This window comes from Specibacter sp. RAF43 (assembly GCF_052114065.1).
Classification (GTDB): Bacteria; Actinomycetota; Actinomycetes; order Actinomycetales; family Micrococcaceae; genus Specibacter.
This window is the reverse complement of the sequence record NZ_JBFREA010000007.1, coordinates 57,156-99,333: the sequence shown is the minus strand read 5'-3', so window position 1 is coordinate 99,333 and position 42,178 is coordinate 57,156. Positions and strand designations below refer to the sequence as shown.

Sequence of the window (42,178 nt, the reverse complement as noted above, 5' to 3'; positions counted from 1 at the left end):
AACTTCTTTGCCGGCTCCGCCGACAACGGACCCCTGCACGGCCTGGCCGATGGCACCGACGGCGGCAACGGCGTCTACAACTACTACAACGCCGCATTCCCCACCAACACCTGGAACAAATCCAACTACTGGGTCGACGTCACCATGACCGCCACCGGTCTCACGGCACCGGCGGTGACCGGCACCACGCCGGCCAACAACGCCACCGGAAGCGCCATTTCCACGGCGCCGACSGCCACCTTCAGCCAGGCGGTGACGGCCGCGAGTGTGACGTTCACGCTCAAGGACGCCGCCGGCACCGCGGTCGCCGGGTCCACGAGCTACACGACCGCCACCAACACGGCCACCTTCACCCCCAGCAGCGTCCTTTCCTACAGCACCACGTATACGGCCACCGTCTCCGGCGCCACCAACGCCACCGGACAAACCATGGCCGCACCCTACAGCTGGTCCTTCACCACCGCCGCCGCGGGTGTTTGCCCCTGCAGCGTCTTTAGCACCTCGGCAACACCCGGCACGGCCAACACCRCGGACGGCAATGCCGTCGAAGTGGGCATGAAATTCCGCTCCGACATCCCCGGCAACGTCACCGGGATCCGCTTCTACAAACTTCTTTGCCGGCTCCGCCGACAACGGACCCCTGCACGGCCTGGCCGATGGCACCGACGGCGGCAACGGCGTCTACAACTACTACAACGCCGCATTCCCCACCAACACCTGGAACAAATCCAACTACTGGGTCGACGTCACCATGACTTCGCGATAGGACGCGGCCATGGCAGGGGGACCACGCAGTCCGCGCAGCTTAAGGCGCCTCATGGCCGTCGCCGGTGTCCTGGCCCTGGCAATGGTGCCGGCCTGCGATCCCGGTCCCGGCCGGGGCCCGGACAATGCGCCGCTGAGCGTGCCCGCCTCCCTTGCGCCGCCACCCATTGCGACGCCCGGGGCTCCGACCCGCTCGGCGCCGGCCGACGGCGGCTCCCCGGCCCTGGCCGACGCGCCGCACCTGCAGCGGATCACCGGACTGGGCGTCAACGCCAACGTCCATAGTTGGCGCGGTGGCGAATTGAAGCCGGCCATCGACCAGATTGCACAGCTGGGTCAGCTCACCTGGCGAGTCATTATTGATCGTGCGGACTGGGAACCTACACGGCACGGTGACGCCGGCACCTTCGACTGGACCTATTACGAGAAGATTTACCGCAGCGGCAAAATGGCCGACTTGTTCGACACGATCGAGTACATCGAATCCATTCCCGGGCAACAGGTTTCGGTCAACGTCATGGGCGGCGTGCCGGACTGGATGGGCGGAACCCGGATCGATCCGACGCAAGAGGATTACTGGGTCCGCATGATCGCCTCCATGGCCTACTACGGCAAGGTGGTGCGGAAGCTGAATTTCACACTGCTGAGCCCCCTGAACGAGCCCGACGTCAATGGCATCGAGGGACCGCTGGTCGACTCGGTGCAGTACGTCCGACTCATGGAAAAGCTTTCCGTCCAGCTGGACAAACTCGGCCTGAATGACATCATGTTCGTGGGCCCGGACACTGGAAGCCCGGACAAGGCCGTCCACGACTACTGGCCGGCCATCGCGGCGTCGGGGACGCTCATGGCACGCTTTGCGCACTTCGGCATCCACACCTACGACGGAACGACCGCCGGTGCTGCCGAGGCCCTGGCCGCAAATCCCTCCGCGCCATCCGATGTGTGGGTCACCGAGTTCTCCGGGCCCTGCCCGGGATGTGACACCGGCGCGCCCAATCCAGGCCGCTGGGACACCGCCCAGGACAGCGCCAGCCTGGCCATCTGGCTGCTCCATCACGGGATGTCGGGCCTGCAATTCTACGATGCCTGGGACGGATTCTATGAGCACCACAACAGTGTCGGGTATTGGGGTCTGCTGGCCTACGACGCGGCGACCCGTACGTATTCACCACGGAAGAGCTACTTCGTCATGCGCCAACTCTTCGAATTCGTGCCGGCCGGATCGGCCCTCATCGACTGCTCCAGCAGCGTCGAGGCTGTACAGCTCGCCTGCTTCAGCGATCCAGCAACAGGCCGCCTGACCGTCTTCGGGTCCCACGACGGCGGCGATGCAGCAAGCGTCAAGATAACGCTGCCCCACGTGCACCGAAGCGGCGACGTGGCCGTCTATCGTACCGACGCCACGTCCGAGATGGTGCGGGTGCCCAATGTCCGGCTCACCGACGGATCCATCAGCGTGGTCGTCGGCGCCCACTCGGTGTTCACCCTGACAACACGCCCAAGTTCATAACTCCCGGAAAGTAGACACGAGCCATGGATGCCCAATTCGTCACACTCGGCGGAATCCAGATAGACCTCTTGCCCTTTGATGAGGCGGTGCGTGCCATCACCGGCCGTGCGACGACGGGAGGAGACTTGCCGTTGTGCGTCGTGTCGGTCAATCTCGACCACATCCACCATTTTGGCTTCGGCGGCCGGTGGCATGGCTCGTTGGAAGGACTTGGTTCCGTTGAATTTCTCAATCTGATTGACGGGGCTCCCCTGGTGGCCCAGGCGCGGCGTGTCTCCGGGCGCAGGTGGCCCAGGCTTGCCGGTAGCGACCTCATCGCTCCGCTGCTGGACGCCGCCGAGCGGGAGGGATTGCGCATCGGCTTCCTCGGCGGTTCGCCCGCCACCCAGGCGGAGCTCCGGAACCAGCTGGCGACGCGTCGACCACGCCTGGCCGTGGCCGGATGGTGGTCACCGGAGCGCTCGGAGCTCGCCGATCCGGCGACGAGCGAGAAGCTGGCCGCCGACATCGCTGCACACCAGGTGGACATGCTCGTCGTCGGCCTCGGAAAGCCGCGCCAGGAACTGTGGATGGCCCGCTACGGGGCCGCAACCGGGGCGCCGGTGCTCCTTGGTTTCGGGGCAGCGGTCGACTTTCTGGCCGGCAATGTCCGCAGGGCCCCGGATTGGGTCAGCCGGCACGGCTTCGAGTGGGCGTGGCGGCTTGCCTTGGAACCCTCCCGCCTGGCTCGCAGGTACCTGGTTGACGGGCCGTCCGCCTACGTGGCCATGCGCCGGTTCAACGACGGTTCGGGAGTCGAACCGCTGCAACGTCACAGGCCCACCGCGCTCCGCCCGGTGGGCAACCCGACCCCCGGGAAGTTTGCGCCGGCCGGCACACCCGCCGACATTGCCGTGGTTGTGGTGACATACAACAATGCCGACAGTATCGACGCACTCATCGCCTCGCTCAGGGACGAAACGTTCGACCAGCGGCTCCGCGTCGTCGTGGCCGATAACTCCCCCACGGACGAGACGCTGCAGCGGCTGGCCCCCCACCCGGATGTCCTGGCCTTTTCCACCGGGGGAAACCTCGGTTACGCCGGTGCGATCAATGTGGCCGCAACCCGGGCCGGTGACTGCCAAGCGGTCCTGATCCTCAACCCCGACCTCACGGTGGATCGCGGCGCACTCGCAACCCTGCTGGCGAGAATGACGGCATCCGGAGCCGGAGCCGTGGTGCCGCTCCTACACGACGACGACGGCTCGCTGTACCATTCGCTCCGTCGGGAACCGACCCTTGCTCGCGCCGCGGCCGCAGCCGTCCTCGGCTCGCACCTGGCCGGACGGCCCGGCTGGTTGGCCGAGATCGACGCCGACGCCGAAAGCTACCAGCACCCGCACCGAATCGACTGGGCCACCGGCGCCGCCATTCTCATCCGACACGACGTGGCGGAGAGCCTGGGCCGGTGGGATGAACAGTACTTCCTGTACTCGGAGGAGACCGACTACTTCCGCCGAATCCGCAATGCCGGACACTCCGTCTGGTTCGAACCCGCAGCCGTCATGCGCCACAGCCGGGGCGGCTCGGGTTCCTCGGCCGAACTCGTGGCGCTGATGGCCGTCAACCGCGTGCGCTATGCTGCCTCGCACCACGGACGGGCTCATGCCGCCGCCGTGCGGGCCGTGACAGCGGCCGCCGAATTCGCCAGGTCCTACCAGCCCTCGCACCGAGTGGCCGCCAAGGCCCTCCTGGGCATTCGCCGGTGGGAGAGCCTGCCCGGCCCCAGCTCCGCCGTCGCCGGGCCCGCAGCGCCGGCAGGCTTCCCGTCAGGGTCGGTGATCATCCCGGCTCACAACGAGGCCTCAGTGATTGGCCGGACCCTGGCCCACCTGGCGCCGTTGGCGGCAGAGGGACAGATCGAGGTCATCGTTGCCTGCAACGGTTGCACGGACGATACCGCCGCCCGTGCGGATCTTCCTGGGGTGACGGTTTTGAATCTGGCCCAGCCGTCGAAAACGGCGGCCCTTAACGCCGCGGACGGCGTGGCGACGGCCTGGCCGCGCGTCTACCTCGACGCGGATATTGAATTGACGCGGACCGCCCTGCGAGAAGTGTTGGAGCACCTTGCCGCCCCGGGTGCGCTCGCCGCACGCCCGCCCTTCATCTACGACGCTTCCTCCGCGGATCCGCTGGTTCGGGCATATTACCGGGCACGGACGCGCATTCCCGAAATGGGCACCCACTTGTGGGGCGCCGGCGTGTATGCGCTCAGCGCCGAGGGGCGTGGCCGGTTCGCCGACTTCCCGTCGGTGACGGGAGACGACGCGTTTGTCGATTCGCTGTTCACCGCCGATGAAATAGCGATTCTGCCAACCGAGCCGGTCGTCGTCCACACGCCGCGCTCGGCACGGACCCTCTCCGGAATTCTGCGGCGAGTCTACCGCGGCAACCTTGAACTCGAGGGCACAGTCGAAAAGGAACGGTCCGGTTTGGGTGTCCGCGGGCTGGTCAAAAGTGTCCAGGGGCCTCTGTCGGCAATCGACGCGCTCCTCTACGCGTCCATCGCGCTAGTGGCCAAGACACGGGCCCGGCAAGGATTCACGGGGTGGGAACGCGACGACGATTCCCGATCGGAACGCGCCCGCCCCTGAGCGCCGCCGGTATCCGCCGGCGTCGCCGGGCCAGGATCCGGTCCGTGTAGTAGCAGGCGCCCACGGCAAATCCCAACCCGAGGCACAGCATCCCGGCGGCCACACGCGATCGGCTCCCACCGACGCGGACGATGACCGGCGGGCTCGGTGACTGGTTGCTGCGGATCATCTTCGCCGGCTTGACCCCGGCCTCCGCCTGGGTCTGCCGCGCGATCGTATCGATCTTGGTGAAGATCGCGTCCAGCTGCGTCTGGACGGCGGCCGCACCGGAATCGACGACCTCGACCTGCAGGACGGGGCGGTTGAAGTTCGTTTGCCACTGCCCACCGGTGTCAAACAATGACACCGAATAGCCTTGCCGGACCCCGGCCCCATATAGCGTCGCAGAGGCGGAGGACACCCTGGGCGCGGCGTGACCCTGATTGAACGTCCGTTCCACCAGGGCGGCGAAATAAATCAACGATTCCGTCTGATCCATCAAGACCCCGTCGGGCGGAAGGAACATGACGTTGACCTTGGCACCGTAGACGACAGTCGGGGGCTGGAGCAGCCCCACCCCAATCACTGTTGCCACGGCCACGGCGAGGACCACGTACCACCGGCGAACAAGCAAGCGCACCAGCTCAAATCTCGTCATGGTCGACGCATTCTCCTCCGGGCGCTCTCGACAACCGATGTCATCCACTATATGCGTCAACCCGCGAGTGTGGCCTACGTCATGTTAAGATTTGATAACGGGGAATAGCCATGGTCTCACTCACCCAGGATTATTCAATGACCCATATGAAAATATCACCATCCAATGGCGGCCCGCCTGGAACCCGCGGGAACGGACTGGCCGGCAATCGCAAGTTGCATCCGAGAGCATTTTTGATCGGTGTGGCGGCCTTTGCTCTGCTGGTTCCGACCATCGCCATTTCAAGCATGACCGACTCCCCGGCCACGGCCGCTGGCATCTCGGTCTTCGAGAACGCCGTCCCGCGGACACCAGTTGACCCGGATCGCCGCTCCGTCGAACTGGGGATGAAATTCTCCGCCAGCGTCAGCGGCACCATCTCCGCCATTAAGTTCTACAAGGGTCAGGCCGACCGAATCTCCAACGTGGCCACCCTGTGGGGTCCCGCCGGCAACTCGCTGGCGCGCGAAACGCTCGCGTCCACGACGTCAACGGCTCCCGGCTGGCAAACCGTCAACCTGGCGACTCCGATCGGCATTAGCGCCGGAGAAACGTACACGGCCTCCTACCTTGCACCGTCCGGCGGCTACGCGGCCGATGAACACGGCCTGGACACGGCCAAAGTTAGCGGCCAGCTGACAGTGCCCGCCGGCGGGGGTGTCTACGCCTACGGCAATGGCGGCGAGATGCCGACGTTAAACTACCTGAATTCCAACTACTACGTTGACGTGGTGTTCACCCCGTCCGGTGTCACAGAGACCCCGACGCCCACCGACACACCCTCGAACACCTCGAAACCGACGGTCAGCGCCTCACCCACGGCATCACCCACGGCATCGCCCACGGTGTCACCCACGGCCACGCCAACGACGCCCCCGAGTCCCACCCCGACTGCCGGGGGAACCGTGCCGGCCACGCTCAATCTCCCACGCATCCCCTGGGAGGGCGGCTCCGCCTACTGGAAGCAATTCCCCAAGGCCAACGCAGCCGGCTGGTCAGACCCGTCATTCTTCCCGATTATTGTCTGGTATGACGGCATCAGCAGCAATGCGGAAGCCCAGTACGACAAAAACGTTGGCATCAACACCTACATCGGCATGGATTCGTCCACCCCGTACAGCCTCTTCCGGGACAACAACCAGTACTGGATCGGCGACGCGCTCAACAGCAGCTTCAACGACAGCAGCACCAACTGGGTGGGAAACTTCCTAGATGACGAGGTTGATGGACGCTACACGCCGGCAGCGGGCCGCCAATGGCTCCAGTCCCTGGTCGACCAAAACAAGGGCAGCGGCCGATTCAACTACACGAATTTCACCCAAATGGTGATCAGCAAGGACATGAACCAATCCGATGCGCAGGCATTCGTGAACAACTACACGGACGCGGTGTCATTGGACATGTACTGGTACACGATCCCGTACTGCAGCTGGACGCCCTACCGTGACACCTACCTGACCCCGGTCACCCAGAAGAACTGCCGGACAGCGTCCAGTTACGGGAAGACGATGAATTCGCTGCGCCAGCAGGATGCCGCCGACGGCAAGCTCCAGGCGCCGTGGCAATTCGTGGAACTGATGAATGGCGGGCCCGGCGGCGGGCCGTTCACGGCCAATCTCACCCCCGGCCAGCTTAAGGGCGCGGTCATGTCCTCGATCATCAACGAAGCCCGCGGCCTGGTGTACTTCAACCAGAGCCTCTCGGGTCCCTGCCAGAGCAGCAACATCATCCGCCAATCCCAGGTGACGCCCAACTTCTGCGGCAACGCCCAAGTTGCCGCGGCCACCCAGGTGGACGCCCAGATCAAGAAGCTGGCCCCGGTGCTGAACTCGCAGTCCTACGAATACAGCTTTGGTTCGGGCCTGGACACCATGCTCAAGACCTACGACGGGTCCGCATATGTCTTTGCCATGGTCGACGGCAATTCGTCACCCGGCACCCGCTCCTTCCAGCTGCCGGCCGACATCAAGGCCTCCTCGGTGAGTGTTGTGGATGAAAACCGCACCATCCCGGTCGACGCCAACGGCCATTTCAGCGACGACTTCCCGAACGAGTACAGCTACCACATTTACCAAATCGGCGGCTGACCCGTCCCTTCGGCCCAGAACGGCCCGTGCCGAGCATCCCTGATGCTCGACACGGGCCGTTCTGCGTGACTAGGATTCGAAGTATCGGGCATTGGTCATTCGAAGCCCCACGGCGCGGCGGGCCCCAGACCGCCGCCATTGACGACAGGGGACTTGATGGCGATTGACACGGCCCACTTTTTGCTAACCCGTTTCAACCTACCGTCGACTGGCCCGGAAAGCCTCATTCGGGCCAGCCCCGAATGGTTGCTCAACCGGGTCGAGCTGTTCCGGCACTACACCATCCCATCTGTGCTCGCCCAGGATGCTGGTGATTGCGCATGGATCATCTACTTCGACCCGGAAAGCCCTGACTGGCTCAAGTCCCAGATCGCCGCGGACGCCGCCGCCGGCATCTACACGCCCATCTTCACCGAGTCCGTGGACCGCGCCGCCTTGTTGGCCGAGTTGCGTACCCATGCCCCGGGCGCCAGCCGTCGCCTCATCACCACCAACCTTGACAATGACGATGGTTTGGCCAGTGACTTCATCCAGCGGATCCAGTCGTCCGATCCGGGCAGCGGACGGCACGCCATATATTTGGCTGATGGGCTGATCAAGAGCGGTACGGAAGTGTTTGCCAGAACGGACAAGCACAACGCCTTTTGCTCGGTGGCGGAGGACTGGGACGAGGCCGTGACGTGTTGGTCCGAGTGGCACAATCTACTGGCGGACCGTATGCCCGCCATTGTGGTCCGTGGCGCCCCGGCCTGGCTGCAAGTGATTCACGGCGCCAACGTTAGTAACCGGGTGCGCGGCACTCTGGCCTCACCGGCCCCCCACGTCGCCCGCTACGCCGGGCTGCTCGACGATGTCCGTACCCCGGCCCGGGCTGATCTGGTGATGGAACGGCTGGTCCGTGTCCCGGCCCGGGCGACCCGGGAAACCGCGCGGGCCATGGGGAAGTTCATTGTGATGAAGGCCGCCGGCAAGGAAGGGCTGGACCGGTTGAAGTTGCGGTTGGCGAGCCGCCGCCGCACCGCCTAAAAAAGGGCCTCGCCGTGTAAGTGGATATACTGGCCAAGGTGTGACACACCACACCAGTTCGATCCGGGGCTTGGAGGCATACGTGTACTTGCGCGAACTTGGCATGGGTCTCCTTCGGCGCTGGTACTTCGTCCTCATAGGGCTCATCATCACCGGCGCGCTGACATACACCGCCTTTGACAAGGCCCCCATCAGCTACTCGGCCAACGCAAGTTCCGTGCTCCTTCCGCCGTCGAGCACGGTGGGCCCGGGCGGCAACCCGTTCCTCTACATGGGCGGCCTCAACCAGGCCCTGGACGTCTTGTCCAAATCCTTATCCTCTGATCAGTCCAAAAAGGAATTGCTCGCACCCCACGAGGGTGCCGATTTCGACGCGGGCCAGGACCCGACTACCAGCGGCCCGATTCTCCTCATTACTGCGAAGGCGCCCACACAGGCCGCCACGCTCGCGGCGATGAAGTCCGTCTTGGATGCCGTTCCCTCACGTCTGCTGACGCTCCAAGTCGAACTGAAGGTCCCCCCGGCGTCCCGGATCACCTCGACGACGTTGGCGATCGATGCCAAACCAACCTTGGTCGCCAAGACCCGTACGCAGCTGACGGGCGTGGTGGGGGTTCTGGGATTGGCGGGCACCGTGCTCTTGACGGGCCTGTTGGACGGCGTCCTGATCAACCGGCGCAACCGGCGCCACAAGGCATCCTTGGCCGAAGAACCCGCCACACAGGACGTCGGCACTCCGGTGGAAAATCTCGACGATGACACCAAGGCCGTCCACAAGAAGGGACCGGCGGCTCCCAAGAAACGGCAGCTTCGCCAGCGGGGCCAATCGAGCCCGCCCACCGAAGGGGACACGCTGGCCAACACGGCTGCCGGTCCGACCGCCGGCCAACCGGACTGAATCGCATGTCCATGAAGCGGGGCGGCACCGGGCGGTTGCCCCGGGAGGCGCTTAGGTACATGAGGGACGCCGTCTCCATGCTGAGCATCTTCATGCTTTTGCTGTTCGCCATCCCGTCGGACCGGCGGATCGCCGCGCTGGGCAGCGCCGGCTCCTTGTCAACGCTCTTTGCCCTGGGCCTGGCCCTTTGGTGGTGCTGGTTCCACCTGCAAAGAAACGGCCCGTCGGGTGCCAATGGGCTTCAGCCGGTGCGGCTGACCCAATTCCTGCTGTTGGCAGCGGCCATGGCCAGCTATGTGGCGGCGGGCCTGAGACCGCTGCCCGTGGCCGAGTCGACAACGGTGGACACGTCGCTGCTTCGGCTGATCGCCTGGGCCGGGATCCTTTTCGTGGCCAACGACGGGATCCCCACCATGGATCGATTGGTGGTCCTGCTCCGTCGCCTGGCGCTCGCCGGCGGGCTGCTGGCCACCCTGGGCATCGTGCAGTTCGCCACCAAATCCTCGCTCGTGGACTACATTCAGATTCCCGGCCTCGTCTCCACCCAATCTTTTTCCAGCCTCGGCGACCGTGGCGGCTTCACCCGGTCGGCCGCCACGGCCCAGAGCCCCCTCGAATACGCCGCGGTGCTGTCCATGGTCTTCCCCATCGCCTTGTCCCTGGCCTTGACGGATACGGGGCGCAGCGCATTGCGCCGATGGGCGCCCGTGGCCCTCATGGCGCCGGCCATCATGTTGTCAATCTCCCGCTCCGCCTTCCTCGGGGTCGCCGTGGGCATTCTGGCGCTGTTCCCCACGCTTCCGCGCAAGGTCAGGGTTCGGCTGGCCGCGGCGGCGCTGGGCCTGGTCGGGGTCATGTATGTCGCCGTGCCCGGCATGTTCGGCACCGTGCGCAACCTTTTCGCGAGCATCTCCGCGGACTCGAGCACCACTTCACGGACGGACAGCTACGGGCTGGTTTGGATGTTCGTTGAACGCAGTCCGTGGTTCGGGCGCGGGTTTGGCACGTTCCTGCCCGAGTACCGCATCCTGGACAACCAATACCTTGGCATTCTCATCGAACTGGGGTTCGTCGGCTTGGCCGCCTTCGGCACAGTCATGATCACAGCCATTGTGGTCAGCCTGCGCGGACGCCGGGCCTCCACCGACTTGTTGCCGCGTCAAATCGGGGCGGCGCTGGCGGCGTCGATGCTCGCCGGGACAGTCATGACGGGATTCTTCGACCTGTTTTCCTTTCCCATGGCCGCCGGGACGCTCTTCCTCATAGCAGGCCTCGCCGGGGCCTACTGGCGGCTGGCCCACACCCATCGTCAGGGCGGCGGGCCGGCCACCCTCAACGACGTCAGGGCGCAAGAACCACTGACCTAGCGGCGCTCGGCCGGGATGGAGGATCCGAGTGACATCGCATCGGCAAACTCGGCCGCCCGCGCAGCCCAGGAATGCCGCGCAGCAAACGCCCGGCGTTCGGCGTCGCCGGGGATGTCCCGGCCACGGGCGAGGCGGGCCGCCACTGCTTCCCGGAAGGCTGCCGGACCCTCGGCAACGTCGATGTGTTCCGTGCCGAGCCAGGAGATGGCGGGCAACCCGGTCGCCACGACCGGAAGACCCGCTGCCAGATACTCCAACGTTTTGAGCGGGAAGCTGCCCGTGTTGAACCGCGAATGGGTGTACGGCAGGATCCCCACCTCCGCTCGCGCCAGATAGCGCGGCAGGTCCTCGAAGCCCCTCTCTCCCACCCACTGGACGTTGGGCCGGTTCAGTACGGCGGTGAAACGTTCCGCGTCGGTGCGCGGATGGAACGGGCCAACCACCAATAAACTGACGCCGGATCCTGCGACCGCCTCAAGGATGTCAAGGTCGATCCGGTCCCCCAGATGGCCCATGAAGACCGCCATGGGCGCCGCGAGACGCACGTCGGCCGCCGGGGCTGCAGTCGCTCCAAAGAGCTCATCGTCACATCCGAAGGGGATCAGCCGGGCCACGTGCCCCCGTTGCCGGAGGGCTTGGGCAACGGAAGGGTTTGCGGCGATGATGACGTCGGCCGCGCTGGCCAGTTCCTCATCCGCCCGGGCAAATGCCTGCGGATCCTGGCCAACCAGCGGCGCCAGCCCGACGAAGTCATCCTGGGCCCAATAGACCCGTTGCTGTTCGCCGCAGCGGCCCATGACGGGCATGAGCACATTGGCCTCGATCGTCGAGTGTATTGTGCCGCCCAGCCGGCCGACGGCCCAGCGAACCTGGGCGGCAATGGCGCGGGCATTCGTCGTAGCGACTGCCGGGCGGGCAAATCCGGGCAACGCCTCCGGGCTCAATCGTGCCAGGCCGGGTCCGATCCGGCGCAGCCACGGCTTCCGGGCCAGCCCGCCCAGGCCCCTTTCGCGAAATCGGGACACAACCGACTGCGGCGGGTCGACATAGAGGACGGGAGCATGGCGGCTGAGCCGCTCGGCCAATTGCCGGTCGGCCATTCTTACCCCGTCCCAGCTATTTGCGGCCGCGATGACCACCGTCTGGGAAAATTCATGCCCACTCATGTGTTGCCTTCCCCTCCAGGGTGCGCCCCAACGCCGGCCCCATCAAATTCCTGACACCGACCATCGCACGTACGCAAGCTCATTTCCGAGACGTCGGGCCACCCGTCGAAGGCGAGGGGATCGCTGGCGCCTCGCCTCCCGATCGAGTGACTCATGGGCTTGGGCCCGCAGGCTCGAGGCATTCGGCAGCGCCGCGCCCACGCCGGAAAAGACGGCATCGAACACGAGGCGGCGCTCGGCCAAGTCGACGTCGAAGGGGGACCCCTCATTGGCGCTCATTGAGGCGGCATGGTCCCTGTGCAGGGCCTGGTCCACGCTGTTGATTCGCGCAACGTCGCTCACCGCAGCCACGCGGCACCACATCTCCATATCCTGGGCGAACCGGAGACGGGTGTCCAGCGGGCCCACCCGGTCGACCACGGACATGCGCAATATGGCTTCCGGGGTGGTAATGCAATTGACACCTTGCCGGCAGCGCTCAGCCAGCCAGGTGGCCCCTGACCAGACGGACCAGCTGACCCGGCCGACACGACCGGGTGGGGGCTGGGGCGTTGTAAAGTGGCGCGGGTTGCCGTAGATGAGTCCGACCTCCGCGAAGGCATCGAACAGGGCGACGGCCCGGGCAAGTGAGCCCGGGGTGAGCAAGTCATCAGCGTCCAGTCGGACCAGGAACTCGCCCGTGACGCGCCGCAGCCCGCGATTGAACGCTGCCACATGGCCGAGATTGACGTCATTGTGCACGACCTCGACCCGCGAATCGGAGGCGGCCAGGGAGTCGGCTATGGCTGCCGTGTCATCCGGGGACCTGTCATTGACGATAATCACCTGCACGTCTACGTCGGGCTGGTTGAGAGCGCTGGCCACGGCGCCCCGAAGAAAGTGACCGTAGTTGTAGCAAGGAATCACGACCGAGACGGTGGCACGCCGTGAAGGGCTCAGCGCGGCGCGACGTGCGGGGACCGACGTTGTCGGCTTGAACGTCGAACGGGCGAGGAACGCCGCGATGGCCGCGACACCACCCGAGATCGCGTGGTCGTCCACAAAGGAATGCAAACGTTCCGATAGGTGTGCCGTGCCGCTCATGCGATGACCTCCGTAGGTTGGGGCTGGTGCCGGGAACGCAGTGGCAAGCGTTGACGGATGAGTGCGAGCACCTCGGCGAAGGTGCGGGGTGCAACCAAGCGAACCAGCGCAACGTAGGGGCCCGCGACAGCCAGCCCGGTCACGGCGACCACGACGATTGTCGGCACGGCCGTGGATTCGAGGGCGACCACGACCACCATCCCAAGGGCCGCCGAGAGCATACCAGCTAGCGCCATTCGCCAGAATGGCAGCGCCACCACAGCGAGGGGCAGGTGGACGATCCTGGCGGTGAGCACCCAGCGAACGATTGTCGCCAGGAACGCGACCGCGATGAAGCCGACGCAAATCCCCGGCAGGCCAAACCGCACGAGCAAGACGGTGGCCGCAACGGTGAGTGCGTCAATGGCGGTCGCGTAGGCGAACCATCGACCGGGACGGCCCGCCCCATAGAACAAGCCTTGATCCACGGACGCGCCAATGGTCAGGATGCCGGCGACGGCAAGCAATTGGGCTGGAAGAACGCTTTCGGACCATTGCCCGCCAAAGACGAGCGGGACGATCTGCGCTGCGGCGACGCTGACGAACACCATAACCGGAACAATGGCTGCATAGGTCAGCTCGGAGGCGCGCAGGTATCCACTGCCCAGGCGACCCACGTCGGAACGTATTCGCGCAAAAACGACAGTTGATACGGGAACGATTGCGGAGGCAGTGAGGTCCTGGGCGACTTGGATGAGCCGCTGGGCGATGTTCAAGAAGCCAAGTCCCGCAGGGCCCAGGGCAACGGAGACGATCGCGGTCTCCGCCCACAACCGGCTCAGCGCGATCACCTCGGTGCCGACGACGTTGCCGCCGAACCGGGTCATGGCCACGAACTCCCGCCGGTCAAATTGCGCGGTGGGCCGCCAGGCGCTTGCCGCCCACGCCCAACCCAGGGTGATCGCCTGGACGACCAGCAGCTGCCACACCAGCGCCCAAACGCCCATTCCAGCGAGGGCCAGCGCCACGGCCACCACCTGGCCGACGACGCTGGCCACCATTGACTGGACGGCCAGGGCGCGGAACGCCAATCGGCGTTTGAGGACCGCCATGGGTACTGATGCCAGCGCGACAAGCATGACGACCGGTGCCAGCGCGTAGAGCACCGGAACGACGTCCGCCAGTCGGAAGATTGCCCCGATAAACGGCGCAATCAGCACGAGCACGCCGGCGAGCAGACCGCCGGCCAGGGTGGAATACCAAAATGCCGTGCTGAGGATGCGCTGGTCGACCCGTTCCGCCTGCACCACGTACGTCGAGAACCCCAGATCGGCCAGCAGGTAAAGGAGCGGCATGACCGCGGTCGCCACGGCGATCACGCCGAAGTCTGCCGGAACCAATAATCGCGACAGCACGGCGATCGTCACGAAGCCACTGAGCCGCACCGCCCATTTCTGGGCCGTCGTCCAGAGAACTCCGGCGGCGGCCTTGTCGCGCAGGCTCACCGTCATCGCCTCAACAATGGGCTCGCATAGCGCACCGCCCGGCGGCAACCGGCCGCCACCCAGCGGCGCGCCGTCGAACGGTGGAAGCTGTGCGGGATGCGCGTCTTCACCGGCTGGTTGGCACAGGATTCCAGCTCTGCCGCAAAGCTCGCGCGCCAGTCCTTCTCCGTCTGGGCGGAAACGATGTGCACGCTTCGGCGTGACGCGACGGAAAAGTCTGTGGGAATACCGAGATAGGCACGCACGCGGTCCAGTTCGGGGTGGCGCAGATCGCGGTATTGCCGCGCACGACGGATGGCCGCCCGCCGCCGCCGCGCACACAGAAGGGCCCGGATTAACATGGCCCACTCGACGGGGTCGGGCCGCGTGGCTCCATGAACGCTCATGCTCTGCGCGATGGTGAACGAGATCGTCTCAAGCGCCGCGCCAGGTTGCCCGCCCGCGATTTGCGACCGCGCCAGGCCAAGGGCGGCCTCGGGAATGAAGTGCAGGGCAAGGGCCGCATTGAACGATCGGAGGGCCATGGGCAACTCCCCCGCTGCCGCGGCCCGGGTGCCCTCAGCGATCAGGTCCAGGTCACGCCCCGACGGGGCATCGCGGTGGAGGACAATGCCGGCCGGCACGAGCTCCAGGGGCGTGAAGGGGTCCCGTTGCACCACCCGCTCGCCGCGGCCGCGCTGGACGGCCGCCCGGGTCAATTCGTACCATTGGCGCACCTGGTCGCGGTTGTCGATGTCGTGTTGGGCATGGGCGAGGCGTTGGCCGGCAGCCGCAATCATCGAGAGCTCGTCGGGGTTCGCAAAGAGGTATTCGAGCCGTGCCACCGCATCAACCTCATCGGAGAAGACACAGTTCTCACCGTCGATGAAACCTGCCGCCTCGACCGCGGGTGTACGCTCCGTCAGCAGCAGGGCCCCCGACGCCGGAATTTCAAGATGTTTGCGCACCAGCTCGTGGGCGATCGTGCCGCAGGTCGGTACGATCAAGGCCGCGCTGAGCCGGCGGGCATAGTCGGCCCCCACCGGCATTCCCGCGGCGACGGCGCGGTCGAACCAGCCGCCGTGCGGCATGGTCCGGACGGGGTAGCTCTCCTCGATCGCCCGGTCCACCGCGACGCGCCAGGGGTAGTTCGACGCCCGGCTCCCGGAGAGCAGTATCCGCTCGGACTTCCCGCCCGCATAGCTGTGATAGATCGCACTCTCCGCGAAGTTCGGCCATGAGATCAAGCTGTCGGCGATGTCGGGAGTGTGACCGGACATGGCAACCGAATGCGTGACGAAGTCCCCGACGCCCCATTCATCCATGTCTGCCAGGAACACCGACCTGGTAACGCAATACGCATCCGCGTCAAGCAGGCCGAGCTTGAGGACCTCCGGGTGCGTTGCCGTGTTGCGAATGCGTCGGGTGGAACGAACATAGGCACCCGATTCGAAAAGGGCGAGGTCGGGCTGAAGGCGGTCGCACACCTTGTCGTAGTCAGCATCGTCGGTGATGACCGTCACATCAAAAAACTGACCCAGGCACCGTACGTGGTCATTGAGGTGCCCGGTGACGAAGGACGGGAGATCCATGCGCACCGGGCGGAAAAAGGCGAGCCGCGGTTTGGGGCCGTCCCAGTGGGGCTTTCCGTTGGACGCGGCGAGCCGGTTGGCGTCCCGCGGCTCCGTCACCTCCGGCGCCGCCGCGCGAGACGGAGCGGACGACCTCATTGGAGTGCCTCCGACAGCACCCCGACGACCCGCTCCTGCTGCCCCGCGGTGATGTGCGGGAAGAGCGGCAGGGACAGGATCCGCCCGGCGGCGGCCTCGGCAACGGGGAAGTCCCCGGCGCCCCGGCCCAGGTAGGAAAACGCCTTGGTCAGGTGGACGGGGGTTGGGTAGTGGATTCCGGCCCCAATGCCGGCCGCGTGCAGCTCGTGCAGTGCCCCGTCCCGGTCCTGGACCTGGACGACATAGAGGTGCCAGACGTCCTCATTGCCCGGGGCGGACACGGGAATCTTGACGCCCGGGACGTCGGCCAACAGCTCGGCGTACCGTTGGACGGCCGCGCGCCGCATCGCGTTCCACCCGTCCAGGCGGCGCAGCTTGGCGCTGAGCACCACGGCCTGCAGGGTGTCCAGCCGTGAGTTCATGCCCACGACGTCGTGCACGTATTTGCTGCTGCTGCCGTGCCCGCCGAGCATCCGCACCTGTGCGGCCACGTCGGGGTCGTCCGTTGTCACGGCACCGGCGTCGCCGGCGGCGCCCAGGTTCTTGCCGGGGTAGAAGCTCGTTGCGGCGGCGAGGCCAAATGACCCGGAGACCTTCGTGTTGCGGCGGGCGCCCTGGGACTGGGCGGCGTCTTCGACCACCACGGCACCGCAGGAGTCGGCGAGCTGCTGAATCTGGTCCATGGGTGCGAGTTGGCCAAACAGGTGCACCGGCACGATCGCCCGGGTCCGCGCGCCCAGGGCATCGGCGACACGGGCCGGGTCAATGAGCAGCTGTTCCGGGTCCACATCCACCAGCACCGGCACGGCGCCGATCCGGGCGACGGCCTCCGCGGTCGCCACGAAGGTGTTGACCGGCAGGATGACTTCGTCCCCGGTACCCACCCCGCAGGCCCGCAATGCCAGTTCCAGGGCATCGGTGCCGTTTCCGGTGCCGATGCAGTGCCCGGTCCCGGTATATTCCGCGTATTCGCGTTCGAACCGCCCCACGGCCGGTCCACCGATGAAGGCGGCCGAGCGCAGGACCTCCTCAACTTCTGACCGGATATCGTCATAAATCTCCGCCTGCTGGGCGGGCAGGTCGACCAGGGGAAGCTTTTCCATCTCAGGACCTCCCTTCGGCGAGCGCCAAGGCAGATGGGTCAAGGTGGGGTGTGTGCCGGCGGGCCGGGACACCGACCCAGGTTTCGCCGTCGGGCACGTCCTGCACGACGGCGGCCCCCATGCCCACCGTTGCGCCCTCGCCGATGGTGCACCGTTCCCGGACGCTGGCGTTCATGCCGAGGTAGGCGCAGCGGCCGACCCGGACGCTGCCGCCGAGGGAGACCCCGGCCGTGAACGTGGCGAAGTCGGCCACCTGGTTGTCGTGTGTGAACGTCACCTGCGGCATGGCGACCACGTGGGCGCCCAGGTGCACGTCGGCGGTCAAGACGACGTTGGCGAGCAGGATGCTGCCGTGGCCCACGGTGGCGCCCTCGGCGACCCTGGCGGATCGGTCAATGACCGAGGCGTACCGCTCGACGCCGATCCCAGCGGCGGCCAGTCGGCGCACGATGCGTTCCCGGGAGGCGCCCTTGCCGGCGCACGCCACGAACACGGCCCCCGGGTACGCCGCCGCGTCCTCGATCCCGCCAAGGACGGGGACCCCGTCCAGGAGCGTGCCGGCCAGGGCCGGGTCGTCATCGAGATAGCCGCGGACGGTGTGCGCCGCTCCCGCGCGAACGGAGGCCAGCACTTCGCGGGCCAGGCCGCTGGCGGCCAGCAAGATCAGCTCCGCCACGGCCGGCCGTCCCTTCCCGCGGACCGGACGGCGTCGATGACGCGGTCCTGGTCGCCGTCCGTGAGCTGGTGATACACCGGCAGGATCAGCGTGTTGTCCGTGAGCCGTTCGGTCACGGACAGGTCGGCGGCCCCGGTGTCCCGCCCGGCGTAGGCGGGCTGGCGATGTGAGGCCATGATGCCGCGGCGGGCGGAAATGCCGCTTCGGGCCAGATGGGCCAGCACGTCCTCACGGGAACTGCCAAAGTCCGGCAATACCTCCAGCCAGAATGATTGGAAGTTGCTGGTTCCATGGTCCGGGTCGCGGGAGAGCCGCAGCCCGGGCACGTCCGCCAGGCCTTCGGCGTACCGGGCCACGATCTCCCGGCGCCGCCGCACGGCCAGGGGGAGCCGGCCCAGCTGGACGATTCCCACGGCCGCCTGCATGTCCGTCATGCGAAAGTTAAAGCCGATCTCGGTGTATTCCTCCTGCGGTGCCAGGATCGACGCGTGCCTCTCCTTGGCGGAGGCGCTCATGGCATGCTCGCGCAGTTTCGCCGCCCGGCCGGCCCAGTCCGCGTTGGCGGTGGTGAGCATTCCGCCCTCGCCCGTGGTGAGGATCTTGCGGGGATGAAACGACCACGCCGCCACGTTGGCTCCCGCCCCGACCGGCCGTCCGTGATAAGTGGATCCTGCGCCGCAGGCGGCGTCCTCCACCACCTCGATACCGAGGGGGTCGCACAAGGCGCGGATCGGTTCAAGGTCCACGGGCATGCCGCCCTGGTCCACAACAATGACCGCCCGCGTCGCCGCCGTCAGCGCGGCCGCGATGGTCTCCGCCGTGACGTTGCCCGTCTGCGCGTCAACATCGGCAAACACGGGCCGGGCGCCCACGTACGTTGGCGCGTTCGCCGTGGCGATGAAGGAGAAGGACGGGACGACGACGTCGTCCCCGGCCTTGACCCCGGCCACCAGCAGGGCCAGGTGCAGCGCCGTGGTGCAATTTGACGTGGCCACGGCAAAGGACGCGTCCTGCGCCTGCGCGAACTCGGTCTCAAACTGGGCCACCTTGGGGCCCTGTGCGACCCAGCCGGAGGCGATGACGGCGGCCACGGCGTCCGCTTCCTCCGTGCCCAGCCAGGGCAACATGACATTGATGCGCGGCAGCGCGGCGACCTCCGCCGAGACGTTGGCGTTCATCGGGCAGCCGCCGTTCCGGCTCCCACCGTACGCCCCGCCGCGATTTCCTCGCGTAACGGCAACCACCAGTCGACCAGGCTTCGCAACCCGTCCTCCAGGCCGGTCGTGGCGGCAAAGCCAAGGTCCCGCCGGGCGGCCGTGACGTCGGCGAGCCGCCGGGCAACGCCGTTGACGGCCCGTTCCGGACCGTGCTGCACACCCAGGGGGGAGTCCATGGCCCGCAACAGCGCCTCGGCCAGGCCAAGCAGGCTGGTTTCCGTACCGCTGGCAATGTTGTATACGCCTTCGGTGACCTCGCTGCCGGCGGCGAGGATGTTGGCCCGGGCGATGTCCTCGGTAAAGACGAAGTCCATGGTCTGCTGCCCGTCGCCGAAGATCAGCGGTGGCATGCCGTCGGCGATGCGTTCCATCCAACGCACCAACACCTCCGTGTACAGGCCGTGGACATCCATCCGCGGGCCGTACACGTTGAAGTAGCGCAGCAGGACGTAGTCCAGCCCGCTCATCGCCTTGAAGCTGCGGGCCATGCCCTCGTTGAAGGATTTGGCGGCACCGTAAAAGGTGTCGTTGTTGTGGTGGTGGTGGCGTTCGGTGGTCGGGAACGCTTCCGCCATGCCGTAGACGGAGGCACTGGAGGCGGCGATCACCTTGTCCACCTTGTGTTCGGCGGCCGCCTCCAGGATGGTAAAGGTTCCATCCACCAGCACTTCCAGTGCCAGCCGGGGTTCCTCGGCGCATTGGGTGATGCGGATGGCGGCCTGGTGAAACACGAGGTCCTTGCCGCGGGTGAGGTCGTGGACGGTGTCGCGGTCGCGCAAGTCGCCCTCGAACAGCGACACGCGCCCGCCCGCCAGGGCGGTGTCAAGGTTGGCCCGCCGGCCGCGCACCAAATTGTCCAGGACGTCCACATGCGCCACACCGGCGTCGAGCAGCTGGTCCACAATCGTGGATCCGATGGTTCCCGCGCCGCCCGTCACCAAGACGGTGGCCCCCTGCAAGTTGCTCATCGTGTCCCCTCAAGTTCAACCTCGCTGCTTGCCACGAAACTTCTTTCCCCGCCGTTGTCCAGGCTTCGGCTGGCCGCTTCCAGGACGTTCAGGACCCGCAGCCCCGCCAAGCCGCTGGTTCGCGAGGAACGGTTTTCACGGATGCTGGCAGCAAACTCGGCGACCATCAGACCCAGAGCCTCCTTCTCCGGCAGGGCCGGGGACCAGGTGTCGCCGAGCCGGTAGGAAATGGCCTGGGCCGTGCGCTCGGCGGCCGTGACGGACACCTTTTCCAGGTTCACGCCGCGGTCATAGACGCTCAGCCGCTGCTGCGGGTTGAGGTCGTCCCAGACCAGGGTCCGCTTGGACCCGCCAATCACCATTTGTCGAATCTTGGTGGGACTCAACCAATTCACATTGATGTRTGCCATGGCATTGTTGGGCAGGGCGAAGTTCAGGTGGCCGACGCACGACTTGCCGGTATCCAGCGGATCGGATCCCTGGGCGGTCACCGTTTCAGGTTTCAGGCCGCCGGGCAGGACGAAGTCGATGACGGAGAGGTCGTGCGGGGCCAGGTCCCAGAAGACGTCGACGTCGGGCTGAATGAGGCCCAGGTTGATACGGACCGAGTCGATGAACAAGATCTCACCCAGGGCGTCCTCGGCGATCAATTCCCTGATCTTCAGCGCCGCCGGCGTGTAGCAGTACGTGTGATCGGCCATCAGGGTCAACCCGGCGTCGGCGGCAGCGGCGACCATTTCAAGGCCCAGGTCCCGGCTGGCGGCCAGTGGCTTCTCCACCAGGACGTGCTTGCCGGCGCGCAACGCCGCAAGGGCAACAAGGTGGTGGGTGCGGGCCGGGGTGGCGATGGCGACGGCGTCCACGTCGGCGGAGGCCAGGAGCTCATCCAGGGAGGCAAAGACCGGGATATCACCCAGTGGCCCGGCAACGTTGCGTGCCCGGTCCAGATCCATGTCAACGATGCCCACCAGATCCCAATCCGGGGCGGCCCTGAAATTTCGGGCCAGATTGGGACCCCAATACCCGGCGCCGATGACGGCAACCTTGAGTTGGGCAGGTGACTGCTCCAGCAGGTGCTGCTGGAGGGGACTTGAAATCGAGACCATTACGCTTTCCGTTTCGTTTGAAATTTTGAAAATCCGTGACTGCTGGTGGTTAGTAGGCACCCTCCGGGGCATACATGGCCTTGAACGTTCGCCACAGGATGATGAAGTCTCCGGTCAGGGACCAGTTTTCGACGTAGTACAAATCGAGCCGGACGGCTTCCTCCCAGGCCAGGTCCGAGCGGCCGCTGATCTGCCACAACCCGGTGATCCCCGGCTTGATGAGCAGGCGCCGATGGGCGGGCTTCTCATATTTCGCCACTTCCCTGGCCAGCGGCGGGCGGGGACCCACGAGGCTCATGTGGCCCCGGAGAACGTTGACGAATTGGGGCAGCTCATCGAGGGAGAACCGGCGCATCCAGCGGCCGCACCGCGTGACCCGCGGATCGTTGGCGATCTTGAAGAGCACGCCCGCCCCTTCGTTTTGTTTCGCCAAGGCGTCAAGTTGAGCCTCGGCGCCCACCACCATGGAGCGGAACTTGAGCATGTTGAACGTCTCCCCGTTGCGTCCCACCCGCTCCTGGCGGAACAGGGCGGGGCCTTGGCTGTCCAGCCGGACAATCACGGCGAGGACCGCAAGCAGCGGGGTCAGGATGAGAAGCGCCAGGCCGGAGAGGAAGATGTCCACGGCACGCTTGTAGATGTGCTTTCCGCCGGAGTATTGGGGCAGTTCCACATGCATGAGAGGCAACCCTTCCACTGGACGGAAGTGAACTCGGGGTCCGGCAACATTCGTCAGGCTTGAGGCCAGGACGAGTTCCGTGGACAGGTCGCCCAGCCGCCAGCCAAGTTCCTGGATGGTCTTGGGCCCGCCGGGGAGCTGGCCGGCAACAATGACGGAGTCTGCGCCCGTGAGGAGCACAACGCGGGAGATGTCGGCCAGGCTTGAGAGCACCGGGACCCTGTACCAGGGCGGATGCAGTTCGGTCTCGGTCTCGATGGAGGTCAGTGCGACCCCGGCGACGCGATATCCGGTGGACAGATTGGCTTCGAGCTGGGAAATCACATAGCGCACATCCGCCGTCTCGCCGAGGATCACCGCGTTGGACAAGTAGTGTCCGCCCGCCCGCTGCCGTGCCAACCAGCGGCGCCACAGCCACCGGCCGAGGACGAGCAGCACCAGGCCCAGCGGCAGTGCGATGGCGAAAAATCCGCGGACCACCTCCAGCCGAAACACGACCATGATGATGGCCAGGGCCCCGAACGCCCGCACGGTGGAGTGCAGCACGCGCTTGTACTCGGTGGCGCCGGCACCAAATATTCGCCGTTCCCGGGTCCGGAACGCCTCCAGGTCCGCATTCCACAGGAGCAGGATCAGCAGGCTAATCCCGACATATGTTCCGGGGTTGGCGCGTTGGGTCAGGGACGGTTCGTCCAGGCCAAACCTGCCGAAGTAGGCGGCGGCGATTACGCCGAGGGTGATGACCGTGTCCGTTAACCGGATGCGCCTGGCAAAGGCGGTGGACCATCCCTGGCCGTTGTTTGCCTCGGCCTGGCGCACCGGGTGCTGGGTTTGATCCCACACGCCGTGCTTCGGCCGGGCCGTTTGGGCGCTTTGCGCGTTCTTGCCGGCGGGGTGGGGCGTGGTGGTGTGGGTGCGTGACCCGCTCTTGAGGTCACTCACCGAATTCGCCGTCCCACCCACGGCACGCGCGGTGCGGGACCACATCCGGTCAGAGAGGGGGGAGCCGACGACGGCTGGGGGAAAGCCTTGGTCTCAGAAGGCTTATCCGTCGCCGGCTCCGAATTGGGAGCTCGATGGGGTCCATCAAGCAGGCTGATCGGCCGGGGCAGCGACGGGGCGACGACTTGCGCCTGGCGTCGGTGCGCTCCGAGGTCGATTTCGACTCCCCCGGTGGGGTGCACCACCGCGTGCAATGACTGAGACATTTGAGACCTTCTCATCCTGAAGTCCGGTGGGATGACTCCAGTTAACGTCTCGGTGGGGGGTGTCCACATCCGTGATTGCTACCCGTTTATGGGGGCGGGACGGCGCGTATTTGGTGGATGACTACTTGGACGACTACCTAGTCAAGTAGGTGCAGGTACTTGGTTCGAGGCCAAAGTACGGAGGTCGTGGTTCGTTTCAAAGGCACCACGCCAGGACCCGATGCCGGGATTGCGTTGCCCGGGTAGCAGGGGGTCGCGGGCGGCCTATGCGGAGACGACGAGGGGAAGTTCGCTGCGGGTGGTGATGCCCAGCTTTCCATAGCTGCGGTACAGGTGGCCCTCCACCGTCCGGACCGAAACCTGCAATCGCGCGGCGATGTCCTTGTCCGACATGCCGTTCGCGGCGAGCCTGGCGATCTCCAGCTCGCGTTTTGACAGGCTGTCCTGGACACGGACAGAGGTGCCATCGGTGGCCGACGGCGAATGGTCCGCAAGTCCCAGGGCGGCGTTGGCCCGGGCGAGCCCGACTCGGGCGCTGTGGGCCACGGCCCCCTGGCGGTCATGGGTGGAGCGCGATTCGGCGACCTTGAATGCCGTGACGGCGTGTTGGTAAAGTTGGGCGTCCACCAGCAGCTCTCCTGCCGACACCGCGGCCGCCCCGGAGTCCTCCGTCATGGCCTGCCCAAACGCAGCCAGGGCCTCGGCCCAGCGCCCCTCAACGCGCCCGGCCACCTGGCTCAGTCGCGGATAAACGGAGTCCACGGCAAAATCCAGGGCGAGGCTGAGGGCGTTAAGTTCCGCCAGCCGCAATTCGGCGGCCGCGGCGACGTCCGCCAGCTTCACCAGGGCGAAATGTCCGCCACCGTTGAGGTGGCCCAGCCCGGCCGCGACAAAGGCCCGCTCATGCGCCGTGACCACGAACATGCCGTGACCCTCCCGGTACTGCCGGTGCAATCTCTCGGCGGCATCCTTCTTGCCAAGCACCGCTGCCGCGTAGAATCCCATGGCGGTGCAAAAACCCAACAGCTGTTGGGGATCGCTGATCCGCAGGGCCTCGACGCCGGCGGCCAGGATCTCGAATGCGGCACCGATTTTTCCCTGACGCAACAAGGTCATGCCCCGCGCCACGCTGGCGCTGCCGCCAAAGGACACCGTGACGGGCCCCAGATCCATGTCCACGGACTGCAGGACGTGTTCGACCTCATCCCACTCGCCGGCGGACAGGGACGCGGTCTGCAGGCGGCCAAAGATCATTTCCGGCAGGAAGAAGACGTCGTGCCCCATAGATTGCGGGATGGCAAGGGCTTGGGCGGCGCGGGCCCGTCCCCGGACCGGGTGGCCCAGCGCGCTGAGCCGTTCGGCGTCCACGGCGAGGAGAATCGCCCGGTTGTACCAGTATTCGGGATCTTCCTGGCGAACCGGAATGCCAAGGGACCTCTCGATCGAAGGTCCCAGCTGCCTGTACTTGCCGGTGACGGAGAGCATTAAGATCTCCAGCACATCGGCCCGCTCGGCGACCTGCATGCGAATCTCCCCGGCCTGTGCGGGGTTCTCCTGGGCCAGGCGTTCGCCGGTCGACCGCAGGGTCTGCGCATCCTGGGCAATGGACTCCGGTGCCAGGCCCAATGCCGAACGCGTGGCCGAGTGCAAGACGGCGCCAAAGAGCAGCTCGGTGACGTTGTCCGCCTGCCCCTCCACACCGTCAAGCAGTTCGGCGGCTTTCGTGTAGTTGCCCATGTTGTAGTGGGCGCGCGCCTTGATCTTGCGGGCCCGCAGGGCGAATTCCTCCCCCGTGGCCAAGGCCGCCAGCCGCAGCGCCAGCGGTGATTGGAAGAGCTTGCACGCATAAATGGCCGCCAGCAACAACTTCTCACCCGGCACCTGTTCACCGCTGTCAATGGCCCAGACGACGCGGCGCAGCAGGGACTCCGGGTTGAAATTATCCCTCTCCAACCGTTCCACCAGCTCTTGGTGGAGCATCAGGCTCTTCGCCCGCGGCACCATGTTCCGGATGACTTCCCCGTAGATGGGATTGATGAGTTGGAGCTGTCCCTCATTCGCCGCCGGCCGTTGGATCAGGTGCCGCGCCTCCAGTTCACGAACGGGGCCCTTCCCCACGATGTCCTCGACGGTCCCTGCCGCTACCGGTTCCGACAACGCCACAAGGTTCAGCGCCTGCCGCGCCTTGCTCGAGAGGCCCCGCAGTTGTTCCCGAACCACGTCCTGGAGCCGGTGCCCGCGGGGGATCAGGGACATCTCGGCAATCCACACGTCCCCTTTTTGCAGGAGCCGGCCGTTGGCGTGGGCGTCCGCCATGACCAGCCACATCAGCAGCGGGTTCCCGCCCGTGGTGGACCAGAGGTACCAGCTGCTGCTGGCCATGATCCGCCCGCCCAACACGCCCACGCAGAAGTTGTGGCCCTGTTCGCGCGTCAACGGTTTGAGCTGGATTCGCTCGACCAGCCCCGAGTCCCACAACTGCGGCAGCGGATCCACCAATTCGCTGGCGGCCCGATGTGAGACAACCAGCTTGACCCGGCCGGCCTGAACCAGGCGGACGGCGAGATCCGCGGTGGCCTGGTCGATGCTGTCGGCCTCATCGATGATCAACAGCGGGGACCCGATCTGGCCACCCTCCCCCAGGGTTGCGCGGAGTGCGACTTCCTGTTCCTCCAAGAGCGTCAATATTTCCCGGATGGCATCAACATTGGAGACGATGAACGCCGCGGTGGCCCGTTTCAAGTGGGGGGTCAGGACGCCAAAGGGGATGGCGGAGAGCGACGGCGTCCCGTGAATGGTGATGACGGCGGCATGCCCTCGGGTTTCCTTGGCAAGTTCCCGCAGGAGAAAGGTGGTGCCAAGTCCCATTTCGGCGCTCAGGAACACCGCCCGGCAGTCATCGCTACGAAGCTGGTTCTTGATTTCCTCGAGTTCGGCGGCTCGGCAAAATGGTGCGGACAGGCCGGTTCCGGCATGCTCCAACGACCCGCGAATCATCCCCATTGTTCACAATTCCTGATCCTGCTCCAGCTCCACGCGGGTGGTGATCCCCAACTTAATGTACACCTGATACAAATGTCCTTCCACGGTGCGCACGGACACGCCGATGCGGTCGGCGATGGCCCGGTTCCCCAGCCCCCGTTTCGCCAGCTTGGCGATTTGAAACTCCCGTTGGGTGAGTTTAATTCCTTCAGTCTGCGGCACTATGGGCGGCATTGCAAGGCCGCCCCGGAGCCGCTCAATGCGTTGCCGGGCCGCCCGGGCCAGTGAATTCTGACCGTTTTCCCTCGCGAAGTCCAGGGCGAGGACCGCGCATCGGGACTCGACGGCGTCGAGCTTGAGTTCCTGGGCCGCGGCGGCCGCTTCCAGCGCGGTGGCGGCGTCGTGGGTGCGGCAGCTTCTGGCCAGGGCAACACTGATCGAGGGCATGGGTCCCTGACGCCGCAGCGAGACCTCCTCCAACAGTGCATAGTCCTTGTCCGAGGCATGGATGGTGCCGCCAAAAAGGGACATTGACGCGGTGGCGAAGCGTTGCTTCGTGATGTCCTCGCGCGCCGAGTCATGCAGCTTTTCCACGGCCCGGGGATCGTCGAGCCAGCGCGAGGCCATCAGGCGGAAGAAGTAGGCCATTGCGCGGTTGGTCCACGGCGTGGGCCCGTCCACGGTGCCGGCAAAGGCCAGGTACCGCAGGGATTCTTCCTCGTTGTTGATCTGCGCATACGCGAAAGCCAAGGCAGAGTACGCCAGGCCCAGGCAATTGTTGCTTTCCCGGACCTCCAGCTGGGCGGTGGCCGCCATCAACACCTCAACGGCCTCGGCGCCACGCCCGGCATAGGTGTGGGCCAGGCCAAGGTCCAGTTCGATCAGCCCGCCACGGTATTGGGACGGCAGCGGCATGCTTTCCAGTTCGTCGCGGAGCATCTCCACACACTCGATCCATTGACCGCTCCAGATCAGCGCGTTGACCTGTCCGTCCCGGTAATATTCCGAGAACAACAGCGGCGCGTCCCTGCCGTCAACCTTGCGTTGAATCTGGCGCGCCAACGCGATGGCTTCCAGTTCCCGGCCCAGCACCGTCAGGGTGGGCACCAGCAAACTGGCACAATTGAGGCCAAATTCGCCGTCATCGCCCTCGCTGGCCGCCACGAGGTCGTCCACGATGTCGGCAAACTCGCCGCGGTGCACCTGGTACTCAAAGTAGGCCAGGCGAACCAGCTCCCGCGCGGCGCGGATGTCGGCATGCAGGCTCTCGGTCTCCGCCGCCGCAATGCGGGCCTCCGCCTGGGCCAGTATCTCGTGGACGCGGGCATAGCCGCCCTCAACCCAGAGCAGCGCCCCCGTCAAGGAGATGATCCACGAGCCATAGTCGGCCAGGTCCAGCCCGGCGATGACGTCCGGCGGGACGGCGAGAAGTTCCTCCACGGCCCGGCCATAGGTCGCCATGATCTTGTACGCCGCGCTGCGGGTCTGCACGGCACGCACACGCAGGGGATGCCCCTGCGGAATTTCGGCCGTGCACCGCAGGGCCAGCAGGGGGTCAAAGTGGCGGACGGCCGAGATGGCGGCCGCCAGTCCAAATTGCGGCTCCAGGCCGAGTCCGGCGTCGAGGGTCCACGCGGCCAGCGACATGACTTCATGCGCATCCAGTGAATCCAGCCCCGGCCGCAGACTTGTCGAGATTTCGTTGAACAGCTCCGCCATGCGTTCCGGAGCGAGCCAGTTCCGCACGATGTCGCCCACGTACCGCTCGCGCAGGTAGGCGTGGTGGCGGTCCTCGGTACTGATCTCCAGGAAGCCGCGCTCTTCCATCTCCGCCATCGCGTCGTGTCCGAGCACGGACGCCACTATGGGAAGCGGGGCCCGGCCGATCAATGACATCTTCTCCACGGCGAGGCGGACGCCCTCGCTTTCGCGGGCGAGCCGGGAGCGCACGATTTCGGCCAAGGCGCTGGTGGATTCCACATTCATGGGCCCGGAAAGGACCCAGCCGCCGCGCCTGAGTTTCAAGCTGCCATTTGCGACCTGTTCATGAAATAGCGCCTGCAGCACCAGTGGAATTCCATTGCTGGCCTTGTGCAGGGCGCCGATGGCCGATTCGGAAATAAACGTGTTGGTGGCTTTGGTAATGAGGCTGCCCACCTCGGCCCGGCTGAAGTATTCCAACCGCATTTCTCCCAGCAGGCGGTCCTTGACCAGCCATACGAGGTCTTCCGGAAGCTGGTTGGATTCACGAACCAGCACGAGCACCTTGGCGGAACGGCTGAGCAGCATGTGCATGATGACCCCGACGGTCATCGGGTCCAGCGCCGGAAGGTCATCGATGACCAGCAGGACGTCAAGACCGTTGGCGTCCTTGTGGATCAGCCCGCCGATGCCATGGATGATGGCGGTGGGCGATTCCGCGGCGCCGGCGGGCAGGCGGGCCATCATCATGGCCAGGGAACCGTAGGGGACAAGGGTTTCGGCGGACGAGCCAAAAAGGTGCACCACGTGGGTGGTCGGAGCGAGTGCGGATTCAACGGCGCGCGCGAGTGTGGTCTTTCCCACACCCCACGGTCCAACTACGGCGACCCCGTACTTGGCACTGTCATGTATCGCATTGACCAGATCTTCGATCTCCCCTTGTCGCACAAAGGAAGACCACAACCGTCTTTCCGCCGCTCCCATGGCTTCACGAGCAGGTGATTTTTCACCATTACCCCAAGTATGGGCAGCGACAACATTATCAATTGTCATGTCCGAGACCTCAATTGTCCTGCTGTTGGCGAATCCCTCAYGAGATCCCCCTCCGCGCCTAGTCCAGATCATAACAGCGGTGCCAGACAAATTATACCGTTTTATTACAACACGAACTCCGCAGCCTACCCGTGATACTTCTGCTGCGCCTGCGGCAATCCCGCGGTAATGAGGAGTTCGACGGCGTCGGCGGCGGCATCGACCAGGAATGGCAGCTCCTTCGCCTCGGCCCGGGAAAAGTCCTTGAGCACATGGCCGGCCGCGTCCGCGCGGCCCGGCGGACGGCCGACACCGGCCCGCACCCGGAAATAGTCCTTCGTGCCGAGGGTCTTGGAAATGTCGCGCAGGCCGTTGTGGCCGCCCTCGCCACCGCCGCGCTTGAGCTTCACCGTATCGAACGGGATATCGATTTCGTCGTGCACGGCGACCACATGGTCGGCGGTGACGTCGAAGAATTTGGCGAGGGACGCCGTCGGGCCTCCACTAAGATTCATGAAGGTGGCCGGCTTGGCCAGGATCAGCCTGGGGCCGCCGATGCCGAGGCGGCCCTCGGCGACCAGCGCCCGGGCCTTGTGGGTCTTGAACGTGGCGCCGAGGCGGGATGCGAGTTCCTCGACCACCATGTACCCGATATTGTGCCGATTGCGACTGTAGTCGGGCCCGGGGTTCCCGAGCCCGACTACCAGCCAGGCGTTGCTCACTGAAGAAACGTGCCTACTCTGCCGCGGCCTCTTCGGTTTCGGGGGCAGCGGCCAGCTCATCCAGGTGCACCATCAACAGCGCGGGATCGGTCAGCAGTTCGACGTTCGCCGGCAGGACCAGGTCTCTGGCGTGGACGTGCTGGCCGGCGGTGCGCCCGGTCAGGTCCAGCTCGACGTGCTTGGGCAGGTGGGTCGCGTCGGCGGAGAGGCTGACGGTCATTTCCTCCTGGTTGGCAACGACGCCGGAGGCCGGCTCGCCGATGACGAAGACGGGAATGTCAACGATGACCTTCTCGCCCTTCTTGACGGTCAGCAGGTCGATGTGCTCGACGATCTGCAGCAGGGGGTCGCGCTGGACGTCCTTGACCAGGGCAAGGTGCTCGGTACCGGCGACGTCGATGGTCAGCAGCGCGTTGGCGCCACGGATTGCCCGGACGGTTTCCAGGACGGGCAGCACGATGTGGATCGGCTCGGCGCCGTGGCCGTAGATGACGGCGGGGATCTGGTTCGCGCGGCGGATGCGGCGGGCCGCACCCTTGCCGAACTCGGTGCGCTGCTCGGCGGCAAGTTTGATTTCAGCCATGATAAAAGCTCCTTCTTGATGTTGAATGACTTCGCGTGGACAAAATGAGGCCTGCACACGATCCATGACACAAAAGTTCAGGAGCCGTCAGACCCAGTCGATCACGGACGCTTGCCAGGAAGCGTCCCTCGCCAAGGTTTACCGCATAAGTTTAGCAGACCGGGCACGCCGGGAGCGCCGCATGCGCGGAACCCGAGGCGGGTTCCGCGCATGCCCTAAGATTTCTTCCACCAGGCGCAGGACCGGCTTCCGGTCCCGCGCACGTGGACAAGATGCGCAGGACTCGGGGCGAGTTCATCGCAGAGAGTAAGTGGCTTGCGGGCGGTGTTTAGGCGTTGCCGTCAAAGAGGCTAGTGACCGAGCCGTCCTCGAAGACTTCCTTGATGGCGCGGGCGATCAACGGTGCGATGGAGAGGACGGTGAGGGTGGGGAAGCGCTTGGCTTCCGGGATCGGCAGCGTGTTGGTGACGACCACTTCGCGGGCGCCGCAGTTGGCGAGGCGCTCGGAGGCCGGTTCGGAGAACACCGCGTGGGTGGCGGCGATGATGACGTCCTTGGCGCCGGCGTCCTTCAGGACGCGGACGGCGCCGGCGATGGTTCCGCCGGTGTCGATCATGTCGTCAATGAGCACGCAGGTGCGTCCCTCCACCTGTCCCACCACGGTCTTGGACACCGCCTGGTTCGGCACGGTCAAGTCGCGCGACTTGTGCACGAAGGCCAACGGAACGCCGCCGAGGCGATCGGCCCACTGCTCAGCCACGCGCACACGTCCCGTGTCCGGGGATACCACCGTCACGGCGTCGTCCCCCACCATCTGGCGGATGTGGTCGGCCAGCAGCGGAATGGCGAACAGGTGGTCGACGGGGCCGTCGAAGAAGCCCTGGATCTGGGCGGTGTGCAGGTCAACGCTCATGATGCGGTCGGCGCCGGCAGTCTTGTAGAGGTCGGCGACCAGGCGGGCGGAGATCGGCTCGCGGCCGCGGCCCTTCTTGTCCTGGCGTGCGTACGGGTAAAACGGCGAAACGACCGTGATGCGGCGGGCGGAGGCGCGCTTCATGGAGTCGACCATGATCAGCTGTTCCATGAGCCAGTTGTTCAGCGGCGCCGGGTGCGACTGGATGATGAACACCTCCTTGCCGCGCACGCTCTCCCCGGACCGGACGTAGATCTCCCCGTTGGCGAAGTCGTAGGCGGACAGGGGCAGCAGTTCCGTGTTCAAGCAACGTGCCACTTCCTCGGCCAGCTCGGGGTGGGCACGGCCGGTTGCCAACACCAATTTCTTGTCGACATTGTGGCTAAGTTCGCTCATGGAATCGCTTTCTCGCAGGGGGGACGGGAGGTGAGAAGTCTTTATTTGGCGGCCGCGTCATGGGCGGCCGCTTTTTCGGCCGCGGCGGAGGAGATGCTGCCGGGCCGGTTGGCCGCCGTCCAGCCCTCGGCGTTGCGCTGCGGGGCCACGGTCACCGACAGCGCGCCGGCCGGGACGTCCTTGCGGACAATGGCGCCAGCCCCCGTGAAGGCGCCGTCACCAACCATCACCGGGGCCACGAACACGGTGTTGGAGCCGGTGCGCACGCCCGATCCGATCGTCGTGCGGTGCTTGTTGACGCCATCGTAGTTGGCCGTGATGTTGCCGCAGCCGATGTTGGTGTCCTCACCGATCTCCGCGTCCCCCGCATACCCCAGATGCGAGAGTTTGGAGCCGCGCCCGATGGTGACGTTCTTGGTCTCGTAAAATGCGCCGATCTTGCCGTCCGCGCCCAGCACCGTGCCCGGGCGCAGGTAGGTAAACGGGCCCACGTGCGCGCCCTCGCCGATGACGGCGCCCGAGCCGTGCGTGCGGGTGACCTCGGCGTTGGCGGCGATCTGGACGTCGGTCAGGGTAGAGTCGGGGCCGACGACGGCGCCGCCGGCCACCGTCGTCGAGCCGTGCAGCTGGGTGCCGGGCAGGATGGTGACGTCCTCGGCCAGCCGCACGGTGGAATCGATCCACGTGGTGGCGGGGTCGATCACACTCACGCCCTGGCGCATCCACCGCTCGACGATCCGGCGGTTGTGCTCGGCGCCCAGGGTGGCGAGCTGGACGCGGTCGTTGGCGCCTTCCACCTGCCACCGGTCGGTAGTGACGACGGCGGCGACCCGGCCGCCGTCGTTCCGGGCCAGGCCCAGGACGTCGGTGAGGTACATCTCACCCTGGAAATTGTCGGTGGTGACGCTCTTGAGCGCTTCGCGCAGGACCGCGGCGTCGAACGCGTAGATGCCGGAGTTGATCTCGCGGATCCGGCGCTCCTGGTCCGTGGCATCCTTGTGCTCACGGATGCCCAGGACGGTGCCGTCCGCCTCGTCGCGGAGGATGCGGCCGTAGCCGGTGGCGTCCTCAAGCACGGCCGTGAGCACCGTGACGGCGTTGTGGTCCCGCTGGTGGGTGGTGACAAGTTCGGTGAGCAGTTCCGTGGTGAGCAGGGGGACGTCGCCGTAGGTGACCACCACGGTGCCCGTGACCGTCGCCCGGGCATCGAGCTCGGCGAGCGCCGCCTGGACCGCCCGGCCCGTGCCGGGGACGTCGTCCTGGTCCACGATCACCGCCGACTCGTCCAATTCGGCAATGTGCGCCGCCACCTGGTCACGCTCAAACCGAACCACCACCGCCAGCCGCTCCGGGTTCAGGCCCTTCGCCGCCGCCACCGCGTGCCCCACCATGGAGATGCCGCCAAGGGGGTGCAGGATCTTGGGTAGCCGGGATTTCATCCGGGTGCCGGCTCCGGCGGCCAACACGATTACGGCGGCGGGGTTGAACGATTCGGTGTCTTGGGGGCTCACTAAGTGCCACTCCTACCCGGACATAGTCCGTGATCAAACGTACGCAATGGGATTCAAGTCCATGGTACCCGTTCAGCAGACGCGCCGACCGTCCGCGGGGTTCCGCCCATAGGATTCGAACCTATACTCCACAGCTCCAAAGGCTGGGGTGCTGCCATTACACCAGGGCGGAATGTGAGGTTTTCGTTTTACGGCAAGCTCACGACAATATAGTGTGCCACGGCGGGCACTTATTTCGCGAGTTGGGCAGGGTGGCTGCGGAAATTCGCGACGTGCCGCAATTCACATACGGGGCTGTGCGCCGGACTCACGACGGGTTTTGTGCGTGATTGATCATCTCAAGGGCTTGCCGCACCCACCGCGTCATGAGCTCGGGGTGGTACAGCACCACTTTGGCCGGAATCCTCAAACACCACTTTCCCTTGATCACCAGTAGATTGTCCCGCCGCAGGTCCTCTTCCCAGCCCTCCGGTGTGTCATGGAACCTCTTGCCGTCGGTCTCCACCCCGAGGACTCCCTCAACAAGCAGGTCCAAATGCCCTACATCCTTAATGTAGAACTGGGCCTGCACGTTGAAGCCGGCTTTTCTGATGTGGTACCGGCCCACTGTCTCGGCGATGGACTGCGACTGCGGGTCAATCATGTCAATGATGGCTCGTCCGGCAGTGTCCTCACGGCCGGAAAAAGCCTCACGGAGATCCTGAATCGTGCATTGTCTAAGGACTACTGCGGATTCCAGAACGGCCAAGGCTTCCACCTCCGCTCCGCACTTGACGCATTGGCGCAAGACGTCCAGGAGGGTTTGGCCGCCGCTGACCCGGTGGACCAGACAGCCTGGCACCGGCCGGCCATGCGCCGCGGCCACGTGCGGTTGCGGAGGTGGCTTGATGATCCAGAGGCCAAGTTCCTCCGCCTTGGTGAAACACGTCCGCCGGGCCTGGTGCCGGGCAAAGTGAAGGTCCAGGGGACTCGCGTCCGGCAGGGCGTAGTAGCCACGACTGACGCAACGGATGCGACCTGAGGACACGGCCTGTTTTACGTTCCACGCCGTGTAGCCGCCGGCCAGAAGATCCTTGCGCCGCGCCACCTTGCCGAACAGGGCAATGTAAGCCTCCACCGGCCGGGTTTTCGCTTTCAACGGCATCGTCATGCAACCCAGTGTGTCCCCGGGGCGCAGGTCGCGGCAGCCCCGGCGTCGAACCTGTGGAGGGGAACGTGGAGGGGACCGGCTGGGGAGGACGCCCGGCGTCCGTTCCGCGTCGGACTGCCGCCGGGTTCAGCGCATGAGCGTCGAATGGTTTTCGCATGCGCCGAACTCACGGCGGGTTCCGCGCCGGTGGCCGCCGGGCGCAAAACTCGTCACGGGTCGTGCGCATAGCGGAAGATTCCTTCCGTTCCGCGTCAGACTGCCGACGGGTTCAGCGCATAACTACTCCAGCACCTCGGAGGCCTCCAGCCACTCCAGCTCCAGCCCCGCCTTTTCATCGGCCAGCTCCGCCAGCTTCCCGTTCAGCTCGCCCAGGACGTCATACTGGCCCACGTGGGCGGCCATCTGGGCGTGCACCTTGGCCTCGGCGGCGGCCAGCTTGCCCAACTGGCGCTCCACCCGGTTCAGGTTCTTGCGGGCGTCGCGCTTCTCGCTCTCGGACGGCCCCGAGGCGGCAGCCCGGGCGGCAGCGGGCTTGGCCGCGGACAAGGCCTCCTGGCGCAACGTCAAGTACTGGTCCACTCCCCCGGGCAGCCCCCGCAGCTTGCCGTCGCCCAGCAGCGCCATCTGGTGGTCCGTGACGCGCTCGAGCAGGTACCGGTCGTGCGAAACCACAATCAGCGTCCCCGGCCACCCGTCCAGCACGTCTTCCACGGCCGCCAGGGTGTCGGTGTCGAGGTCGTTCGTGGGCTCATCGAGCATGAGCACGTTCGGCTCCCCCACCAGCAGGCGCAACAGCTGCAGCCGCCGCCGCTCGCCGCCGGAGAGATCGCGCACGGGCGTCCACTGCTTGTCCTTGGTGAACCCGAGCTGCTCCACCAGCTGCCCGGCGCTCATGTCCTTCCCGCCCACGTCAAAGGAGCGCTTCTCCCGTTCGATGACCTCCAGCACCCGTAGGTCCAGGACGTCGTCCAGTTCGCGCACCTCCTGCGTCAGCACGGCCGTCTGGACGGTCTTGCCGCGCTTGAGCCGCCCGGACGACGGCGTGACTTCGCCGTTGAGCAGCTGGAGCAAGGTGGTCTTGCCGGCGCCGTTGACGCCCACCAGGCCCAGCCGTTCGCCCGGGGCCAGGCGCAGGGTGATGTTCTTGAAGATTTCCTTCTCCCCATAGGAAAGCGAGACGTTTTCCAGATCCAGCACATCCTTGCCCAGCCGGGCGGTGGCCATTTTGGACAGCGCCACGGTGTCGCGGGGCTCGGGCACGTCCGCGATCAGCTCATTGGCCGCCTCGATGCGGAACTTCGGCTTTGCCGTGCGGGCCGGGGCCCCGCGGCGCAGCCAGGCCAGCTCCTTCTTCACCAGCTGGACGCGCTTGCTCTCCACCACCGACGCGTTGCGGTCCCGTTCGGCCCGGGCCAGCACATAGGCCGCATAGCCGCCGTCAAACGGGTCGATCATGGCGTCGTGGACCTCCCAGGTCCGGGTGCACACCTCGTCCAGGAACCAGCGGTCGTGCGTGACCACCACGAACGCGCCCTCGTTGGCCCGCCAGCGTTCCTTCAGGTGCCCGGCCAGCCAGGCCACCCCCTCCACGTCAAGGTGGTTGGTGGGTTCGTCGAGCATGATGACGTCGTCGTCGCCAATGAGGAGCTTGGCCAGGGCTACGCGCCGCTTTTGCCCGCCGGAGAGCGAGTGGATGTTGGCGTCCCAGTCCACCTCGCCCACGAGCGCGCCCATGATTTCGCGGATTTTCGGGTTGGACGCCCAGACGTGGTCGGCGGCTTCACCCACGATCGCAAACCCGACCGTGTTTTCGCCGTCGAGCACGTCCGACTGGTCCAGGTAGCCCACATGCACGCCGCCGCGCTTGGTCACCCGGCCGGAATCCGCGGTTTGGCGCCCGGCGAGCAGGCGCATCAGCGTGGACTTGCCGTCGCCGTTGCGGCCCACGATGCCGATCCGGTCGCCTTCCTCGAGCCCAACCGTCACACTGTCCAAGACGGTGCGGGTGGCAAAGGCGATGCTGAGATTTTCTCCACCCAGGAGATGTGCCACGTCAAACCACTTTCACTAAGGAAACAAAAATCTTAAGAGTCGAGCACGCGGTGCGCCCCATGCACCGGGCCCTGCACCGCCTGCGCGGCATACCCGGCGGCGCCGAGTTCGGCGCTCAGGTTCCGGGCGTGCCGTTCATCGGCGGCCAGCATGGCCACGGTGGGTCCGGACCCCGAGATGAGCGTCGCCAGCGCGCCGCGCGCCTTTCCGGCGTCGAGCACCTCGGCCAGCCCGGGGGCCAGCGACACCGCCGCGGGCTGGAGGTCGTTGGCCAGGCAGCCGGCCAGCAGCGCCGGATCACCGGCGCGCAGGGCGGCCAGGATGTGCGGATCCACCTGGTCCGGGACGGGCGGCTCGGCCCCGTCCCGCAGCGTGTCCAGGGCGCCGTAGACGAGGGGCGTGGACAGGCCGAAGTCGGATTGCACCAGCACCCAGTGCAGGGCGGTCGGTGCCAGCGCGGCCGTGAGCCGGTCGCCCACGCCCAGCCCGACGGCGGCGCCGCCCAACAGCGCGAACGGCACGTCCGCGCCGAGCTCGGCGCCCAGCTGGGACAACTCCTCGCGGGAGAGGCCCGTGTGCCACAGGGCGTCGCAGGCCACCAGGGTCGCGGCGGCGTCGGCCGAGCCGCCGCCCATGCCGCCGGCGATGGGCACGTGCTTGGTGATTTCCAGGTGGACCCCGCACGTGCTTTCGCTGACGTCGGCGACCAGCCTGGCCGCCCGGACGGCCAGGTTGTCATCATCCAGCGGGATGGTGGCCAGCGCCGCCGGGTCCAGGGTGCTCGCGGGGCTGATGCTGACGGTGACGTCGCCGGCGGGGGTGCCGGGCTTGGCCGTGGCGAGGACCTCCTCGTACAGCGACACCGCCAGGTAGGTGCTGGCCACGAAGTGGTAGCCGTCCGTGCGCAGCGGACCCACCCGGAAGGAGGCGTTGATCTTGCCCGGCGCCCTGACCCGGACGCGCTTGATGTGCGCCCCCCAGTCGGCGTCCGTTGCCCAGGCGTCGCCGGGCGGTTGCGTGCCGGGCGGGCCGCCGCTGACGGGTTCCACGTATTTGTCCACTAGGCCGTCACGGGATGCTTGGCCTCGGCGATGCGGGCAAACGCGGCGACGTCCAGGACCTCGCCGCGGGCGGTGGGGTCGACGCCGGCGCGTCGCAGGACACGTTCGGCCTCCACCGCTCCCCCGGCCCAGCCGGCCAGGGCGGCGCGCAGGGTCTTGCGGCGCTGGGCAAAGGCGGCGTCGATGACGGCGAACACCTCGGCGCGGCTGGCCGTGGTGACGGGTGGTTCGCGGCGGGTGAAGGCCACGAGTCCGGAGGAAATCTTCGGGGCCGGCCAAAACACGTTCATGCCGATGACCCCGGCCTTGCGCATGTGCGAATACCAGGCGCCCTTGACCGAGGGCACACCGTAGGTCTTGGACCCGGGCCCGGCCACCATGCGGTCCGCGACCTCGTCCTGGACCATGACCAGCCCGTGCCGCAGCGACGGGAAGTGCTCGAGCAGGTGCAGCACCACGGGCACGGCCACGTTGTAGGGCAGGTTCGCCACGAGCGCTGTTGGCTCGGCGGGAAGTTCGGTGACGCGCATGGCGTCGGAGAGCACGACGTCGAGGCGGTCCGCCAGGGCGGGGCGGAACGCGGCCACCGTGGCCGGCAGTTTCGCCGCCAGCACCGGATCAATTTCCACCGCCACCACCCGGGCGGCGGCATCCAACAGCCCGAGGGTCAGCGAGCCCAGGCCCGGGCCCACCTCCAGCACGGTCTCGACCGGATCCACGTTCGCGACGGCCACGATCCGGCGGATGGTGTTGCCGTCGATGACGAAATTTTGGCCCAGCGTCTTGGTCGGGCGCACGCCGATTTCGGCCGCCAGCCGACGGATCTCGGTGGCGCCCAGGAGCGGCTGGGTGGAGGGGCTGGGCTGCGGCAAGGTCACTGCACAATCGTATCCGCTATTAAAGAGCCTGCTCCCCGGCGGCGAATCCGAAGGAGCAGGCGGCAAATGCGCGCGGTTGCCCGTGCTACTGCACCACGTGGGCGCAGCCCCACGGGGCGAGGCCCGCCTTGGCGTAGTAGGTGTTGGCGACGGCGATTTGCTGGGCCTTCGTGGCGAGGTCGGCGCGCGGGGCGTAGGCGCCGCCGCCGTTGGCCAGCCAGGAATTGATGTCGAACTGCAGGCCGCCATAGTAGCCGTTGCCGGTGTTGATGGACCAGTTGCCGCCGGACTCGCACTGGGCGATGGCCTCCCACATGGCCTGGTTGGACATGGCGGGGGCGGACGCGGCGGATTTCGGGGCGGGGCGGTCCTTGCCGCCCACAACCACCCGCGCGGCAACGGCCTCGGCCAGGACCGTGGTGCCGGACGCGGTGCGGCTGACCACGTTGCCGTCAACGGTCACCGTCCGGAAGGTTTTCTGCAGGGACCCGGCAACGCCCTCGCTGAGGGTTTTCTTCTGGTCCTTGAACATGGACGCGTCAACGGTTTGGACAATCTCAAACGGGATGGCGGAGGTTTCATGCACGGTGCCGGAGGCGTTGACGCGGGATACCTTGATGACCATGTTGTCCACGACGTTCGCGATCGAGGGCACGGAGAGCAGATCAGCGGGGGCCAAGCGGATTCCGGTGTCCCGCAGGACGTCGGCGACGGTTTCGGCGGTGGTGGTCGTCACGGTCTTCTTGCCGTCGGCCAGCACGGTGACCTGCTTGGGGGTGACGATGCTGATGCCGCTGGAGCTGGCCAGCAGGGCGTCGGCCGGCACGGACAGGCGGGCGTTCGCGGCGACGCCCAGCTGGTTGATCAGGCCGCTGATCTTGTTCGAGGTGGTGGTGACGGTGTGCTCGGCGCCGTCCAGTTTCACGGTGATGTTCTTGGCCGTGTTGACGGTGATGGCGGTGCCGTTTTCCACTGCGGTCTCCAGCGCGGGGCTGACCTGGTCGGCGGCGGTCACGGGGATGTGGGCCTTGTCCAGGACGTCGGCGACGGAGCCGCCAAACGACTGGACGGTGCTGCTTTGGCCATCAACCACAAGGGTCACGGACTTGTTGGCATTGATGAATCCGACGAGTCCGGCGACCAGTGCCAGCAGAACCAGGGCTTGTCCGACGATCTTGACAGCCTTGAGTTTGCCGGCGGCGGTGGAGAAATACGTCACTTGTTCCCGTAACTACTAGAGCACCCGGGCACGGGGAATGGCGGACGTCTCCCGCGCTCAAGCCGGCACGCCCCTTGGCGTGAGTGTGCCGGCCCTCGCACGGAATCAGTCGCTGAAAACGGTGGCCCCAGGGAGCTCATTGAACGGTAGTTCCTTGAGGCGCTTCACCCGTTGGCCTTCCCCGACCACGGCTAATAGTCCCCCAGCGTAACCCAATCGTTACCAATAAGACAAGAAACGATAACGGCCCTAGGCGTCCCAGGAACCGTAAACGGCCTCCGTGTTCGCCGCCAGCAGCGTCCCGAGCTCCGCCAGGTCCAGGCCCGTTAATTGACTCAGGCCTTGCACCGTGTATGGCAGCATATAACTGGCATTGGGGCGCCCCCGATGCGGATGCGGCGTCAGGAACGGGGCGTCCGTTTCCACCAGCAGCAGGGCCGGGTCGGCCACCGCCACGGCGTCGCGCAAATCATGTGAATTTTTAAACGTCACGGTGCCGGAAAAGGACATGTACCAGCCGTTGTCGTTGCAGATTTTGGCCAGTTCCGCGCCCCCGGAGAAGCAGTGAAACACCACGCACGACGGCGCCCCCTCCTCCCGCAGCACGTCCACCACATCGCCGTGGGCGTCGCGGTCATGGATCTGCAGGGCCAGGTTGCGCCGCTTGGCAATGTCGATGTGCCGCCGGAAGGAATATTTTTGGTCGGCGACCCCGTCCGGACCGGTCCGGAAATAGTCCAGGCCGGTCTCCCCGATGGCCCGGATGCGGGGGTGGGCCGCGAGCGCGTCAATCTCCGCCAGCGCGGCCTCGAGTCCGCCGGAGCCGGCCAGCTCCGGGGCGTCGTTGGGGTGGATGGCCACGGCGCCCAGGACCCGCCGGTCCGCCTGCACCGCCGCCACGGTGAACCGGGAGGACGCCAGGTCGCAGCCCACCTGGACGGCTCCGGCAATGCCGACGGCCTCGGCCGCGTCCAGGGCGGCCCGCAAATCCACCGCGTTCTCGCCAAAGTCAAAGTGCGTGTGGTTGTCGTACACCGGCACGGGCAGGGCCGGCGGGGCGGGCGCGAAGCCCGGCCGGGGCCTCCCGCGGCCGGTGCCGGGCTCATCGGCCCCCGCATTCACCGGCAGGGATTCGGGGCGGTACGGGCGGGGAACGGACGGGGAGCACATATCTGACAACCTTACCCAAAGCGGCGTGGGACCCGGCGCCGGTGCCCCGGAAGGGGTGCGCGACGGCGGTGGCGCGTCATCACATTTCAAACGCCACTTGGACCATCCGACAATATACTTGGTCCATGGGACACACCAGGTGTTGTCACTGGAGCAGGAACAGGTAACGTGGCTMACACTGAGATTGCAGCATTGATCTGTGGCCGGTCTGAAAATGACCTGAAAGGTTGGGCATGCAACCGCGCGAAACGTTGACCGCCGCAGGGCGCACCGGCACGCACCCGGCCATGGATGCGGCCCGGTTCGCCGGGCTCAGCCGGGACATCATGGCGGCCATGAACACCGTGATCGACGGCAAGGAGGAGGCCGTGGCCCTGGCGCTGACGGTGCTCCTGGCCCGTGGCCACCTGCTGCTGGAGGATGTGCCGGGCGTCGGCAAGACCCTGCTGGCCAAGACGCTGGCACGGACCATGGACTGCTCCGTGAGCCGGATCCAGTTCACCCCCGACCTGCTGCCCAGCGACATCACCGGCGTCTCCATCTACAACCAGTCGGCGCAGTCCTTCGAATTCCGCCCCGGCGCCGTGTTCGCCAATCTGGTCATCGGCGATGAGATCAACCGGGCGTCCGCCAAGACACAGTCCGCGCTGCTGGAATGCATGGAGGAGCACCAGGTCACCGTGGACGGCACGTCGTACCGGCTGCAGGAACCCTTCATGGTGATTGCCACACAGAACCCGATCGAGATGGAAGGCACCTACCCGCTGCCGGAGGCGCAGCGCGACCGCTTCATGGCCCGCATCTCCATGGGCTACCCGGACACCGCCGCCGAGCTTGCCATGCTCGAAACCCACCAGTCAACCAACCCCCTGGACGCGGTGGCGGCGGTGGCCTCCTCGGCCGACGTGGCCGCCATGCTCGAGGTGGTGGCCGCCACGCACGTCTCCGCCGCCGTCAAGGACTACACCGTGGCGTTGGGGCAGGCCACGCGCACCAGCACCGCGCTGCGGCTCGGGGCCAGCCCGCGGGCGCTGCTGCAATTGCTGCGCGCCGCGAAGGCCGCCGCCGCGCTGGCCGGGCGCGACTTCGTACTCCCGGACGACATCCGCGAGCTGGCCGAGCCCGTGCTGGCCCACCGGCTGATCGTCGAACGCAAGGCCGCCAGCCTGGGCACCACCGCGGCCGGCGTCATTGCCGACGCCCTGGCCCGGCTCCCGGTGCCCGCCACCGCGGCACAGAACGGATCGCCGGTGACGGCCCGGACGAATTCGGCGTACCGGGGGCGGTAGGCGGGTACCGATGAGCTGGCTTCCGCAGTATTTCTTCCGCCCGCGCGGCTGGCTGCTGATCGCCGCGGGGCTGGCCGCCGTCGCCCTGGCCCAGCTGCTGGGCCGCCGCGACCTGCTGGTGATGGCCGTGTTCCTGATCACCCTCCCGCTGCTGG

Annotated in this window: 31 protein-coding genes, 1 tRNA gene and 2 pseudogenes (1 of these 34 running past the window's edge); 10 read left to right on the top strand and 24 right to left on the bottom strand. The window is 66.4% G+C overall.

Features of this window, described 5'->3' with window-relative positions:
* Positions 1-33 precede the first annotated feature (33 nt).
* From AB4Y80_RS06215 to AB4Y80_RS06200, 4 genes and pseudogenes are all read left to right on the top strand, one after another.
* Positions 34-561 (top strand): annotated as a pseudogene (locus tag AB4Y80_RS06215) (Ig-like domain-containing protein); the annotation flags it as partial.
* Between the two features lie 60 nt (positions 562-621).
* Positions 622-766 (top strand): annotated as a pseudogene (locus tag AB4Y80_RS06210) (DUF4082 domain-containing protein); the annotation flags it as partial.
* A 9-nt stretch (positions 767-775) separates the two neighbouring features.
* The gene (locus AB4Y80_RS06205; protein ID WP_442212759.1) at positions 776-2,278 is read left to right on the top strand and encodes a hypothetical protein; all 1,503 of its coding nucleotides are present in this window, start codon (positions 776-778) and stop codon (positions 2,276-2,278) included.
* Between the two features lie 23 nt (positions 2,279-2,301).
* A complete protein-coding gene (locus AB4Y80_RS06200; RefSeq protein WP_442212747.1) occupies positions 2,302-4,911 on the top strand; it encodes a WecB/TagA/CpsF family glycosyltransferase in 2,610 nt (869 codons plus the stop codon).
* On the opposite strand, the gene AB4Y80_RS06195 is transcribed toward AB4Y80_RS06200, so the two are convergent.
* Positions 4,859-5,548, bottom strand: a complete 690-nt coding sequence (locus AB4Y80_RS06195) for a hypothetical protein (protein WP_442212745.1) — start codon at positions 5,546-5,548, stop codon at positions 4,859-4,861. The two genes, AB4Y80_RS06200 and AB4Y80_RS06195, sit on opposite strands and share 53 nt — an antisense overlap.
* Positions 5,549-5,790: 242 nt before the next feature.
* On the opposite strand from AB4Y80_RS06195, the gene AB4Y80_RS06190 reads away from it, so the two are divergent.
* The 4 genes from AB4Y80_RS06190 to AB4Y80_RS06175 all read left to right on the top strand — a co-directional run bounded on the left by AB4Y80_RS06190 (position 5,791) and on the right by AB4Y80_RS06175 (position 10,965).
* Positions 5,791-7,674: a DUF4082 domain-containing protein gene (locus AB4Y80_RS06190; protein WP_442212743.1), complete on the top strand. Its 1,884-nt coding sequence runs from the start codon at positions 5,791-5,793 to the stop codon at positions 7,672-7,674.
* A 156-nt stretch (positions 7,675-7,830) separates the two neighbouring features.
* On the top strand, positions 7,831-8,700 hold the full coding sequence (locus AB4Y80_RS06185) for a glycosyltransferase (RefSeq protein ID WP_442212740.1): 870 nt from the start codon (positions 7,831-7,833) through the stop codon (positions 8,698-8,700).
* 82 nt (positions 8,701-8,782) lie between these two features.
* Positions 8,783-9,598, top strand: coding sequence for a hypothetical protein (locus AB4Y80_RS06180; RefSeq protein WP_442212738.1), 816 nt, complete (start codon positions 8,783-8,785; stop codon positions 9,596-9,598).
* 5 nt (positions 9,599-9,603) lie between these two features.
* Positions 9,604-10,965, top strand: a complete 1,362-nt coding sequence (locus AB4Y80_RS06175; RefSeq protein WP_442212736.1) for an O-antigen ligase family protein — start codon at positions 9,604-9,606, stop codon at positions 10,963-10,965.
* Here the strand turns inward: AB4Y80_RS06175 and AB4Y80_RS06170 are convergent.
* The 23 genes from AB4Y80_RS06170 to AB4Y80_RS06060 form a co-directional block, all read right to left on the bottom strand.
* A complete protein-coding gene (locus AB4Y80_RS06170) occupies positions 10,962-12,131 on the bottom strand; it encodes a glycosyltransferase (RefSeq protein ID WP_442212734.1) in 1,170 nt (389 codons plus the stop codon). The two genes, AB4Y80_RS06175 and AB4Y80_RS06170, sit on opposite strands and share 4 nt — an antisense overlap.
* Positions 12,132-12,173: 42 nt before the next feature.
* Positions 12,174-13,214: a glycosyltransferase family 2 protein gene (locus AB4Y80_RS06165; RefSeq protein ID WP_442212733.1), complete on the bottom strand. Its 1,041-nt coding sequence runs from the start codon at positions 13,212-13,214 to the stop codon at positions 12,174-12,176.
* The gene (locus tag AB4Y80_RS06160; protein ID WP_442212731.1) at positions 13,211-14,698 is read right to left on the bottom strand and encodes a lipopolysaccharide biosynthesis protein; all 1,488 of its coding nucleotides are present in this window, start codon (positions 14,696-14,698) and stop codon (positions 13,211-13,213) included. The genes AB4Y80_RS06165 and AB4Y80_RS06160 overlap by 4 nt, the downstream gene beginning before the upstream one ends.
* 2 nt (positions 14,699-14,700) lie before the next feature.
* Entirely contained in the window at positions 14,701-16,368 is a 1,668-nt protein-coding gene (locus AB4Y80_RS06155) for a glycosyltransferase family protein (protein ID WP_442212728.1), read from the bottom strand.
* A 35-nt stretch (positions 16,369-16,403) separates the two neighbouring features.
* Complete coding sequence (locus AB4Y80_RS06150; protein WP_442212726.1) at positions 16,404-17,510, bottom strand: DegT/DnrJ/EryC1/StrS family aminotransferase; 1,107 nt, start codon at positions 17,508-17,510, stop codon at positions 16,404-16,406.
* 1 nt (position 17,511) lies between these two features.
* Positions 17,512-18,186 (bottom strand): acetyltransferase, encoded by a 675-nt coding sequence (locus tag AB4Y80_RS06145; RefSeq protein ID WP_442212724.1) that lies wholly within the window; start codon positions 18,184-18,186, stop codon positions 17,512-17,514.
* Positions 18,174-19,364, bottom strand: a complete 1,191-nt coding sequence (locus AB4Y80_RS06140; protein ID WP_442212722.1) for a DegT/DnrJ/EryC1/StrS family aminotransferase — start codon at positions 19,362-19,364, stop codon at positions 18,174-18,176. The genes AB4Y80_RS06145 and AB4Y80_RS06140 overlap by 13 nt, the downstream gene beginning before the upstream one ends.
* Positions 19,361-20,371 carry an NAD-dependent epimerase/dehydratase family protein gene (locus tag AB4Y80_RS06135; RefSeq protein WP_442212720.1) on the bottom strand — a complete coding sequence of 337 codons (1,011 nt, stop codon included), beginning with the start codon at positions 20,369-20,371 and terminating at the stop codon, positions 19,361-19,363. The genes AB4Y80_RS06140 and AB4Y80_RS06135 overlap by 4 nt, the downstream gene beginning before the upstream one ends.
* Complete coding sequence (locus AB4Y80_RS06130) at positions 20,368-21,477, bottom strand: Gfo/Idh/MocA family protein (protein ID WP_442212718.1); 1,110 nt, start codon at positions 21,475-21,477, stop codon at positions 20,368-20,370. Before AB4Y80_RS06130 ends, AB4Y80_RS06135 begins: the two co-directional genes overlap by 4 nt.
* Before the next feature lie 49 nt (positions 21,478-21,526).
* Positions 21,527-23,098 carry a sugar transferase gene (locus AB4Y80_RS06125; protein WP_442212716.1) on the bottom strand — a complete coding sequence of 524 codons (1,572 nt, stop codon included), beginning with the start codon at positions 23,096-23,098 and terminating at the stop codon, positions 21,527-21,529.
* A 530-nt stretch (positions 23,099-23,628) separates the two neighbouring features.
* On the bottom strand, positions 23,629-26,367 hold the full coding sequence (locus AB4Y80_RS06120) for a helix-turn-helix transcriptional regulator (RefSeq protein ID WP_442212714.1): 2,739 nt from the start codon (positions 26,365-26,367) through the stop codon (positions 23,629-23,631).
* Positions 26,368-26,370: 3 nt separating this feature from the next.
* Positions 26,371-28,911: a LuxR C-terminal-related transcriptional regulator gene (locus AB4Y80_RS06115; RefSeq protein WP_442212712.1), complete on the bottom strand. Its 2,541-nt coding sequence runs from the start codon at positions 28,909-28,911 to the stop codon at positions 26,371-26,373.
* Between the two features lie 314 nt (positions 28,912-29,225).
* Positions 29,226-29,801, bottom strand: a complete 576-nt coding sequence (gene pth / locus AB4Y80_RS06110) for an aminoacyl-tRNA hydrolase (protein ID WP_442212710.1) — start codon at positions 29,799-29,801, stop codon at positions 29,226-29,228.
* Between the two features lie 13 nt (positions 29,802-29,814).
* Positions 29,815-30,384 (bottom strand): 50S ribosomal protein L25/general stress protein Ctc, encoded by a 570-nt coding sequence (locus AB4Y80_RS06105; protein WP_442212708.1) that lies wholly within the window; start codon positions 30,382-30,384, stop codon positions 29,815-29,817.
* A gap of 328 nt (positions 30,385-30,712) precedes the next feature.
* Positions 30,713-31,693, bottom strand: coding sequence for a ribose-phosphate diphosphokinase (locus tag AB4Y80_RS06100; RefSeq protein ID WP_442212706.1), 981 nt, complete (start codon positions 31,691-31,693; stop codon positions 30,713-30,715).
* A 41-nt stretch (positions 31,694-31,734) separates the two neighbouring features.
* Positions 31,735-33,204: a bifunctional UDP-N-acetylglucosamine diphosphorylase/glucosamine-1-phosphate N-acetyltransferase GlmU gene (gene glmU / locus AB4Y80_RS06095; RefSeq protein WP_442212704.1), complete on the bottom strand. Its 1,470-nt coding sequence runs from the start codon at positions 33,202-33,204 to the stop codon at positions 31,735-31,737.
* Positions 33,205-33,304: 100 nt separating this feature from the next.
* Positions 33,305-33,376, bottom strand: a tRNA-Gln gene (locus AB4Y80_RS06090).
* A gap of 135 nt (positions 33,377-33,511) precedes the next feature.
* Positions 33,512-34,354, bottom strand: a complete 843-nt coding sequence (locus AB4Y80_RS06085; RefSeq protein WP_442212702.1) for a hypothetical protein — start codon at positions 34,352-34,354, stop codon at positions 33,512-33,514.
* A 279-nt stretch (positions 34,355-34,633) separates the two neighbouring features.
* On the bottom strand, positions 34,634-36,406 hold the full coding sequence (locus tag AB4Y80_RS06080; protein ID WP_442212700.1) for an ABC-F family ATP-binding cassette domain-containing protein: 1,773 nt from the start codon (positions 36,404-36,406) through the stop codon (positions 34,634-34,636).
* Positions 36,407-36,438: 32 nt separating this feature from the next.
* Positions 36,439-37,374 (bottom strand): 4-(cytidine 5'-diphospho)-2-C-methyl-D-erythritol kinase, encoded by a 936-nt coding sequence (locus AB4Y80_RS06075; protein ID WP_442212757.1) that lies wholly within the window; start codon positions 37,372-37,374, stop codon positions 36,439-36,441.
* A 92-nt stretch (positions 37,375-37,466) separates the two neighbouring features.
* Positions 37,467-38,345, bottom strand: coding sequence for a 16S rRNA (adenine(1518)-N(6)/adenine(1519)-N(6))-dimethyltransferase RsmA (gene rsmA / locus AB4Y80_RS06070; RefSeq protein ID WP_442212698.1), 879 nt, complete (start codon positions 38,343-38,345; stop codon positions 37,467-37,469).
* Positions 38,346-38,430: 85 nt separating this feature from the next.
* Positions 38,431-39,564, bottom strand: coding sequence for a transglycosylase family protein (locus AB4Y80_RS06065; RefSeq protein ID WP_442212696.1), 1,134 nt, complete (start codon positions 39,562-39,564; stop codon positions 38,431-38,433).
* 249 nt (positions 39,565-39,813) lie between these two features.
* Complete coding sequence (locus tag AB4Y80_RS06060) at positions 39,814-40,734, bottom strand: TatD family hydrolase (protein WP_442212694.1); 921 nt, start codon at positions 40,732-40,734, stop codon at positions 39,814-39,816.
* A 233-nt stretch (positions 40,735-40,967) separates the two neighbouring features.
* Here AB4Y80_RS06060 and AB4Y80_RS06055 point away from each other — a divergent pair, with 233 nt between their 5' ends.
* On the top strand, positions 40,968-42,023 hold the full coding sequence (locus AB4Y80_RS06055) for an AAA family ATPase (RefSeq protein ID WP_442212692.1): 1,056 nt from the start codon (positions 40,968-40,970) through the stop codon (positions 42,021-42,023).
* Between the two features lie 10 nt (positions 42,024-42,033).
* Positions 42,034-42,178: the start of a DUF58 domain-containing protein gene (locus AB4Y80_RS06050; protein WP_442212690.1), read on the top strand. It continues 1,223 nt past the right edge of the window; 145 of the gene's 1,368 nt are visible here — the first part of the coding sequence; its start codon is at positions 42,034-42,036; the stop codon falls past the right edge of the window.

Coding starts and splice junctions, on each gene's coding strand:
- AB4Y80_RS06140 (WP_442212722.1), bottom strand. CDS start 19,364: ATGAACGCCAACGTCTCGGCGGAGGTCGCCGCGCTGCCGCGCATCAAT.
- AB4Y80_RS06185 (WP_442212740.1), top strand. CDS start 7,831: ATGGCGATTGACACGGCCCACTTTTTGCTAACCCGTTTCAACCTACCG.
- AB4Y80_RS06135 (WP_442212720.1), bottom strand. CDS start 20,371: ATGAGCAACTTGCAGGGGGCCACCGTCTTGGTGACGGGCGGCGCGGGA.
- AB4Y80_RS06105 (WP_442212708.1), bottom strand. CDS start 30,384: ATGGCTGAAATCAAACTTGCCGCCGAGCAGCGCACCGAGTTCGGCAAG.
- AB4Y80_RS06195 (WP_442212745.1), bottom strand. CDS start 5,548: ATGACGAGATTTGAGCTGGTGCGCTTGCTTGTTCGCCGGTGGTACGTG.
- AB4Y80_RS06100 (WP_442212706.1), bottom strand. CDS start 31,693: ATGAGCGAACTTAGCCACAATGTCGACAAGAAATTGGTGTTGGCAACC.
- AB4Y80_RS06165 (WP_442212733.1), bottom strand. CDS start 13,214: ATGAGCGGCACGGCACACCTATCGGAACGTTTGCATTCCTTTGTGGAC.
- AB4Y80_RS06175 (WP_442212736.1), top strand. CDS start 9,604: ATGTCCATGAAGCGGGGCGGCACCGGGCGGTTGCCCCGGGAGGCGCTT.
- AB4Y80_RS06200 (WP_442212747.1), top strand. CDS start 2,302: ATGGATGCCCAATTCGTCACACTCGGCGGAATCCAGATAGACCTCTTG.
- AB4Y80_RS06060 (WP_442212694.1), bottom strand. CDS start 40,734: ATGTGCTCCCCGTCCGTTCCCCGCCCGTACCGCCCCGAATCCCTGCCG.
- AB4Y80_RS06055 (WP_442212692.1), top strand. CDS start 40,968: ATGCAACCGCGCGAAACGTTGACCGCCGCAGGGCGCACCGGCACGCAC.
- AB4Y80_RS06170 (WP_442212734.1), bottom strand. CDS start 12,131: ATGAGTGGGCATGAATTTTCCCAGACGGTGGTCATCGCGGCCGCAAAT.
- AB4Y80_RS06120 (WP_442212714.1), bottom strand. CDS start 26,367: ATGGGGATGATTCGCGGGTCGTTGGAGCATGCCGGAACCGGCCTGTCC.
- AB4Y80_RS06150 (WP_442212726.1), bottom strand. CDS start 17,510: ATGGAAAAGCTTCCCCTGGTCGACCTGCCCGCCCAGCAGGCGGAGATT.
- AB4Y80_RS06205 (WP_442212759.1), top strand. CDS start 776: ATGGCAGGGGGACCACGCAGTCCGCGCAGCTTAAGGCGCCTCATGGCC.
- AB4Y80_RS06085 (WP_442212702.1), bottom strand. CDS start 34,354: ATGACGATGCCGTTGAAAGCGAAAACCCGGCCGGTGGAGGCTTACATT.